Below are 57671 nucleotides of genomic sequence, written 5' to 3' on the forward strand. Positions count from 1 at the left end.
CTCTTATTCAAGTGGGCTTTTATCTGTTTTATCATAGGAAGTACCTCCTTAACTATCAGTTTAGCACATAAAAAAAGAAACCCAAATACAGAATTGTATTTGAATTTCTTAACTTAATGACATTGGGAAAATCCCTAGCCTTTATTTTTTTATAAAGATGAATCTTTCTTTATCAAATTCTACAGCTAACTCATATTTCCCATCTTCATTTTGAATGATGTAGCCCAATAAAACTAAACTATCAACAAAGATATCTCGACGCTTCTGCATGAGCTGGTCTTTTTTGAGAAATTTAAGCAAAAAGGTTGTCATATACTTGAGAGCATACTCAGGGTTGACATCCCCCAAAACAGCATAGAGTTTCTGCTGATCTTCTGTCAGTAGATACTGGTGCTTAACCTTATAAAAGTAATTAGACAAGGTCATTTTTTCCCTAGCAAAATCCGTATACTCTTCTAGGATTGCTGCATTGGTTTGGTTACGTAATTCAGTCTGAAATCTTTTCTCCAGGATTTCTAGATAGATGGGACTATCATCTCTTACAAAGACTTCTTGGTCTAGTTCAAGAGATTTTGTAGATTCTAGAAAGGGAAGACTGAGATAATAGCGTTTGTTTTCTCTCAAAATCAAACCCGCTTTAATATATTCCTCCAAATGCTTATCAACTGGAACCTCTGGAAACTGAGCCTTGATTTCACGGAGGATCACATCATCATGCTGATCAAGATAGTCAACCAAATCTCTAAAGAATGGTTGTCGTGTCAAACGAGATGGATTAAAAATCTGAATCATGAAGATTCCTTTCTTTACAAACTAAAAGTGGTGATGTTGCTAATTGACTAGGGTTAGTGCCAGGCTGATTCAGAGGTACAGGAAGCCCTAGTTCTCTATAATATTCACTCCAGAAATCACTAATTTCCTGTGTATCATTCCCAAATTTCATGGGAATGGTCTCAAAAATAGGAAGTAGTTCAGCAATGAACTGGGAACAGTAATAACCATCTCCATCCGGGTAAAAGGAATCATTGTAGGGTGAACCCAAAAGGCTCTCTGCCTGCTTTTTAACCTCTGGGCAATGAATCTCCGCATAGCGATAAAGGTCATAGACTTTCTCATCTTCAAAGAAATCTTCAGGGGACTGGGCAATGACACCTCCTTCCGTAGTTGCATGATAGACCTGTCCGTCCAAAAAGATGGCCACATGGCTATAGTTACCAGTAGATTCCTGGATGGCCTGCCCCATATCTGAAAGGTCCTTCACAAAAATCAAATCACCAGATTCTAACATGGTCTCCTCCTAGCAAAAAAGGAGTCGAAACTCCTTTTTAATAATGGGCTTTCCCATCTATGATTATGCATTAAAGCTTTCAGTCAATTGTGGTACAACTTGTTTCTTACGTGAAACAGCACCTGGAAGGAAAGCGTGGTTGTTTTCAAGTTTGAAGTTGAAAGCTGCTTCGACCTTGTCCATGTTGGCACCAAGAGCCAAAATTTCTGAGTTTGAGTTGACGATATCTGTAATCATCAAAACGAAGTCAGAGTATCCGTTAGCTGCATTTGCTGCTTGGATAGCTGCTTCAATTTCAGCTTGGCGTTCCAAGACTTCAGCGATATCAACTGTATTGACTTGAGCCACACGAACGTTGTTTCCGTTGAGTTCAAAAGTCTTAGCATCGATGTCGATCAATTCTTCTGCTGATTTACTTGCTAAGTTTGTACCAGCCTTGAGCATTGCAAGACCGTATTCTTCTAAGTTCACACCAGCCAATTCAGCCAATTCAGGCGCAATCACCTTATCAGATGGGTGTGTTGTTGGAGATTTCAAAAGAAGAGTATCTGAAATCAAACCCGAAAGCATCAAACCTGCAATTTCTTTTGGCACAGCTACACCATGTTCTTTGAACATACGGTATACGATAGAAGATGCTGATCCAACTGGCTCCAAGCGCATGTAAAGTGGGCTTGCAGTTTCAAAGTTAGCCACACGGTGGTGATCCACCACACCGTATACTTCTACTTCAGCAATATCTGATACTGATTGTTGGAATTCATTGTGGTCAGTCAAGATAACTTGTTCTGCACCTTCTGCTTTAGCAGATGTGATAACGCGCGGTGCTTCAACACCAAAATAGTTCAATACGAAAGCTGTTTCTTCATTTGGAGTTCCAAGAGCCACCGCTTCTGTATCCAAACCATAAGCTTCTTTTGCAAGATAAGCAAAGGCTACAGATGAACCGATAGCATCTGAATCTGGATTTTGGTGACCAAATACTAGAATCTTAGACATGATAATACCTCGTTTCTTTATTCTCTTTATTGTAGCATTTTTTTCATTTTTTGACAAAAGTAAGAGGAGTCAAAGAACTCCCCTCTACTCTTCAAAATGACCGAGTATATTTTCCTCTTGGTTTTCAGATAAAAATCTTTCCTTTTGCACTCTCTTCTTACGTTTGAGAAGGGCTTCAGCAGACATGGCTTCTTCCCTACTATCGAAACCTTGAACATAGATGAGTTTTACTGGCAACCGAGCTCGTGTGTACTTGGCTCCCTTACCACTATTGTGAACAGTTATTCTTTTTTTGACATCCGTTGTATAACCAGTATAGTAGGAACCATCCCGACACTCAACTACATACATATAAGCTTTATGATCCATAATAGATTTCTTGAATTTCTGGAGTATAGGAACCATCATCATTATGAACAATGAGTGGTGGCAAAACCTTAAAACCACTAGTGGAGCCGTCCTTAATAGCCTCGATCAAAAGCATATTGGCTTCCTTCTCCCGTTTAGGGTAGACAAATTGCAGACGCTTTGGAGCTAAATTGTGTTGTTGAAGCGTTTCTAAAATATCTAACAAACGATCAGGACGGTGAACCATGGCTAGACGCCCGTTAGATTTGAGTATACTTTGGGCACTACGACAAATTTCTTTTAGATTGGTCGTAATTTCATGCCGAGCCAACAAGTAGTGTTCACTCTCGTTCAGATTAGAATTTGGGTCCACCTTAAAATAGGGAGGGTTGCATAAAATCAAATCAACCTTGCTCCCCTGAATATAAGTAGGCATATTCTTCAAATCATCACAAATGACCTGCATCTGTTCTTCTAAGCCATTTAATCGGACTGATCGTTCAGCCATATCTGCCAGGCGTTCCTGGATTTCAACAGACAGAATTTTCGCCTTAGTCCTGCTACTGGCAAAAAGTCCAACAGCTCCATTCCCAGCACAAAAATCCACAATTAACCCATTTTTTGGAAAACGAGGAAAGCGTGACAAAAGTACACTATCCACCGAATAGCTGAAAACCTCTCTATTTTGAATAATCTTGATATCTGTAGAAAAGAGCTGATTGATTCTCTCTCCTGATTTTAATAATTCTTCTACCATACTTCTATTATAACAAACTATATTAACATTTCAAGAGAGAAAAATCAATTAAGACTTTTTCTTATTTAGATTAGAGATAGCTTCCTTGGTCCAGATAGGCATCATGCGAGCCAAAGGAGCAAATCCGTATTTGACACGGTCACTTGAAAAACGTCTCCGTCTCGGTAATTGATGTTTCTCTTCTTCCAAAGTCCGAATAGAAAGACTTGCTTTCCCTGTATACTCGTCCAAATCGACAACCTGGACTTGAACTTCTTCACCGATTTTCAGTACATCATAGATATTCTCAATAAATCCTGTACGAATTTCAGAAATATGAATCAAGCCTGTGATACCAGTCTCTAACTCCACAAAGGCTCCATAAGACTGAATCCCTGTAATTCGCCCTGTTAGCTTATCACCTATTTTCATCCTAGTCCTCGATTTCAATCGTTTCGATAACGACATCTTCAACTGGCTTGTCCATTGCACCTGTTTCTACACCTGCAATTGCATCCAGAACTTCATAAGAAGCTTCATCTGCAAGTTGACCGAATACAGTATGACGACGGTCTAGATGAGGAGTTCCACCTTGTTCTGCATAAATCTCCGCAATTGGTTCTGGCCAACCACCACGAGCAATTTCTTTCTTAGAATATGGCAAGTGTTGATTCTGCACGATAAAGAACTGGCTACCATTTGTATTTGGCCCAGCATTAGCCATAGAAAGGGCTCCACGGACATTGTAAAGTTCTTCTGAAAACTCATCCTCAAAAGATTCTCCATAGATTGATTCGCCACCCATACCAGTTCCAGTTGGATCTCCACCTTGAATCATAAAATCTTTAATAATACGGTGGAAAATTACCCCGTCATAGTAACCGTCTTTAGACAGAGCAATAAAGTTGGCAACTGTTTTTGGTGCATGCTCAGGGAAAAGCTTAATACGCAACTCTCCATGATTTGTCTTAATAGTCGCAATCGGACCTTCTACTGCTTCAATGTCTACTTGTGGAAACTGTAATTCTTTTTCTACCATACCAAATCCTTCTAAGGCATCGAAAATGCCATCTTCTTCTAATGTTTTTGTAATATAATCTGCTTTTTCTTTGATTTCGTCATGAGAAATCCCCATAGCAACACTAATACCTGCATAATCAAAGAGCTCTAAATCGTTAAGACCGTCTCCGAAGACCATGACGTTCTCAGGTTTAAAACCTAAATGTTCTACAACTTTTGCTACACCAGCTGCTTTTGAACCTGAAATTGGTACCACATCTGACGAATGTTCATGCCAGCGTACCATACGCAAAGTCAATGCTAAACTTTCAGGCAAAGTCAGGTCATCTCCCTGATCCTCAAAAGTCCACATCTGATAGATGTCTTCTTTTTCATAAAAATCAGGATCAACATCCAAGTCAGGATAAATTGGATCAATGGCCTCACTAATCAACTCAGTTCTAGTGGAGAGTTTAGCAGTATGACTACCAACTAAACCATATTCAATCCCCACTTCCTTAGTCCAAGCAATATAGCTTTCAACCTTATCTTTAGCGATTTTGTTACTTTCAATCACATTGCCTTTTTTATCCTCAATATAGGCACCATTCAAGGTAACAAAAAAGTCAGGTTTTAGCTCGCGAATCTCTGGCACGACACCGAAAATCCCACGACCAGTTGCAATCCCAGTCAAAATACCTTTTTCACGCAATTGTTTAAAAACAGTTGAAATTGAGGTGGGGATAAAACCAGTCTTTGAGTTTCTCAACGTATCATCAATATCAAAAAAAATAACCTTTATCTTTTTTGCCTTATATCTTAATTTCGCATCCATCACCTTTCCTCCTTCAATTCACTCTTTCCATTATACCATAAAGTAGAGAATTCCCCTATCTTCAAAGAAATTTGCTACCTCTTATTCGAATTCCTTAGACAAGTACAAAACTAAATCATCATTGTTTTGACTAGTAGCGTTCATTTCTAAGGGGTGATTTCTATACCAAACACCCGTCCCATCTGGAATATAGCCTCGTTTGATGTACAATCTCTGGGCGGGTCCATATCCTGAGTGCAAGCCTACGCCTAGACTTACCTTGATTGAAACAAGCTTGACTCGTTTTTCTGCTTCTTCTAGCAGTTGATTCCCAACTCCTTGATTTCGAAAAGGCTCAAACACATTAAAATCTGATAATTCTGGATAGACTTCTGCAAAAGGACCATGTTTAGCAGAGGGCAAAATGGTAATGTAGCCCGCTACAGCACCCTCAACCTCTGCAACTAAGACTTCTCTCTCCCCACTTTCCTGTTCCAGAAAATATCTAGCCAAAATTTCCTCTCTACCAGGCCAACCTTGATTCATAAATCCTCGAGATAGATCTTTTATGTCAGATTTTTGCATTTTTCTAATTGAACATGTCGTCTTCATAAGCTTCTCCTTTATAGCATTCTCCTACCATTATAGCACGATAATAAAGATTAAAAGAAAAAACCTAGTAAGACAAAAGAATCTTACTAAGTCAACAGGGAGTCCTGTAAAAGTCTGATAAAAGACACGCCCGAACATAAAAAAGAGGTCCACTGGACCTCAACTCGCTCTCCCTTTTCCATGCTCGTGAAAAAAAGACCCGTCGGGGTCTTAATTCGCTTTCTTGTTTTCATGCTCATGAAAAAGAGGTCCACCCGGACCCCTTTTTTTAATCTTCGTTTACGAAAGGCATCAAAGCCATTACGCGAGCGCGTTTGATAGCTGTTGTTACTTTACGTTGGTTTTTAGCTGAAGTTCCTGTTACACGACGAGGAAGGATTTTCCCACGTTCTGAAACGAAACGGCTAAGAAGCTCAGTATCTTTGTAATCAACATATTCAATTTTGTTTGCTGCGATGTAGTCAACTTTTTTACGGCGTTTGAATCCGCCACGACGTTGTTGAGCCATGTTTTTTTCTCCTTTATAGTATTAATTGTCCATTAGAATGGTAAATCATCATCTGAAATATCCAAAGGATTCGTTGTTCCGAATGGATTTTCATCACGTGAAAAGTCAGGTACTGATTGAGTAGGTGCTGAATAGTTTGAACTTGGTGCTGAATAAGCTCCACCAGTATGTCCTTCACGCACACTACGGCTTTCCAACATTTGGAAATTCTCAGCCACGACTTCCGTCACGTAGACACGTTGTCCTTGCTGGTTATCGTAACTACGAGTCTGAATACGACCTGTCACCCCGATAAGTGAGCCTTTTTTAGCCCAATTAGCAAGATTCTCAGCCTGTTGGCGCCACATAACGACATTGATAAAATCAGCCTCACGTTCGCCATTTTGACTCTTAAATGTACGGTTTACTGCAAGAGTAAAAGTCGCAACTGCTACATTTGATGGGGTATAACGCAACTCAGCGTCACGAGTCATACGCCCTACAAGTACAACATTGTTAATCATAATCTACCTTCTTACGCGTCAGTTTTGACGATCATGTGACGAAGAATGTCAGCGTTGATTTTTGAAAGACGGTCAAACTCTTTAAGAGCTGCATCATCATTTGCTTCAACGTTAACGATGTGGTAAAGTCCTTCGCGGAAATCTTGGATTTCGTATGCAAGACGACGTTTTTCCCATGTTTTTGATTCAACAACAGTTGCACCGTTGTCAGTCAAGATAGAGTCAAAACGTGCTACCAAAGCGTTTTTCGCTTCTTCTTCAATGTTTGGACGAATGATATAAAGAATTTCGTATTTAGCCATTGATATGTTCCTCCTTTTGGTCTAATGACCCCAAGACATTGCAAGGGGTAAGTGAGGTTTGCTCACAATAAATTATTATACTAGAAAAAAATTTTTTTAGCAAGTAAAAACTGCTTCTATTTTATTTTTTACAGTTTTTTTGCTAAAGTTTGTATAATTTCTTCAACCTGAATATTCTCAGATTCAAATTTCTGTTTAAAGGTAGCTAGATCAACCGTTCCCTCAATTTGAACTTCGATAACAATCTTACCATCTTTACGTGGAATATTAACAGTATGAGAAATATTTAGATTTTCCTCAACGATTAAAGAAACAATCTTACCAAGTACCCCAACTTCATTTTCTGTGATAAAACGAACACGGATTCCCTCTTCGCCATAACCAGAAATTTCAAGAAATGCTCTGAATACATCACGGTCAGTAATGACACCATAGACTTGTCCATTATCAATAACTGGCAAGATTCCAATCTTATTTTTCAGCATAAGGTAGGTTGCATCTTCCAAACTTGCATAACCTGAGACAGTTACAACATCACGAATCATGACGTCCTTTACTTTTGTTTTATTGAGCAAGTAATTCATCTCGAAGATTGAAAGACTCGTTGCTTTTGACGGACTGGCTTCAGCAATTGTTCCTTCTGTTACTAGACCAACTAATTTATCATTTTCAATAACAGGAAGACGATGCAAACCTTGTTCGCGCATCAAGTCTGCTGCATGTGCTACAGTCGTATCTGGGCTAATATATACGACCTTTCGTGTCATAAAATCTTTAACTGCCATAGGAACTCTCCTTTATGTTTATAGCTTTATTATACACTTTTTACGAAAATCAATCAAACGCTTTCATCTCTTTTTCAAGATTCTGAAAACTCTGAAATACTATAAAAGAGCCCTATATTAGGGCCCTCAATCTTATGATTATGTAATTTGTTTGACAATATTTCCCGCAGACTAAGACAATCTTTATCTGCCGACTAAAAAGGTACCCCGGACTAATGTGGATTGCTTGCGCAATCTTTATCTGCCGACTAAAACAATCCACTGGTTCTGATGATTGCCAAGCAATCTCTATCTGCCGACTAAAAAGGTCCCCCGGACCTTTTTAGCCACCTAGATATGCTTTTCTGACTTCATCTGATGCTGCGAGTTCTTTACCTGTTCCTGAAAGAACGATTTTACCTGTTTCAAGAACATAGCCTCGATCTGCGATGGCTAGTGCTTTATTGGCATTTTGCTCGATCAAAAGAACAGTTGTACCTTGTTTTTGAATATCTTGGATGATATCAAAAATTTCTTGGATAAAGATTGGCGCAAGCCCCATTGATGGTTCATCTAAGAGAAGAAGTTTAGGCGTTGACATAAGCGCACGTCCCATAGCAAGCATCTGCTGCTCACCACCAGAAAGGGTAGCTGCATCTTGGTTTTTACGTTCTTCCAGACGAGGGAAACGTGAAAAGACTTTCTTTAAATTTGCTTGATTCTCTTCACGATTTTTCTTAAGAAAGGCTCCCATCTCCAAGTTTTCCAAAACTGTCAAACCAGGGAAGACGTGACGTCCTTCTGGTACTTGAGAAAGTCCTGATGCCACAATTTTTTGTGCAGGCATCTTTTGGATTTCTTGTCCCAAAAATTCAATTTTACCAGAACTTGGACGAACAAGTCCTGACAAGGTACGAAGGATGGTTGTTTTACCAGCCCCGTTGGCACCGATAAGGGAGACAACTTCTCCTTCGTTTACTTCAAAGCTCACATCACGTACAGCTTGAATCATACCGTAGTGTACTGAGAGGTTTTCAACTTTTAACATAGACATTAGGCTTCACCTCCAAGATAAGCTTCGATAACACGTTTATTACTCTTGATTTCATCTGGTGTCCCGTGAGCAATCAAACGACCGTACTCAAGAACATAGATACGCTCAGTAACTTCCATAACCAAGTTCATATCATGTTCAATCAGCATAATAGTAATGTTGAATTCATTCTTGATGCGACGAATCAACTCAGTCAATTCTGCAGTTTCTTGTGGATTCATACCCGCTGCAGGCTCATCCAAGAAAAGGATTTTAGGTTCTGTAGCAAGAGCACGAACAATTTCCAAACGACGTTGTTGACCATAGGCTAAATTTTTAGCGAGAGTTTCAGCATCTCCATCCAAATCAAAGATTTTTAGTAATTCTAAGGCTTTAGCTTTCAATTCTTTTTCATTCTTATAAAAAGCTGGTAAGCGCAAGAAACTCGCAAAAACATGTTGTTTATGATGGTTGCTAAATGCAATCAGAACGTTATCCAAAACTGTCAAGTCCTTAAAAAGGCGGATATTTTGGAAGGTACGCCCTAAACCAAGAGATGCGATTTTATAGGGTTGCTTGCCATTTAACAAGTGACCATCCAAGGTTACTGTCCCTTCGCTTGGTTCATAAACACCTGTCAACAAGTTGAAGAGGGTTGTTTTTCCAGCACCATTCGGTCCAATCAAACCAACAAGTTCACCTTCGTTCAATTCGAGAGTGACGTCCCCAACGGCTGTCAGACCACCAAAATGTTTGGTTAAATTTTTTACTTCAAGTAATGCCATTAGTTTTGTCCCTCCTTCTTACCTTTTTTAAAGAGACGTGATAGGCTCAATTCCCATGTCCCAAGAAGACCACCTGGTCTGAAGATCATAACGAGTACTAAGGCCAAAGCATAGATAATCATACGAACGCTGGCTACGTCTTGAAGGAGCATGTTCAAGATTCCAAGCACGATTGCCGCAACAATTGCCCCTGTAATGGAACCTAAACCACCGAATACAACGATAATCAAAACATTGATAGAGTTGATAAACGTATAATCTTTTGGTACGACTGATCCAATAAATCCTGACTGGAGAGTACCTGCGATACTTGCAGTAACAGCACCAAAAACAAAAGCAATGATTTTAATTTTTGTAGTATTGACCCCTACTGACTCAGCAGCAATCTCATCTTCACGAACTGATAAGGTTAAACGTCCGATAGGACTACGAAGGAAATTAAGAGTGGCAATCGTTGTAATCACAGCAAAGAAATATACCATTTGCCAGGTTGTAAAGTTAGGAATCCCCAAAATACCAGCAGCACCGTTTGTAAGGCTTCCACCATTAATAATGAAGATACGAATAATTTCAGCAACACCAAGTGTCGCAACTGCAAGGTAGTCACCCTTCAAACGTAGGGTTGGAATTCCAACGACCAAGGCAACCAAACCAGCAATGATAGCACCGAGCAACATAGCTCCAAAGAATGCACCATAGGTTGGAGATTTTGATCCGATAATGGCTGCTGCATAAGCACCAATAGCCATAAATCCAGCATGTCCAAGTGAAAACTGACCAGAGAACCCAACGATTAGGTTAAGACCTACTGCTAGAATAATATTGATACCGATTTGTTCAATAATCTGAATATGGAAAAGGTTCAAGACTCCTACTGAAACCAATAGGCTAATTAAACCATATCCAAGCAACAAAAGGAATAACCATAGAATATTAACTTTTAAATTTTCTTTCATTGTTTACACCTTCTCTTTCACATTCTTACCGAGGATACCAGCTGGACGAACAATCAAGATTAAGAGCAAGATTCCATACACGATGGCATCACGGAAATCTGACATTCCGAAGGCGGTAGCAAATGTCTCCAAAAGACCAATAACAAAGCCACCCAGAGCTGCACCAGGGATAATTCCGATGCCACCAAGAACGGCAGCCACAAATGATTTAATACCTGGAGTCATTCCCATCAATGGTTCAAGAGAGTTATAGTAAAGTGCAATCAAGACACCCGCTGCACCAGCTAGAGCTGAACCCAATGCAAAGGTGAAACTGATTGTACGGTTTACGTTAATCCCCATCAGCTGAGCAGCATCACTATCTACAGAAACAGCACGCATGGCTTTCCCCATCTTGGTTTTTTGTACGATGAGTTGTAGAAGAACCATCAAAACAAGTGAAACAGTCAAAATCAACAATTGAATATTTGTTAGACTAATTGGTCCCAAGTCATAACGAACTGTTTGGATTGCTTGAGGGAAGGCACGTGTATTGGCGCCTACCAGATAGACCATCCCATACTCCAGTAAGAAGGAAACCCCGATGGCTGTAATCAATACAGAGATACGAGTTGAATGACGTAATGGACGATAAGCAAGAAACTCAATGATAACACCGAGAATTGCCGTTCCGATCATCGATAAGATCAAGGCTACAAAGAAATTTAATTGCAAGGAATTAATCAAGAAATAACCCATGAAAGCACCCATCATATAAATATCACCGTGGGCAAAGTTAATGAGCTTGATAATTCCATAAACCATAGTATAACCTAGGGCTAGCAGCGCATAGACACTCCCCAAGATTAGACCATTGACAAGTTGTTGAAGCATATGGTTCACTCTTTCTAAGTTTTATTTTTTAGGATTTTTATAAAAAAATAATCCTTTCATAAACACTGAAACAGGGAGTGAGTAAAAGCTCATTCCCCATTTCCTGTATCTATAATTATGGTTTTACGACTTCTGCCGCTTCTACTTTACCATTATTCATGGTCATCATGAAGGCTGTTTTCACAGTGTTGTGATCTGCATCAAAGCTTGTTTGACCTGTAACACCTTCAAAGTTTTGTGTTTTAGCAAGATTGTTCTTGATATCAACTGAAGTTTTTGCACCTTTTGCTGCATTAGCTACAAGGTAAACTGAGTCATAAGCAAGAGCTGCAAATGTTGAAGGATCTTCGTTGTATTTTGCACGGTAAGCTTCAAGGAAGGCTTTTGCTTTATCTGAAACCTCTACAGTAGTTGAGAATCCTGAGATGAAGTAGATATTTGATGCGCGTTCAGCTGTTGCTTGTTGAACAAACTCTGCACCGTTGAATCCATCACCACCAATGATTGGTTTATCAATTCCCATACCACGAGCTTGGTTTACAATCTTACCAGCTTCTGTGTAGTAACCTGGCAATACGATTGCATCAAAGTCTTTATCTTTGATTTTTGTCAAAGCTGCTTGGAAGTCAGTGTCACCTGATACAAACGTTTCATCTGCTACGATTTCGCCTGAGAACGAATCACGGAATGATTTTGCAATTCCTTTAGCGTAGTCGCTTGAGTTATCAGTATACAAGACAACTTTCTTAGCGTTCAACTTGTTTGTAACATAGTTAGAAATGATTTTCCCTTGGAAGCTATCTTGGAATGTTCCGATGAAAAGGAAATCTTGACCTTTTGTCAAACCATCTTGAGTAGCACTTGGAGAAATCAATGGAACCCCAGCTTGTGTAGCATTTGCTACTGCTGCTGCAGTTGCACCTGAAGTTGCAGGTCCTACGATTGCTGCTACTTTAGATTGAGTAACAAGGTTTGTTGAAACTGAAGCAGCTTCAGCAGTTTCAGATTTGTTATCTTTGTCTACTACTTCGATCTGTTTTCCATCGATACCACCTGCTGCGTTGATTTCATCAACTGCAAGTTGAGCACCCTTTTGCTCAGATGTACCGTAAGATGCTACAGCACCAGTTTCTTCAAAGTTGAAACCAATTTTAACGACTTTCTCATCCACTGGGTTACCAGTTGAATTTGAAGCTCCTGACTTCACTTCTCCACAAGCTACTAAAACAGCTACACTTGCAAGAGCTACAAGTGATAAGGCAAATTTTTTCTTCATGTTTATCTCCTTTTAATTTCTTAATTTAAATTACATGTTAAGAATATACCGAATTATCAGAAAATTGTCAACACATTTATCTTAATTTTTACATGATAACGTTTTCGCTATTTCTGTAGAGACTACCAACAAAGGGAGTTTCCAAATCTTGGATATGACATCGTCGCACTTTTTTGATAAATCTCTCTTTTCCTAAACGGCTAACCAGTTCTTCCACTTCTTCTGTTGGGACATACAGTTGCAGATAACGGTGTTTTTTAGAGTGGTAACAAATATCACCATAATTATCGAGTTTTTTTGCATCACGATTATAGTATAGGTAGATAATCAGACCAGACCGATTCTCTTTTTGAAACATATTACAACTTCCTTCTAACAATCTTCTTACTATTATATCAAAAAAAGCAAACTCAGTCGAGTTTGCTTCAAAAGATTAATTCAAAGAATTATTAGCCATGATTTCATCAATGAAACCATATTCAAGTGTTTCTTGAGCGCTCATCCAGTAATCACGTTCAGCATCTGCATGGATTTGCTCAACTGATTTACCAGAATTATCTGCAAGAATTTGCTCCAAAGTCTTACGAGTTTTAAGCAAGTGTTCAGCAGCAATGGCCATATCTGTTTGCTGTGTACCACCACCTGTACCACCCATCGGTTGGTGAATCATGTATTCTGCATTCGGAAGCATGAAACGTTTGCCCTTTGCTCCACTTGAGGCAATAATTGTTCCCATTGAAGCAGCCATCCCCATAACGATGGTTTGGACATCTGCCTTAATAAAGTTCATAGTATCAACGATTGCCAAACCAGCTGATACAGAACCACCAGGAGTATTTACATAAAGGTAAATATCTTTTGTACTATCTTGGGCATCCAAGAAAAGCAATTGGGCGATAACTGAGTTTGCCATATTGTCTTCGACTGGTCCAGTCAACATGATGATACGATCTTTTAGAAGACGTGAGTAAATGTCATATGAACGTTCTCCACGACTTGTTTGTTCAATAACTACAGGAATCATTCAATTCTCCTTCTGATTTCTAAATTTCTTAGTCGATTGACTCAATACAGATCTATTATATCTTTTTGGTCAAAAAAGGTCAAATTTTTGCTCTATTCTAAAGACAGACACAAAAATTCAACCTCCTTTCGAGACTAAAACCAATGAACAGTTTTAGTTTATGCTTAGAATCTTATTTAGTACCGAACAAGCGGTCTCCAGCATCACCAAGACCTGGAACGATATAGCCATGTTCGTTCAAACGTTCATCCAAAGCTGCTGTAAAGATTTCTACATCTGGGTGAGCTTCTTGAAGAGCTTTTACACCTTCTGGAGCGGATACAAGGCAGACAAATTTGATGTTTGATGCTCCACGTTTTTTGAGGGAATCAACAGCCAAGATTGCAGAACCACCTGTTGCAAGCATAGGGTCAACCACAAAAATTTGACGTTGGTCGATATCTTCAGGTAATTTAACCAAGTATTCTACTGGTTGAAGAGTTTCTTCGTCACGGTACATACCGATATGTCCAACTTTGGCTGCTGGAACCAAGCTCAATAGCCCATCGACCATCCCGATACCTGCACGCAAGATTGGAACAATTGCCAATTTTTTACCAGCCAATTGTTTTTGAACTGTTTTTGTGATAGGTGTTTCGATTTCAACGTCTTCAAGCGGAAGATCACGAAGTACTTCATATCCCATCAACATAGCAATTTCATCTACTAACTCACGAAAAGCTTTTGTAGAAGTGTCTGTACGACGCAAGATTGACAATTTGTGTTGAATGAGTGGATGATTAATGACTTCAAGTTTTCCCATTTTCTGAATTCCTTCTTTCAATTTATTCTTCTTATTATATCAAAAAATGGTTTAAAAATCCTTCTAAACCATCTTTTTTTTTTAATTTTTAAATCAAGTTAGCTTCTTGAAGAGCTGCTTGTACTGTCTCAAGTGGTAAATGGGTCAACTCGGTCCCTTTTTCACGATAGAGATACTGGGCGTAGTCGTCCATACGGTACTGGTTAATATAAACGACACGTTCACAACCTACCTGAAGTAATTGCTTGGTACAATTAAGACAAGGAAAATGAGTAACGTAAGCTGTAAATCCTTTTGGAACGCCACGTTCGGCTCCTTGTAAAATAGCATTAACCTCAGCATGAAGAGTGCGGACACAGTGGCCCTCAATCACCAAACAGTCATGGTCAATACAATGCTCCGTTCCTGATACAGAGCCATTATAGCCTGTTGAAATAACCTTATTATCCTTGACTAAAACAGCTCCTACCTTGGCGCGTTTACAGGTTGAACGATTGGCAATCAATAGGGCTTGAGCAGCAAAATACTCATCCCAAGCCAGTCTTTTTTCTGTCATAACTTCTCTCCTCTTAGTCTATTTTTTGAAAAATGGCAAGCGTAAATCTGCAATTTTCTCAGCAGGAACCTTCATTCCATCCTTGATCCATTTTAGCAAAACGGATACGATAGCAGAACTCCAAAAAGAATGCAGATAACTGCTAACACCCTTTGATTTTCCATAATATTTTTCCAAAAATTCCTGCATAGCTTGCACAAAGATTTTTTCCAAGTGATAGTCCAGGGCAAGCTGAATAACCTTGGCTTCTTTTCTGGCTTCACGAAAGAGATGAACCCAAACCAGATAGAGATCTGTTTTGACATCATAATGACTCAGCTGCTCCATGATATTATGGACACTGCGTTTGAAGACGCTTTCTAAAATCTCTTCTTTGGAGTCATAGTTTCGATAAAAGGCTGCACGGGAGACCCCAGCTCTTTTTACCAATTCGGAAATGCTAATCTTTGTCAACTCCTTTTTCTCCAAAAGTTGCAAAAGAGCTGTTTCGATAGCTTCTCTGGTCAGTAAATTGGATTCTTTGTTTGATTTTCTGAGATTTTCAAGTGAATTTTCAGAAATTCTTCGTTCGGCCATAACACTTCCTTTCTACTTGTTACAACAGAGTGACGAGACTTTTGTTTTAAGATTTTTCATGATATAATTGTAAAAAAAGACAGAACCTTTGTCAATGTATAAGTGATAAAGATGGAGAATTTCTATGACTTGGAAGATTGTAGCTGACTCTGGTTGTGATTATCGTCAACTGGCAAATCCAGCAATTGATACTGAATTCATCAGTGTTCCCTTAACCATTCAAGTGGCCGATCAAGTCTTTATTGACGATGCTAGTCTTGATATTGACAAAATGATGGAAACCATGTATGCAACTTCTGAAGCTTCAAAATCAGCTTGTCCTAGCCCTGATGATTACTTGCGAGCATTTGAAGGTGCCAAACATATTTTTGTAGTGACCATTACCGGAACTCTTTCTGGTAGTCAAAACAGCGCTCAATTAGCTAAGAATCTCTATCTCGAAGAACATCCTGATACTCAGATTCATGTCATTGATAGTTTATCTGCTGGTGGGGAAGTTGACCTTATCGTAGAAAAAATCAATGATTTGATTGACCAAGGACTTTCTTTTGAAGAAGTGGTTAAAGCTATTACTGCTTACCAAGAAAAAACTAAGTTACTATTCGTCCTCGCTAAGGTTGATAACCTCGTTAAGAATGGTCGCTTGAGTAAGCTGATCGGTACAGTTGTTGGGCTCCTTAATATTCGTATGGTCGGGGAAGCAAGTGAAACTGGAACCTTGGAACTCCTACAAAAGGCTCGTGGTGCTAAGAAGTCCCTCCAAGCTGCTTATGAAGAGTTAATCAAGGCTGGCTACGCTGGTGGGCGTATCGTCATGGCTCACCGCAGTAATGATAAATTCTGCCAACAACTCTCAGAGCTCTTGCGTGAAAAATTCCCACAAGCTGAAATCAAGATTATCCCAACCTCTGGACTCTGCAGTTTTTATGCAGAAGAAGGTGGACTCCTCATGGGATATGAAATTGACTAATAAATCAAACAGGAGATGACTTATCATCTCTTGTTTTTTTATGGTACAATACTTTTATGAAACATTTTGACACTATTGTAATCGGGGGAGGCCCTGCTGGTATGATGGCTACGATTTCAAGTAGCTTTTATGGGCAGAAAACCCTTCTCATCGAAAAAAATCGAAAACTTGGAAAAAAATTAGCTGGTACTGGTGGTGGTCGCTGCAACGTGACCAACAATGGAACTCTAGATGACCTATTAGCTGGAATCCCTGGAAATGGGCGCTTTCTTTACAGCGTCTTCTCCCAGTTTGATAACCATGATATTATCAACTTTTTTACGGAAAATGGCGTAAAACTCAAGGTTGAGGACCACGGGCGTGTCTTTCCAGCCAGCGACAAATCTCGGACCATTATCGAAGCACTGGAAAAGAAAATCATGGAGCTAGGTGGGCAAGTTGCCACTCAAACAGAGATTGTTTCTGTTAAAAAGATTGACGACCAGTTTGTCCTTAAGTCTACAGATCAAACCTTTACTTGTGATAAACTCATTGTCACAACAGGTGGAAAATCCTATCCTTCTACTGGCTCTACGGGCTTTGGTCATGAAATCGCCCGACATTTCAAACACACTATTACGGAACTCGAACCTGCTGAAAGTCCATTGTTGACAGATTTCCCACACAAGGCTTTGCAGGGAATTTCCCTAGACGATGTAACCCTAAGCTATGGTAAGCACGTCATCACCCATGACCTGCTCTTTACCCACTTTGGTTTGTCAGGTCCTGCTGCACTACGCATGTCTAGCTTTGTCAAGGGTGGGGAAATCCTCTCCCTGGATGTCTTGCCACAACTTTCTGAGAGAGAATTAGTCGACTTTTTAGAAGAGAACCGTGAAAAATCCTTGAAAAATGCCTTAAAAGCCTTGCTCCCTGAACGCTTGGCAGACTTTTTCGTGCAAGGATATCCTGAAAAAGTCAAACAACTAACAGAAAAGGAACGCGACCAACTTGTCCAGTCCATCAAGGCTCTTAAAATCCCTGTAACTGGCAAAATGTCATTAGCTAAATCCTTTGTAACTAAAGGTGGCGTTAGTCTCAAAGAAATCAATCCTAAAACGCTGGAAAGTAAGCTAGTACCTGGACTCCACTTTGCTGGTGAGGTACTAGATATCAATGCCCATACGGGGGGATTTAACATCACTTCTGCCCTCTGCACCGGATGGGTGGCAGGCTCAAACTAGAACTATAAATGATATAGTATCTAAAGATATTGGATAAGAAAGGAGCTATTTTGGAACATATTATTTTACTGAGAGGTGTTACACCGAATGGACAAAATGCTATCCCTAAAATGTCTTATCTGGTAGATATCTTAACAGAGGTTGGTTTTCAACACGTTCGAACTTATATTCAAAGTGGAAATATTATTCTTGAAAGCGACTTAGCCATAGAAGAAATACGAGAACAAGTCCATACTCTAATAAAAGAAAAAATCGGAGCCGACTTGAAAATGGTCATTAAAAATAAGAGTGATTTTAAAAAAATTGTCCAAGAAAATCCGTTTGGAGAACACTATCTTTATGACCGTATACATATAATTCTTTTCCAGAATGCTATCCAAAGTCTACCATTTGAAAAATTGGATAGTGACTATGGTGAAGAAGAAATTTGTATCGGCAACCATTGTCTTTACCTCTATCTCCCTAGAACTGCAAAACGAAAAAAGCTTAATACCAACTATCTCGAAAAGCTGTTCGGCGTTGATCTGACCATGCGAAAGTTAAACGTAGTAGAAAAATTACTAACAAAATAGGAAAAGTAAAATGAATAGAAGAGAATCAGTCGAATTTGTCAACATGTGTATGATTAAAAATGGGGACAAGGTTTTGGTTCAAGATCGAGTTAGTCCTAACTGGCCTGGCATTACTTTTCCTGGTGGCCATGTTGAACGTGGCGAATCCTTTGTCGATGCTGTCATTCGTGAAGTGGAGGAAGAAACTGGTCTGACCATTTCTAAACCTCAACTCTGTGGTATCAAAGATTGGTATGATGATGCAGATTATCGCTATGTTGTCCTCTTTTACAAAACTGAACACTTTACTGGTGAGCTCCAATCTTCAGACGAAGGAAAAGTCTGGTGGGAGGATTTTGAAAATCTATCTCATCTTAAACTAGCTACTGAGGATATGTCTGATATGCTTCGTATTTTTTTGGAAGAAGACCTCAGTGAATTCTTTTACTATAAGGATGGGGAAGACTGGTCTTACCAACTCAAATAACAGTAAATCGGCAGAGGTCACTCCGCCGATTTTGTCTTATCTAATCTTCAAGCTAGGTCTGTGTCCTCCTACTAATACTCAATGAAAATCAAAGAGCAAACTAGAAAGCTAGCAGCAGGCTGCTCAAAGTACAGCTTTGAGGTTGCGGATAAAGCTGACGTGGTTTGAAGAGATTTTCGAAGAGTATAAATTTCTGTTACTAGCTTTGTCAGTTCTAGCTTAGTCTGTAAGTTTTATCGAGTTTGTGTGCTTACATAGTGGGCAATAACATCTGATGTGTACTGAGCTGTCCCTGGGCCAAATTTGTCAATATTTTCCTTAAACTCTGGATTATAGACATAGCCTTTTCCGATATGACCGAAGACTTCCATAGAGCAGTCAAATCCATAGGTACGAATGGCTTGCAAGAGCTTGACTGCTTCCTCTTGGTTTTCAGATGCTGTTATCGGCAGACCAGATTGTAGATTTTGTGCCAAGGCTTGAAAGACTTGATTAAAGGCTGTTGTAGCTTCATCCTCTCGTCCTTTTTGACGCTCGAGAGCCTGGTCCATGACTTCCTGGCCATATTTTTCTACCGCCTCTTGGTGGTATTTTTGATTGTCTTGATAGCTAAATCCAGTGAATTTTTCTTGAATGGTCATTTTTATTTCTCCTTTTTGTTCTTGAATGGTTTTTTGTAAGGTTGAAATTAAGGTATCCAGATGTTGTCTTTCTCGAGTCAGGTAATCCAACTGTCTAGTTAAATGTGACAATATATCTGTCGTATCTTCCTTCAATAGCTCTGCTATTTTTTCTAAAGAAAAGCCTAGATACTTGTAATAAAGGATAACCTGAAGTCGTTCTAAATCCTCTTGGCTGTAGATTCGATAGCCATTTTCTGACTTTAATGGGACCAAAAGTCCTATCTTATCATAATGGTAAAGTGTTTTGATAGAAACGCCTGAAAGCTGCGCAGCTTCTTTGATATGGTACATGATTTCCTCCTCACATAATTAGTATATACCCTCCCCTTTGGGGAGAGTCAAGTATTTTATTAAGATTTATGAAAACGTAAAATTGATTTTCTTGACAGACTTCAAAAATCATGATAGGATAATCAAGTCTATCAATCAAATAAAAAGCTCATAAAGAGCCATTGAGAGAAGGCTATTTGACAACTCAAGTAGCCTTTTCTTATTTTAAAAAATAGATCGGAGTTTTACTATGTCTGAAAAATCGCAATGGGGCTCGAAACTGGGCTTCATCCTTGCGTCTGCTGGTTCTGCTATTGGTCTTGGAGCTGTTTGGAAGTTTCCATACATGACTGCAGCCAATGGTGGAGGAGGATTTTTACTGGTCTTTCTCATCTCAACGATTTTAATTGGTTTCCCGCTTTTGCTGGCGGAGTTTGCCCTTGGTCGGAGCGCTGGCGTGTCAGCAATCAAAACATTTGGAAAATTGTGCGATAACAAGAACTACAATTTTATTGGTTGGATCGGTGCCTTTGCTCTTTTCATCCTCCTATCTTTTTATAGTGTTATTGGTGGATGGGTTTTAGTTTATCTAGGTATCGCTATTGCTAAAGCCTTCCAAGTTGGGATTAGCAGTGATTATGCCCAGCTCTTCACAGACATTATTTCAAATCCATGGATTGCCCTTGGTTCCCAAGCCCTCTTTATCTTCCTCAACATCTTTATCGTATCTAAAGGAGTTCAAAAAGGAATTGAAAGAGCATCGAAAGTTATGATGCCCCTGCTCTTTATCATCTTTGTCATTATCATTGGACGCTCTCTCAGCTTGCCTAATGCCATGGAAGGTGTGGTTTACTTCCTCAAACCTGACTTTTCAAAACTGACAAGCGCCGGACTCCTCTATGCTCTAGGGCAATCTTTCTTTGCACTATCGCTCGGTGTTACTGCTATGTTGACCTATGCTTCTTACTTGGATAAGAAAACCAATCTGGTCCAATCAGGTATGTCCATAGTTGCCATGAACATCTCTGTATCCATCATGGCAGGATTAGCCATTTTCCCAGCTATGTCAGCCTTCAATATTCAGTCTGAAGGTGGTCCTAGTCTCCTCTTTATCGTTCTACCCCAACTCTTTGACAAGATGCCTTTTGGAAGTATTTTCTATATTCTCTTTCTCTTGCTCTTCCTCTTTGCGACGGTCACTTCTTCTGTCGTGATGCTGGAAATCAATGTAGGCAACATCACCAACCAAGACAATCGTAAACGTGCTAAGTGGAGTATGATTTTAGGGGTTTTGACTTTTGTATTTGGTATCCCTTCAGCCCTATCCTATGGTGTCATGGCGGATGTTCAAATCTTTGGGAAGACCTTCTTTGATGCCATGGACTTCTTGGTTTCTAATCTCCTCATGCCTTTTGGAGCCCTCTGCTTGTCTCTCTTTACAGGCTATATCTTCAAAAAAGCATTGGCTATGGAGGAACTCCATCTTGATGAAACACCGTGGAAACAAGGACTTTTCCAAGTCTGGCTCTTCCTTCTTCGTTTTATCATCCCAATCATCATCATCGTGGTCTTTATCGCCCAGTTTATGTAACTATAAAAATGGACTTGAGTTTTTTCCTCAAGTCCTTTCTTTTTATGGATGACTAACAATCAATTCCAAATCTTGCCCTTCTAAAGTCCAAGCTTCAACATCACTTGGTAAGATAAAGTGGCTACCTTTTTGAATTGGATAATCTTTACTGTCCACAGTTAGTTTCCCTTGACCAGCTAAGACACTCAACAAGCTATAGTCAGCTGTCTTTTCGAAGTCAACTTTTCCAGTGATTTCCCACTTGTAGACTGCGAAGAATTCATTGGATACAAGAAGAGTTGAACGCAAATCATCTGCTTTGACTGTTACAGGACGGCTGTTAGCAGGCTCTCCAATGTTCAAAACATCAATAGATTTTTCAAGGTGAAGCTCGCGCAAGTTACCATTATCATCCTTGCGGTCAAAGTCATAGACACGGTAGGTTGTATCACTAGACTGTTGCGTTTCAAGGATTAAGATACCTGCTCCAATAGCATGCATGGTTCCACTTGGAACATAGAAGAAATCTCCAGCTTTTACAGGAACTTTTGTTAACAAGGCATCCCAGTTTTTATCTTCGATTTGCTGGCGGAGTTCTTCTTTTGACTTAGCGTTATGGCCGTAAATAATTTCTGAACCCTCATCTGCAGCAATAATATACCAGCACTCTGTCTTACCAAGCTCACCTTCATGCTCTAGTCCATAAGCATCATCTGGGTGGACTTGAACACTGAGCCAGTCATTGGCATCAAGGATTTTTGTTAAAAGCGGAAATACTGGCTCTGGACGGTTGCCAAATAACTCACGGTGTTCCGCATACAAAGTAGCTAGGTCGATTCCCTCAAAGCGACCATTGGCTACCTTGGAAACACCATTTGGGTGAGCTGAGATTGCCCAATATTCACCAATCTTTTCGCTCGGGATGTCATAGCCAAACTCATCACGAAGTTTAGTACCTCCCCAGATTTTTTCTTGCATAACGGAATTTAAAAATAATGGTTCTGACATGTTTCATCTCCTGTCTGATTTTTCACCCTCATTATAGCAAAAAAAGAGTCCTAATTGAACTCTTTTTTCTATTTTATAAAGAAGGGAGAAGATTTTGTAAAAATAGTGAACAAATGTGCTCTACTCAATACTTGCACCATTGCTAGCAATGACATCCTTGTACCAGTAGAAGGATTTCTTCTTACTCCGTTTTAGGCTTCCATGACCATCATTATCACGATCCACATAGATAAAACCATAGCGCTTGTTCATTTCGCCTGTTCCAGCTGAAACCAGATCGATACAACCCCAAGTCGTATAACCAAGCAAGTCTACTCCATCTTGGTAAATGGCATCTCGCATAGCCTTGATGTGGGCCTCTAGATAAGCAATCCTATAGTCATCTGCTACATAGCCATTTTCATCCGGTGTATCAATAGCGCCAAGCCCATTTTCTACGATGAACATTGGTTTTTGGTAACGATCCCAGATAGCATTGAGGGTAATACGAAGTCCCAATGGATCAATTTGCCAACCCCATTCTGAGGATTCAAGATAAGGATTCTTGATAGATGTAAAGACATTCCCAGCTGTCAGATCCGTCACTTCTGGATCCCCTGAGGCTACTCGACTCGCATAGTAAGAAAATGAAACAAAGTCAACAGTGTGATTCTTCAACAAGACCAAATCCTCTGCTGTCATTTCAATCTCAATTCCTTCACGCTCCCACTGCTTCTTGGCGTAATTCGGGTATTCCCCACGCGCTTGGACATCAATGAAGAAGTAACTCTTACGGTCTTCCTCCATGGCTGCCCAGTAGTCTCTCGGATGAGCTGTATTGGGATAGTATTGCCCCGCCGCCAACATGCATCCCACCTTGTTTTCTGGATCAATTTCGTGGGCAATTTTAGTCGCAAGAGCTGAGGCTACCAACTCATGGTGAGCCGCTTGGTATTTGATTTGTTCTTGATTTTCTCCTTCTTCAAAACAAATCCCAGCTCCTAAAAAGGGGGCATGCAAAATCATATTGATTTCGTTGAAGGTTAGCCAGTACTTAACCAAGCCCTTGTAACGGGTAAAAAGGGTGCGACAGAGATTTGCGTAAAAGTTCAACATACGACGGTTGCGCCAACTACCATACTCCGTAATTAAGTGCATGGGACAATCAAAATGCGTGATGGTTACCAGAGGTTGGATTCCATACTTATGGCATTCCTTAAACAAATCCTCATAAAAAGCTAGACCAGCTTCATTTGGCACGCTTTCGTCGCCCTTAGGAAAAATCCGAGTCCAAGCAATGGAAAGTCGATAGGTCTTAAAGCCCATTTCCGCAAAAAGGGCAATATCTTCCTTGTAATGATGGTACATATCAATAGCTTGCTTGGCTGGATAAAAATAGCCCTCCTCAAAAGAAAACATCTTTTTCTGACCTGTGATAATGGCTTCGCGGTCCTTACCGATTGGAACAACATCAACATTGGCCAACCCACGACCGTCTAAATTATAGGCACCCTCACATTGATTAGCTGCCGTAGCACCACCCCAGAGGAAACCCTCTGGAAATTGTAGTATTTCTGTCATCACTTTACCTCACATGATTTAGTACTACTATTATACTATCAAACATTTAAAAAAGCTGAAATAGCCCCAAAAAATGTTTTAAGAAAAGCATTTTCTTTACAAAAAAGCTTCTACGATGTACATAGAAGCCAAATAGGGTAGTTGAAGTTTGTATATAAAACTGCTTTATTTCATAAGATTTGGAAGAATGAACATGATAAAGAAAGCTAGAGCAACCATAATAAAAACATTGAGATAGATAAAACATTTTGCCAACCATGCATATCGCCCAGGTCTTAGTGGTCTTTCTACATAGGGATGTTTTGGTTTTTTAGGATCATAATAAACAGCAACTTTTCCACCAATTGGAAAGCGTTCCTTAAGAGGAGATTTTGTAAAAGACAAAAAACTATTCCCCTTAACTTTGTATCTTAAAACTTGTGGAATTTCACCATTTTCAAAATTATCCGTTTTTACATCAGATACGATTGAACCTAAGGGAGTACTGATTGTATTTGAAATAGCAGATAGAAATTTAGGCCCTACGACCTTGTATAGGTTCCCGTCAACAGTGTATTCAACAACCGGGAGACTAATCCCATTATAAAGAGCATAGGAATATCGGATAATAACTCCTTCCGTTCTTTCGGTACATCTCTTGGCATTACTATAATTACTAAATATAAAATAGGAAAACATAAAATAGGTGAAGGCAGCAAAGCCTAACATCATTAAGCCAATTAATAGAAAGAAAGTTGTTGGCATATTTTTCTCCTTAGAACATTGTTATGAAGCTATTTTAACAAATTTAACAGAAAAGACAAGAAAAAGACCGGATTAATCCGATCTTTCAATAGTTCATAGCGCACATTCTTTTTTAAGAATCATTATGGTTAACTTCAAATGACTAAGCGTCCTATTTCATACGATAAAAATCAATCACTAGACCTGCAGGGCCACTTACTAGCAGGGATTCGGTTCCCCAATCAGTTACAACTGGCCCATGTAAAATCTCAATCCCTAATTCTTTCAAACGCTTTTGATTCTGTTCCAAATCTTCAACTTCAATGTGTAGAATGATTCCTGACTGAAAATTTTCCAAAGGTATCAAATGATTTTGTGATAACATGAGGCAGTGACTGCCAATCGTGAACTGAGCAAAACCATCATCAACATAGTCTGCCTTCTTATCCAAGATACGCTCCAAGTCAGAACAGATCTGGGGAACATTTGAAACGATAATATCTAATTGATTTAAATTCATTTACTATCCTCCATAAAAAGACCGGATTTCTCCGATCTTTTAAGTTTCTCTCTAAGAAAATCAAAGCATAAAATTTACAATGTTTACTTTTGATTTTCCACAAGAGAAATTATTTGATTGCGCGTGATTGCAACCCTTCTTCTTCCAAGAAGAGACGGAATGGTACGAGTTCTTCTGCTTCGTATTTTTCCTTGAAGGCTTTGATTGCTTCTTCTGAGTGAAGTTTTGGATCCAATTCAAGTACTTCTACTGGAAGTGGACGATGTGGAGTGATGTGAGCATCGATAACAACAGTTTTACCTTCTTTGTTCAATTTAACAGCTTCAGCAACGACTGCGTCGATGTCTTCGATACGGTCAACTGTAAATCCAATAGCTCCTTGAGCTTCAGCGATTTTCGCATAGTCAGCATTAGGGAAGTCACAACCAAACAAGTGTTTGTTTGTGTCTTCGTATTTGTCCTTGATGAAGGCATATTTACCATTTGAGAAGACAACGTTGATAACTGGAAGGTCGTATTGAACGTTTGTGATCACGTCTGGGTAGCACATGTTGAATGCACCGTCACCCATGATGTTCCATACTTGGCGATCTGGATTGTCTTTCTTAGCAGCGATACCACCAGGAAGGGCAATACCCATTGTCGCGAAGAGTGGAGATGTACGCCACATGTTCTTAGGTGTCATGTGAAGGTGACGAGTAGATGTTTGAGTAGTGTCACCTACGTCGATTGAATAGATAGCGTCTTGATCAGCATGTTTGTTGATTGCATTGTAAACTTGATACAATTGCAATTCACCTTCAGTTTTACCTTCGAGTTTGTTCATGTAATCACGCCAGTTTTGGTTATTCTTAACGTTTGCACGCCACCATGGAGTAGATTCAACTGGATTCACTTTGTCAAGGATTGCTTTCGCTGCTTGACCTGCATCACCAAGGATGGAAGCGTCTAGGGCATGACGTTTACCAAGTTTGTAAGGGTCGATATCGACTTGGATGAATTTTTCAGTATTCTTGAAGGCTTCGTAAACTTCAGCAAATGGGAAGTTTGAACCAAGGAAAAGAACTGTGTCTGCTTCAAAGACCACTTCGTTAGCTGGTTTCCAACCAACACGGTAAGCAGAACCTGTCAAACCTTCATAGTTCCATTCGAAAGCTTCAAAGTTTTTACCAGTTGTGATGATTGGTGCTTTAATTTTACGTGACAATTCAGTGATCACTTCACCAGATTTAACACCACCGTAACCAGCATAGATAACTGGACGTTCAGCATTGTTCAAGATTTCAACAGCTTTGTCGATTTCAACTTCGTTCAAAGCAGGAGCGATGAATGAACGTTCGTATGAACCTGAACCGTAGTATGAGTTTTCGTCGATTTCTTGGAAACCAAAGTTTACTGGAATTTCAACAACGGCTGGACCTTTTTTAGAAACGGCAGCACGGCAAGCTTCGTCGATTACTTTTGGTAATTGCTCTGCGTAAGCTACACGTTTGTTGTAAACAGCGATACCGTTGTACATTGGGTTTTGGTTTAATTCTTGGAAGGCATCCATGTTTAATTCGTTAACTGGACGTGATCCAAGGATAGCAAGGAATGGAGTGTTATCCATAGCTGCATCGTAAACACCGTTGATCAAGTGAGTCGCACCTGGACCACCTGAACCAACTGCAACACCAATAGATCCGCCAAATTTAGCCTGCATAACCGCTGCAAGAGCACCTGTTTCTTCGTGGCGAACTTGCAAGAAACGGATATCTTTGTCTTCAGCCAAAGCGTCCATAAGTGAGCTAAGTGTTCCTGATGGGATACCGTAGATAGTGTCTACGCCCCATGTTTTCAATACGTTAAGCATTGCTGCAGATGCAGTAATTTTCCCTTGAGTCATAATGATAACTCTCCTTAAAAGTTAATTTGATGAATAATAAAAGCGCTTTTATATGTTTTTTGAAAACGATTCAGTAAATTTACACTCCTAATTTATCACATTTACTTATAGTTTCATAAGAATGTGCTCAGAAAACTTCATTCTCTATTACAGTACAGATTGAAAACGTTTTGAAAATCTGTTTTAGAATAGCAAAAAAGCGGTTAAGACCGCCTTTTTATACTCAATGAAAATCAAAGAGCAAACTAGGAAGCTAGCCGCAGGCTGTACTTGAGTACGGCAAGGTAAAGCTGACGTGGTTTGAATTTGATTTTCGAAGAGTATTAATCGACTTTAGTAAAATTAAGCATAAGAGAACTGATTAAAACTGAGACTGAACTAAAGGCCATGGCTAATCCTGCAAGTTCTGGATTGAGCACCAAACCAAACCCTGAAAAGACTCCTGCTGCAACTGGAATACCGATGAGGTTATAGATAGAAGCCCAGAAAAGATTGAGTAGAATACGATTAAAGGTCTTCTTACTCATATCAAAAGCACGCGCCAATCCTAGTAAATTGTTGGTTGTAAGGACAAGGTCTGCTGATTCGATAGCAATATCTGTTCCAGACCCCATAGCAATTCCGACATCTGCTACACTGAGGGCCGGCGCATCATTGATGCCGTCTCCAACAAAGGCAAGTTTACCATTCTTTTGAAGCTTGTGAATCTCATGCGCCTTTTCCTCTGGCAATACATTTGCGATCACTTCTTCGATTCCAATTTGCTCTGCAATCGCATGGGCTACTCCAGCATTATCTCCAGTAAGCATGACCGTTCTAAGGCCACGTTTTTTCAATTTGGCAATAGCTTCTTTGGCATTTTCCTTAGGGACATCCTGCAAGGCAATTAAGCCTTTTAACTCACCATCCACGGATAGGAAGACAACTGTTTTTGCTTCTTTTTCAAGTAAATCAAATCGTTCTTGATAATCATGTGGAATAGCAAGATCATCTAAGAGTTTGGCATTCCCAAGCAAGACTTGTTTACTATTAATAATCCCAGTCACACCTTTTCCATGCAAGGCTTGGAAGTTTTCCACTGGGTAAAGGCTAATTCCTAGTTCAGATGCACGATTAACAATAGCTTGAGCTAGCGGGTGTTGAGATACATCTTCCAGTGAAGCAGCCAAACTTAGCACTTCTCTTTCATCTCCGATAACATCTGTCACTACTGGCTTCCCTTCGGTCAAGGTTCCTGTCTTGTCAAAAACAACCGTTTGGACTTTTTGGATTTCCTGTAAAACTGTACCATTTTTGAGAAGAATCCCCATCTTGGCACTTCGTCCTGTTCCAACCATGAGTGCTGTCGGTGTCGCGAGTCCTAGTGCACAAGGACAGGCAATTATCAAAACAGCAACTCCGTAGAGAAGTGAAGTCACAAAACTTTCACCTAGGAAAACAAACCAGATCCAAAAAGTAAGAAGGCCTAAAATGACAACTGCTGGTACAAAAATCCCAGAAATCTTGTCTGTCAAATCTTGAATAGGAGCACGACTCGTTTGCGCTTTTTTCACAAAGTCCACAATCTGAGCCAACATAGTCTCAGAGCCCACTTTTTCGGCTCTAAAAATGATCGTACCACTATTATTGATGGTTGAACCAATGACAGCATCTCCAACTGATTTATCGACTGGAATACTTTCCCCAGTCACCATTGATTCATCAATACTCGTTTCACCTTCTAAGACAATACCATCAACGGCAATTTTTTCACCTGGTCGAACGCGAATGAGATCCCCAACTTTGACTTGTTCTAGAGGTATTTGAACATAAACATCATCACGCAAAACCTCTGCTGTTTTTGCTTGTAGGTCTAATAATTTTTCGACTGCCTGCGAAGTATTTTTTCGCATTTTTTCCTCAAAAACTGCTCCCAAAAGAATGAAGAAGAGGATAAATGCAGCACTTTCAAAGTAAACGGGCAGACCAGTGAAGAGGGCAACTAAGCTATAGAAATAGGCCACTATGGTTCCCAGAGCAACCAGGGTATCCATGTTGGAATTGTGCTTTTTAAAACTAGCCCAGGCGCTTCTGATATATGGAACTCCAGCTACCAGCATAATGGGTGTTGTGGCTAAAAAGGTGCCCCAACGCATGACTTGGTGACTAATTCCTCCTGTAGACATCCCAATCATGAGAATCACAAGAGGCACAGTAAAAATACTAGTAATCCAAAAACGCTGTAAAAGACTGAGAGACTTTTTAGTTTTTTCAACAACGGTGTAGGTCCCCTTTTGCATCTTCATGCCGCATGAAAATTCATGCTCACCCAGATCTTGAGGAGTAAAACGAATGACTTTTTCCTCATCTTGAGCGATTGGTTCTAGGATCCCTTCTTCTTCGAAGAGAATCTCTTTATAACAGTTTGAAGGTGTCACACGATGAAAGGTAATCTCAGCAGGAATCCCTTTTTGCAGTTGAATGTGGGCTGGATGGTAGCCTTTGTCTGCCGTGATACGGATTTTTTGAACGCCATTTTCAAGGCTTGCTTTTACAATTTCAGTCATATCATTCTCCTATTCTACAATCATCTTACCGTGCATCATATTCATGCCACAAGAGAAACCATACTCACCTGCTTCTTCAGGAGTGATTTCAACCACATATTGGTCTCCCATAGGCAGATTTGCATGCACTCCAAAGTCTGGAAAAACGATTTGGTCCAAGCAAGGTGAAGGATCTTTTCGATCAAAAATAATACGAGCTGGTTGCGATTTTTTGAGGATAATAGTTCCTGGAGTGTATCCCCCCATGACTTCCACTCGAATTTCTTGATAGCCATTTTTTTGCTGGGCTCTCTTAGCATCTTCTTGCGGTTTTTTGAAAAACCAAAAGATGATAAAAGCAATCATTCCTAAAACAACAATAGATACAAATAGATTTAACATAGCGTCTCCTTTACATACAATTACATCTTACTTCTGTTACAGCACTCGCTTTTTTCTTAGAAATGACTTCTTCCAAACCTTCTAAGTCGGCTAGGGTAAAGTCACATTCTTCAATCAAATCAGCAAGTAACTGCTTCATCCTGCGGGAACAAAGCTTGTCTTTGATATCCTGGACAAGTAACTTCTTGCTATCTTCCTGTGTCAACAGAGCTGAATAGATAAAGAACTTGCCCTGTTTTTCCCGAGTCAAACATTCTTTCTCCACCAAACGAGCCAAGAGTGTCTGGATCGTGGATTTGGACCAACTGAACCTTTTCTCTAATACTTTTATGAGATCAGTACTAGTCTGTTCTCCCTGCATCCAGATAATCTTCATGACCTGCCATTCTGCATCCGAAATCTGCATGGTTATCTCCTCCTAAATCTACATTTGTCGATTACAGTTATTAGTATACTTCAAAAATCTACATTTGTCAACTAAAAATCACATTTTTAAAATTTATCGCCGTTATAAATATTTTTTATCACCACAATAAAAAATACATATTATCCAAAGCTTTCTTTTAATGCTACAATAACTGTATCATTTTCCTAGATGGGAGGTTCTACTTTTGGATTGGTCCATTGTTGAACAATATCTACCACTCTATCAAAAGGCATTCTTTCTGACCTTGCATATTGCAGTTTGGGGAATTCTAGGTTCTTTTTTGCTGGGGCTCATCGTCAGCGTCATCCGGCATCACCGCCTTCCTGTTTTCTCCCAGTTGGCAACAGCCTATATCGAACTTTCACGAAATACACCCCTTTTGATACAACTTTTCTTTCTCTACTTCGGTCTACCTCGAATAGGGATTGTTCTTTCTTCAGAAGTCTGTGCAACAGTCGGGCTCATCTTTTTAGGTGGTTCCTACATGGCAGAATCCTTCCGAAGCGGGCTTGAAGCAGTCAGTCAAACCCAGCATGAAATTGGTTTAGCCATTGGGCTTACTCCATTTCAGGTTTTTCGCTACGTGGTTCTGCCACAAGCGACAGCGGTTGCTCTACCATCCTTTAGTGCCAATGTTATTTTCCTCATCAAGGAAACTTCTGTCTTCTCAGCAGTTGCCCTTGCTGACCTTATGTACGTTGCTAAGGATTTGATTGGACTCTATTATGAGACAGATATTGCGCTGGCTATGTTGGTGGTTGCTTACCTCATCATGCTTCTACCAATTTCACTAGTCTTTAGCTGGATAGAAAGGAGACTCCGTCATGCAGGATTCGGGAATGCAAGTACTCTTTCAGGGAAATAATCTCCTGAGAATTTTACAGGGATTGGGAGTCACAATTGGGATTTCTATCCTGTCTGTCCTCTTATCCATGATTTTCGGAACGGTGATGGGAATTATCATGACTTCTCATTCTAGAGTGATTCGTTTCTTGACTCGTTTTTATCTAGAATTTATCCGGATCATGCCCCAGCTGGTGCTCCTTTTCATCGTTTACTTTGGTTTAGCTCGAAACTTTAATATCAATATTTCTGGTGAGACTTCTGCTATTATCGTTTTCACCCTCTGGGGAACAGCTGAGATGGGTGACTTAGTTCGTGGAGCTATCACTTCCCTGCCTAAACATCAATTTGAGAGTGGACAAGCACTTGGCTTAACTAAATTTCAACTCTACTACTACATCATCATCCCTCAGGTCTTAAGAAGATTGCTCCCACAAGCCATCAACCTTGTCACTCGGATGATTAAAACGACTTCCTTGGTTGTTTTGATTGGGGTTGTTGAAGTTACCAAAGTTGGACAACAAATTATAGATAGCAATCGTTTGACTATCCCAACCGCTTCCTTTTGGATTTATGGAACCATCCTAGTCTTGTATTTCGCGGTTTGCTTCCCTATTTCCAAACTATCTACTCACTTAGAAAAACATTGGAGGAACTAAATGTCTGAAACTATTTTAGAAATCAAGGAACTAAAAAAATCCTTCGGAGACAATCCTATCCTCCAAGGACTTTCCCTAGATGTTAAAAAGGGGGAAGTGGTCGTCATCCTAGGGCCGTCTGGTTGTGGGAAAAGTACCCTACTTCGTTGCCTCAATGGTTTAGAAAGTATTCAAGGAGGAGATATCCTGCTGGATGGCCAGTCCATCGTTGAAAATAAAAAAGATTTTCACTTGGTTCGCCAAAAAATCGGCATGGTCTTTCAAAGTTATGAACTCTTTCCTCACTTGGATGTCCTTCAAAACCTTATCCTAGGTCCTATCAAGGCTCAAGGGAGAGACAAAAAAGAAGTTACCGAAGAAGCTCTGCAACTACTAGAACGTGTCGGACTTCTAGATAAACAACATAGCTTTGCTCGCCAATTATCTGGTGGACAAAAGCAACGGGTTGCTATCGTTCGTGCCCTTCTCATGCATCCAGAAATCATTCTTTTTGACGAGGTAACGGCTTCACTGGATCCAGAAATGGTACGTGAGGTTTTGGAACTGATCAATGACTTGGCACAGGAAGGGCGTACCATGATTCTGGTAACCCATGAAATGCAGTTTGCCAAAGCCATTGCGGACCGTATCATCTTCCTTGACCAAGGTAAGATTGCTGAAGAAGGAACTGCTCAAGAATTCTTCACAAATCCACAAACAAAACGAGCACAAGAATTTTTAAACGTCTTTGACTTTAGCCAGTTTGGCTCATATCTATAATCAATAAAGGAGATTATTATGAAACTACTTAAACCAATTCTAACTGTTTTTGCTCTAGCATTTGCGCTTATCTTTGTCACAGCTTGTAGTTCAGGCGGAAGCTCTGATGCTTCATCTACAAAGGCAACTGCCAAAGCTCGCACCATTGATGAAATTAAGAAAAGTGGCGAACTTCGAATCGCGGTATTCGGAGATAAAAAACCGTTTGGTTATGTTGACAACGATGGTTCTTACCAAGGTTACGATATCGAACTTGGTAACCAATTAGCACAAGACCTTGGTGTCAAACCGAAATATGTATCAGTGGATGCAGCTAACCGTGCTGAATACTTGATTTCAAACAAGGTTGATATCACACTTGCCAACTTCACAGTTACTGACGAACGTAAAAAACAAGTTGACTTTGCCCTTCCTTACATGAAAGTTTCTCTCGGTGTTGTGTCACCAAAAGATAAAGTTATCAAAGACGTTAAAGAACTTGAAGGCAAAACCTTAATCGTTACAAAAGGAACGACTGCTGAAACTTACTTTGAGAAAAATCACCCAGAAGTAAAACTTCAAAAATACGATCAATATAGCGATGCCTACCAAGCCCTTCTTGACGGACGTGGAGATGCCTTCTCTACTGACAATACTGAAGTTCTAGCTTGGGCGCTTGAAAATAAAGGATATGAGGTAGGAATTTCTTCTCTAGGTGATCCAGATACTATTGCACCAGCAGTTCAAAAAGGTAACCAAGAACTACTTGACTACATCAACCAAGAAATCGAAAAATTAGGTAAAGAAAACTTCTTCCACAAAGCTTATGAAAAAACACTTCACCCAACTTACGGTGACGCTGCTAAAGCAGATGACCTTGTTTTTGAAGGTGGAAAAGTGGACTAATACTTTCCGAGAATAAAAAGAAATCAGGTAATTAATGTAATATACTCCCCTTATAGTGGACAGTGAAAAAACATAAATTCACTAGAAACTATAGGGGAGTTTTCATATGTCAAAATGAAGTCCGAAATCAGTCGATTACAGTACACATCACGAAAATAACGGAAAATCACTACTCAATCTGTTATTTGTTCATTGCCCTCTTACCAGAGAGCAGTTCATTTTTGTTAAATACTTTTTATTGCAGTAGATTTTATTCAAACTCTGCTTGTCCTACAATCTTTTTATCATCAAAATGCAAAAACACCTCGTACAATCTATACGAGATGTTTTCATTCTTCCCCTACTCCCTAAATCTCATTCAATTTTTCGAGATAGGCGGTTAATTCTGCTTGGGCTTCTGGTGTTGTGCCTACTAGTTGGCTGCGCATTTGTGCGAGTCTGGCTTCTACTTGTCCAATCTCTTTATCAATCTCTGCGAGCTGGTCGGCGAGGTCAGCGAGGGGAACAACTGGTTCTTCCTCAAAGGTATCGACATAGCGTGGAATGTTGAGATTGTAGTCATTTTCTACAATCTCTTCAAAGCTGGCTAAATGGGCAAACTTCTCGACATTCTCGCGTTTTTGATAGGTCTCCAAAATCTTGGCAATATGGTCTTCGGTCATATTGTTTTGATTTTTCCCTTTTTCAAACTCTTTTGAGGCATCGATAAAGAAGACGTCCTTATTGGTGCGATTCTTTTTAAGGATAATAATGGTTGTCGGAATAGAGGTGTTGTAGAAGATATTTGCTGGCAAGCCAATAACTGTATCAATAGCGCCTTCTTCTAGCAGATGCTGACGAATCTTTTGCTCGGCTGCTCCTCGGAAAAGAACTCCGTGAGGAAGGACGATGGCCATGACACCATTATGCTTGAGGTGGTAAAAACCGTGAAGGAGGAAGGCAAAATCTGCTTTGGACTTAGGTGCCAGAACTCCATAACTTGAAAAGCGAGGATCTTGCAAGAATCCACTATCTGCTGACCACTTCAATGAATAGGGTGGGTTCATCAAAACCCCATCAAAGTCTGTCGGCTCCGTAGTCGGCCAATCTTCGTCTAGGGTATCGTGATTGCTGAGGTGATAGTTCTCAATCGCAACCCCATGAAGCATCATATTCATACGAGCAAGGTTAAAGGTCGAAGTAATCAATTCTTGACCGTAGTAAGAAATTGTCGAAGCTTGCTTACTGTAGCGCTTGGCATTGAGCAAGAGAGAACCAGAACCCATGGTCGGGTCGTAAACCGACATCCCCTTTTGATGCTCGCGCCCTGCAAAGACAATCTGAGTCATGAGGTGAGAGACTGCTTGAGGTGTATAAAACTCCCCAGCCTTTTTCCCAGAATCACTGGCAAACTGGCCAATCAAGTACTCATAAGCATCACCCAAGATATCACCAGCATGACCAGACACATTGAGGTCGTTGAGTTGCTTCATAACCTCAGAGATGGTCTTGTTTTGCTTTTGTGGGGTGTTGCCTAGCTTTTTAGCATAGAGGTCGATATCTTCGAAAAGATTTTCAAATTTTTCATTGGCCTGCTCGATATCACGGAAACTTTGGGCTAGGGATTCTAGCTGGAAGGTTCCTTCATGGATAGACTGAACCAGCTTGGTAAAGGTTAGAGAAGGCTCAATCACATAGCCCAGCTCGTCATTTAAGACCTCAATGAGGTCTTCACGGACATCTGCATCCGCAAAGTTTTCCTCATAGAGAAGCTGCGCTTGCTGTAAGGACTCAAAAGTCTCGTCCAAGTTATCACAGACGGCTTGGAGGATGTTGTCGGATAGGTACTTGTAGAAAATCAAGCCCAAGAGGTAGGACTTGTATTCATTGGCTTCCATCTGGCCACGCAGGATATCTGCCGCATTCCAGAGGGATTGGTAGAGTTCTCTTGATAAATCTGTTTGTGACATAGGGTCTCCTATCAATTTCAACTTTCATTCGTTTAGTGTAGCTTTTTATGGTCTTGGTATCTTATGAATTGAACACGACCTAAAAGCTGGGTAAAAAAGATAAACTGTCTGGTCTTCATCGAAGACTGTGCCAGTTTCCTATTTTTACTGGGCTTTTTGCGGTCTTTGTATCTTAGATAAACATTTTTCTGAGTAGGGTTTGTTTGCTTTCTTTGAGCTGGTTGACTTTTTCCTCTTGCTTGGCAATAGCCTTGTCTAGGTCTTGGAAGAAAGAGCCGATGGCTTCTTGTTCAGGGAGAGAAGGTACCATAGTCTTAATATTTGAAAAGTCACTTTTATTAATAATTTGCATTGTTCCTGCACCTGCTACACTGAGCATGTATCTTGACCAAATTTCAGACTGTGTTAATAAAAAATACGATGAATATTTTTCACTAGGCGTCAATGAATTAATTTGTTGATTAAAAGCCGAATCAGTTCTAACTAATGTATTTTTCCCAATACTCGCAATACATGTTACCAATATTGAACCAGACTTAGCAATTCTAGCTTTGGATTTACCTACTTCTGATAATTGTTTTGAGGTCGTATGAAGCACCAATGAATTAATATCAGTAGGTGTGACCCATGGAAATCCATTCTTTTCGTAATTATCTTCTTCATTAGTAGGCGGAGTATTACCCGTTTGAATTTCACCAATTTCCCCCAACTTCACTTCTTTCCACTCATCTTCAAATCCTGCAAAGCGAAGGGCTGGCTTCTTTTGTCCTTTGGCTGGGAAGAGGAGTTTGAGGTAGGTTTTCTTCTGCTCTTTGAGCACCTCTAACTTACGCTGTTGAAGGCTAATGAGCTGGTCAATATCTTGGAAGAAAGAACCGATGGTGGTTTGTTCGGGGAGGGAGGGGAGGGAAATCTCAAAGCTAGATAATGCTTCTTTTGTGATGGTTTTTATAGTTCCACCCGGAGCTTTTTTTCTTTCAATCTCAAATTTATTTTGAATGGTATATGCCCAAAAACCTACATGCGTAGGAAAATTATAACTCTCAAAAATTAATAAAGTACGGTCTACATAAGTATCATAATGTGTAATTGCAACTCGTCCTATACTCCCCTGTAATGTTACAATCACAGTTCCTTTTGGGGCTAAAACACTCTTTGGTTGAGCTTGCTTACTAATTTTTTGCTTTGTATCATTAACCAAAGTAAGATTATCCGTAACATCAATAACTTGTACAAATGGCATAGAATCTTCTCCTCCATACCATTCTTTTTTCCCGTAAGGTTGCGGAAAAGAACCCCTTCTATATTTTGCATACTCACCCAACTTCTTCTCTTCCCAAGGTTCAGTATAACCCGCAAAGCGATAACTTGGTTTCTTTGTCATATATCTCCTCCAACTATTTCATCTTTATTTGTATCTATAAATTGCAATTGATAAGCTTTATGAGCACCCCATGCCTTAAGTATTTTCTTAATAGTATATTCATTCTCCTTATCAAACTGGTCTATATAAATACTCACATCCGGTGCTTGTTTAAAGATTTCTTTAAAGTACGGAGCATCCACTCCATTCTCATCCCGAATACCAAAACCAATGAAGTAGATTTCTTTAATAGAACTTAAACTTTTGAAAAAGTATTCATGTTTTCTAAGTTGCTGATGGACAGGCTTTCTAGTCAAATCAACTAAATTATAAAGAAAGTCACGTACCGCAGTTGGATCATTTTGTATAGATTCATCATAAGAATCGATTTCACGATTATGTCCAAATATTAGCTTATTTTCAAAAATGCTTCCATGTATATGACATATTTGTTCAGAATTTATACCGTAGAAATCCTCTAACAACATACTATAATTAAAAGTTAAAAAGTAGGCATTTTTATTGTGTTCAACAGATTTCTTTCGTTTTAGTTTTTTTAGATTAGAAGGCATATTATTCCATTCAAGAATAAAACATTGAACCCATTCCCGAAATAAGTTTTCAATGTCTTCTATTAGAAATTTTTCAAGAATCATTGCCAGCTCCTCAGCATCTGTTTCTAAATCTTCTAGGCCACAAGATGACAGTATAATTTTCACCTCATTTATCCAACCTAAATCATGCTCAAACTGAGACCAAAAATTCTCTAATCCCATTAATTGCATCATGTGTCGATAAATAAATTGATACCGTTCATGTTTATCTAACTGACCATTTCTAATTTTGGATAGAGAATATCCATATATGTCTCTCAACCCATCTTCCTTAGCATATCGATGTTGTTCTTGAATTTCAATATCCTTTTCCCTAAAAAAGTCGCAAATTCCCTTTGATGTTTGCAACGACTCTAACAAATCATCTTTCCCATAAGCCTGCTGATAAACGAACTTCTTGAAATATAGATAATTCGTCTTTAAATCATGTGCTATATCAAAACCATTTCCAATAATAAATAATTTTTCCACTATATCCCCCCTTTCTATTACTCAACTTTCGTATTTCTACACTTTAGATTTTATTTTTTTGATTTCTATTCTTCAATTTTACCTATTTTTGCACTTTAGGACGTCCACCTTTCATTCCTATTGTTCAATTTTGGCCATTTTTACACTTTAGATAGACAGATATACCATTCTATTATTCAATTTTGCCTATTTTGAAACAATAGAAGGTCTGATTTGACAAGATAAAGTTAAACATCTAGCAAATCAGAACATCAAATAAACCTATCTCCCCCTTAGCGGTAAGATATCCTCTGAAATCATGCGCATATAGGCCTCTTTGAGGGCTTTTTTGTATTTGAGTTTTGGTAGTGCCTCGTCTCCATGGGCTTCCTTATAGGCGAGGTAGTCCTGAGATTCTGTGATGGCTTTTTCACCATTTTGCTTATCTCGTCCGATGCGGTAGTTGTCCACTACGAACTGGAGTTCATCCTCTCCTATCTGCCAATAATCTGCCGTTTCACGAATCTTTTGCTGGGTAGTTAGCTCAATCATCTCATCCAACTTATGGGTTACAGACTGTCCCTGATAACTCTTGGCATCAGCTTGGACATTCTGCCAGAGTTTGGAGATGAGGCTGGATAACTTGGGATTGGATTTGTTCAAATCTTCAATATAGTTATCTACTAGGCTCTTTTCCTTTTTACCGATGAGGTTTTCCCGATTTTCGACTAGGGCTTGGATAAGAGAGAGGATATAGTGATAGTTTATCTCGTCGGTGCGGATGGATTCGAGTTCATACTCTATATCTACGAGAACGCCTTCATCTCCTTGGTCTTCTGGTCTACGTCTGCGGAGTTCTTCGATGACATTGTGATATTGGCCGGCAAAGTTCTCGATGTCTTCTAGGCTGAGTCCAATTTCTCTGAGAATGACTTTCTCATCATAGTCCGAATAGACTTGTATAGAAGATAGGAGCTTGTCAAATTCTTGGAAGGCCTTGGCAAAGCGTTTTAATTCTGCATCTGTCGCTGTATCCAAATCAGGCACCTGCTCTGGACTTGGAGCGATAGCCAGTAGTTGATGAACCTTCTCCATAAACTTGGCCTTCTCCTCCTGCCATTCTGGGGCTAAGACACTGGTTTCGCCACCATTTGAGTAGAGGCTCAGAGCTTCATCCACTTTTTCTTTAAAGCGGTCAGGCGTTTGGAAGGTAACGATTTGGCCGAATTTCTTGCCTTCATCAAAGAGGCGATTGGTTCGTGAAAAGGCCTGAATGATATGCTGGGGTTTCATGGGCTGGCGATCCATGAACAGGGTCGATAGACAAGGGGCATCAAAGCCTGTCAACAAGCGGTCCACCACGATAACCAGGTCCAACTGTTCCTCACGGAAGGCAAAGCGTTCTTTCTTACGGGCCAGACGGTCGTTAAGGTCGCTATTGTAGGAAGCAATAGTTGCTAGGCCAAAGTGGGTGCCAAACATGGCATTGTAGTCTTCTAAGCTCTCCTCCATATAGGCTTGGTTGACATAGGAGTCTGCTTCATTCTCTGTCACAGAGTAGGTAATGGCAACCTTAGGAAAGTCTGGCAAGATCTTTTTAACATTTTCCGAAATGCTTAAAGACTTTTCTCCATTTTTGACTTGCTTAATCAGATTATAATAGGCCTGCGCACGGGCAATGCTTTTGACGGTCAAAATGGCTTCATAAGTTTTTCCTACTCCATTTTGGAAACCGAGTTTGCGTCTTGAGCGATTGAGAATAGCATCTAAAACTGCAAGCATGTGGCCTTCGTCATCATAACGCTCCTCGTCAATCTCATCTTCTGCCCAACCAGGCATGGTTGTCTGATACTCCACATTAAAGCCAAGAACCGCCTTGTCATGGATGGCTTCTTTGACGGTATATTGGTGGAGACAGTCACCGTACTGCTCTTCGGTCGTCTGAGCAAGGTCTCCTTTTTGTTCACGTTTATTTTCTGTAAAGATAGGCGTTCCTGTAAACCCATACCAGAGAGAATTGGTAAAGAAGTGCTCTAGGTGGCGCTGGCGTTCAGGAGTCACTGCGCGATGGCATTCATCGACGACAAAGGCTAGTTTGAGTTGCTTGATACGATTGTAAACCTTTTGGTGACGGCCTTCATCAAACTGACGAATCATAGCATTGATTTTCTGGATGGTCGTCACAACGACACGGCGGTCATCAGAAGCTAGATTTTTAACCAATTCCTGTGTATCATCGGTCTCGTCGATATCAATCATATCGTTCTCTGCGTAAGACTGAAAAGAACTGGTCGTCTGCTGGTCGAGGTCTGTCCTATCAATCACAAAGATTGTCTTCTCAATGGATGGTATCTGAAGCAGATTGCGCGAAACCTTATAGGATGTCAAGGTCTTTCCTGAACCAGTCGTATGCCAAATATAGCCTGATTGGCGCTTGCGACTAGCTTCACGGATAGCTTCAATAGCATGTACCTGATAGGGACGCAATAAAATCAAGGCCTTCTTGTCATCATCGATGACAGAATACTGCATGACCATCTCGTGGGCTCTAGGTATCGACAAGACAGACTCTGCAAAGTCAAATAGTTGAGGTTGAGGTCTATTTTCACTATCGACCCACTTGGTCAAGAAGCGCTCATTTAGCTTGTTGGCTTTGGCAGCTGCGATGTAGCGAGTGTCTGTGACATTAGAGACGACAAACATCTGAAGACTTGAAAAAATGCCTCTGAACTGTCCTTCTTGGTCGTATTTTTTAATCTGACGGAAGGCATCCATGTAAGGATGAGAACGGCTTTTTAGTTCGATCTGAATCATTGGCAGACCATTGATTAACAAAGTCACATCCCCACGACGCTGGCGAATCCCTTCTCCGCCTGTGATGACTTGGTTGACAACCTCATAGCTGGATTTGCCACCTGCGACATTGTTTCTCCACAAAACTTCCAAGCGAATGGTGCCTAGACTGGCATCTTCACGTTGAACCTGCACCTTGGCAATGCCATTTTCCCCTGCTATCCACTTGGCTGCTTCATAGAAGTTGACAAAATTGAGCTGGTTTTTGATTTGATTTTTCTCTGAATTTGTAAGGGGATGGTCTTGCAAAATGCGGACATTATTGGCTTCCAGCTTGGCAAAAAAGTTTCCCCATAGGAGGTCTTCTGTATTTAACTCAGGTCGATACACCCACTGACTTTCTCCCTTTGTCAGCTGATTAATCAAATCCCGCTCGATAGCCAATTCCTGTTTGGTTTTGGGTTTACCTGCTACAGGGATAGCAGTCTCGTCTTTAGGAGAGAGTCTCTGGCTGATATGGAAATCCTGCAAGGCTACTTGGTTGAGATGTTGCAATTTTTCCAGAAGGGCTTGCTCCGTACCTTTTATGGCTTGATAGGCTGCTGTCAGGTCTTTATCTGCATCTAGGTAGTGATGGGGATTCTTCTTTATTTGGATATAGCCCTGCACCAAATCTTCTAAACGTCTCAGCTGAATAGCAAGCTGGTTCTGGAGTTCCTGAGAATTGCTTCCAGATGCTTCTTTCTGGTTGATAGCTTCTAGGTATTCTACGATGGCAGCATAACTAGGCCGTAACTCAGGCGCTGAAACGATGAGTTCTTGTTCTAATTCTTTTGATAAAGTGTAAGCCATTTTCACACCCCATTTCTACAACGCAAAAAGCCTACCAAAAACATTGGTAGGTTTTGAAAATGGGTATGAAAACGTGAGTTTATTTATATATATATATATATGCAAGCTAGTTATTTGCTTAAATCTGAAAACCATAGGGACTCTTCCTTTTCATTCATCCAAGGTGTTGATAAGATTGAAAAACAACACCTTTACTTCCTTCTATTGTAGCATAAAAGCCTTGTTGGGAAAAGGCTTACCATGGTTTTATCTCTATTTTAGAGTAAACTTGCTTGCTGGTAACTGTCGAGGAAGGGCAAGGTACTCCTAGACAAAGAAAAATCCCTTGCAAGCTAGGCTTACAGGGGATTTGTGTGTTATTCCTGTACTTCTTTCTGAGCAGCCTTTCCTTGGTCTAAAAGGGCTTGGACGATTTTCTCATCGCGTAGTTTGACAGAATCATTGATCATTTCTGCGGACTTGACGATGCTTGTTTCTAGTTGGGCACGTTTCTGGCGGCCCAATTCAATAGCAGCGACGATACCTTGGTTTTGAGCGACCAGACTTTCAGCCAATTTGGTAACCGATTCGACAGCTACTGTCGGGCTTTGGGCAATTCGTTCCATCTGCGGAATCACTTCCTTACTGGTTTCAGCTAGCATCTGAAGGGCTGAGTTGTTAGCATTGACAATGGCATCTGCCACGACACCTGATTTCATTGATTGTTGCAAAATACCAAGTTGGGCAATCGAAAGTTTCATTGTCGGGATGGTATTGCGACGAAGCATACCCAATTTTTGGCGCATATCAGATGACACCTTCACAAGATTACGCATCTGAGGTGTTGTTGCCCAGGCTACATAAAGACGGCTGACATACTCTGTGTGTTGTTGTTCGAGGGTATTGACCACTTCAGCCATGCGGGCCAATTCTTGAGACTTGGTTTGGTATTCTACCGTACTTGTATCGAGTTGATCAGCTTGAGCTTTCAGTTCTGCAGCGCGATTGCCAGCTTCTGTCTGGCTGGCTTCGATAAAGGAGATCACTCCCACTAGATTTTCAATGGATTTGGTATTGTCTTCAATCAACATCTCAGCAGAGACGATATTTCGAGCTAAGACATCTTCTTGCTTAACCACTGCGGCAGCCATGCCATCGAGTTTTTGCTCCACCGTTTTTGAGTCAAAGTAAAATTCTTGTAGCGTGTTCTTGCTCTTGTTAAACAATCGTTGCAAAAAGTTTGGCTTTTCTTCTAACTCAGCTATTTCAGCGTTCTTGTATTTGACGACAAAGCCTTGCAACTCACGGTTGGTATTCTTAAGTAGATCATCCACTTGGGGAATCTGCAGTTTCTTTTGTTCTGACAAGATACGATTGACCGTATTATTCACACCTTCTACAGCAGATTGTCCAAAATCCAAAAGGGCATTTTGATTGGTGACAAACTGATCTACTAACTGGGGCACGCGCGCCTTGATTCCTTCTTGCTGTTCAAGGCTCAACTTCTCAAGGAAGGTCAAGGTCTTGTCTGAGCCAGTATTGGTCTCGATGATTTGAGTTGTCTTGTCCACCTTAGCTACCGCATTATTGGCAATCTGGTCAATATCAAAATTAAATTCTGTCATGGTTACTCCTTTATTTCTAACCTATTCTCTACGATCTTTTTCTAGGATACGCAGACTGATATCGAAATCACGCATATCTGTTTCATTAAGCTCTCTTAACACTTGGTCCAGCTCGAGGTCAAATTGTTCGATAGCTGCTTTAGCTTGTTGCAAACGTTCTTCTGCTCGATTATAGTTTTTAGGATTGGCCTTAATCTTTAAATAGCCTTCTAAAATCGTTTGGAATTTCTCCATCTTCAAACTATGAATGGCAGTCAACTCTTCCTTATCCCCCTCAGCAGAAGTAGCAATCTTGTCTAAAATGGCCTGATGGTCAATAGCAATATTGGCCAAGGTCTGGGATAATTCAGGGGCTAATTCCTCTGGCTCTGCTTTTTCAAGATCCACTTGACTTTCTCTTTCCAAATGTTCTAACTGAATATTGATGTTTGCTCGAACTGTACGAACCTTTTTATCAATGCGGTTATACACATCATCACCGATATAGAACTTGAGACGATCTGCTTCCTGATGAATTTCTCGCAATTCAATTAATACTTGATTAGCCATATTTTTATAAGATTCTGAACCCTTTTCAGCCAAGGCTCCCTCTAGTTGCTGAATATTTTTATCAGCCTGACGAATCCGAGCTTTTAAAAGTTCAATCTGATCATCGAGAGTACGATCCTTCAAAAGAGGATAGCGCCAACGTCTGTAAAACAGGTAACCACCATAACCCAGCAGAACACAAATCGCTAGAGGTAGCGCATACTGAATCAGAAGACCCAGCAAAAACAAAACTCCCCAAAAATAGAGGCATCCTTTCCAAAAACCATTACCCGATTTCATAAACATTCCTTATTTTAAATTTATAAGTCTATTTTAGCACAAAAGCCCAAAATGCGGGTGGAAATTCCTTAGGAAAGAGTTGATTTCTTTATTGTATAATGGAACTCAGTAGCTCATGTTTTATTTAAGTTGTATAGACTTAAACTACAAGTGTTAGTAATCCAGGCTTACCTAGTGAGTTCTACAAAAAAGTGAAATAAAGGCTTGAAATATCAGGGGTTATGTGTTAAAATTAATCTACAATGTGAGTAAGGTTACAGCATATGTAACTAAAAAAGCCCCACCGTGCCATCGATGGGGTTTTTTGCTACCCTCTAAAAGGGTTAACCATTACTTCTTACGTTTCTTAATCCATAACTTGAAAAGCTCAGATAAGACGTTAATCAGTAACGGAGCTAGAAACACTGTGAGTAAAGTTTCTAACATATGTAACACCTCCCTTCCTTAAATTGAGGGGGCGAAAACATTATATCATACCAGACTCATATCATCAACATCACTAAATTCAATGAAGGAGCTGCAAATGATAATCCCTTAGTTATGGAAAATCTATAAAGCCTAATGTAAGCGCAACCTCGCTGATTCATAGGGATTGTGAATCATAGTATACACCACGAAAATACTGGATGATCACCACTGCTCGATATCTAGAACTGATATATGTATTGATAATTCTGCAATTAAACGCTTCTTGGAATACTTTAAAACAAAGAGTGACAAGTTGAAGAAGTATAAGACTTTTGAGGAACTTGTCGCCGATATCTACTTTTCGTTTTCAAGGGCGCAACACGGGCCTTTCCCCTCTTGAAATGAGGAACAAGGCCCGTGCTTAATCTTTTATTATTCATTGTCAACTTGACAGGGAGCAGTTCATTTGGACTACCTGATTTTCTATGTCTTAAGCATTTTGCCAATTTTCTTGGTCTTCTTTAAAGCGTTTTAGGAGGTCGAGTCCTTCTGGTGTGATGTAGCCTTCTTCTTGTGCTAGGTGGATGAGCTCGCTGTAGTTTGAAAGGGTTACTAGTTTGACACCAGCATCGGCAAAGTTCTTATCTGCTTTTGGTAATTGATAGCTGAAAATAGCCACAACTCCAAGAACATCAGCTCCTTCACGTTTAGCAGCTGCTACGGCTTCAAGAACTGAACCGCCAGTTGAAATCAAATCTTCGACAACGACCATCTTTTGTCCTTGGGCTACACGGCCTTCGATTTGATTTCCAGCACCATGGTCTTTTGGTTTGCTACGGATATAGGCAAATGGCAAGTTCATCTTATCAGCGATGATGGCACCATGAGGAATACCTGCAGTCGCTGTTCCTGCAATCACTTCTACTTCTGGGAATTCTGCCTTAATAGCTTCCACAAAACCATTTTCAATCAAGCTACGAGTATCTGGATAAGCAAGCGTCACACGATTGTCCGTATAAATCGGTGACTTGATACCTGATGCCCAAGTAAAAGGTTCTTCTGGTTTGAGGTAAACGGCTTGAATTTTCAATAGATGGCTAGCAATATCTTTAGCAAGTGTCATGGTCTACTCCTTTTGTTTTTATAATCTATTTCTTTAATTTCAGTCTTGGTTCCACTCATCCTTGATAGCATGATAAGCTGCGACTGGATCAGTTGCTTGCGTAATCGGACGGCCAACTACGATGTAGTCACTGCCAATCTGGTAAGCTTCTCCTGGGGTTACTACCCGTTTCTGATCCCCTGCTTCTGTCCCTCTTGGGCGAATCCCTGGTGTCAGACAGATAAAGTCTTCATGAGTTGCTTGTTTGATAAGCTTGGCTTCTTGGGCCGAGCAAACGACTCCATCTAGACCAGCTTCAGCTGTTTTCTGGGCATAGTGGATAACCGACTCTTGGAGGCTGGTTTGGATATTTTGACATTCTTGCATTTGTTCCTCCGAGGTTGAGGTTAATTGGGTAACAGCTATGAGAATCCCCTTGTCTCCCAATCCTTCACGCGCTGCTTGCATCATCTCAACCCCACCTGCTGCCTGCACATTGGTCATATCAACTCCAAGGTTCGATAAAATTTTCATGGTTGATTTGACTGTATTGGGAATATCATGCAGTTTGAGATCCAAAAAGACACTATGTCCTAATGACTTCAAATAACGGACAACTTCAGGTCCTACAGCATAGTAGATTTCCATTCCTACTTTGACATAGAGCTTTTCCTCTGCTGGAAATAGGGCTAAGAACTCCTTGGCTTCTTCAAAACTTGGAAAATCCAGAGCTATGACTGGGCGACTTTCACGCATGCGTTTCTCCTCTTATCTTTCTTATCAGCCCAGCTTCCGTCAAAAAGACTACAAAAAAGGAACCTGCCAACAGCAAGGTTCCACGAAAAATGGGTAGAATCCACCCTTTCACCGTCTAACCTTAGCTGCCTCTCTGGACTGCTTTAAAGGTTTTTTACTATTCTATTATTTAAAGCGGGACTTGTCAAGTAAAAACTGGTATACGAAGAACTTTAAAGCCAAGACTCACAATCAAGCAGATAGAATGTTCTCAAGTTTATCGACTCTGTGATTGTTGGGTTGTTTGATTTTGAGTTTGTGTTTGATTTTGAGTTTGTGTTTGATTCTGAGTTTGATTCCCTTGCTCTTCTTGTTTTTTCTTTTCTTCTTCCTTCTTCTTCTTTTCCTCTTCTTTAGCTTTGATTCTCGCTTCTTCTAAAGCCTTATCCGTCAAGCTATAACTATAGATCCCAACTTCCATATCAATACCGCTTGGCACTGTTAATTGAGGTTTAATCTTGCTATAGTAAGGCAATTTTTTACCTAGTTCTGATAAAGGAACCAAAACCTCATCCGTATCATACATGGTAATTTTGAGCAGATCACTGGTTACACTGCTTGGATCCAATTCAATCGTTTTGATAGCTTGCTTAATCTCTGGGCTGACTTCAGCCAGTTGTTCAATCAAGGTTTTGACTTGCTGCTCATCGTTAAAGAGTACGGACATATAGGTTTCAGGAAGACTGACTAGACTAACTGGACTGGTTTCCACCGTCCCACTAGAAAGAATCGGATAATGATCCTCTCCAGAAACATAATAGGCTACAATCCCGTATTCCTTGACCTGGATGGTGAAATTGGTCGGGAATTGATAGTGAATGCTAGCAGATTCAATCCAGTGATTGGACTTAATCATCTCAGCATGTTTGTCTTTATTGAGAAGTAGACTAAAGGTATAGTCACTATCACGAATCCCTGAAGCATCTTTGATTTGGTCTGCATTGGTCTCTACAGTCCCAGTGACTTCTATGTTTTTCAGAGTTGAAAAGGGGGTCAAGAGATAGATGGAAAAGAACAAGACAAGCAAACTCGGGATTAGAATCGTAACAGCACGCCAGATATGAACTCTAGGAATAGAAGGCTTGGTAGGCTTTTTCTTAGGCTTAAGCTTCTTTTCTTCTACCTTTTCTACTTTTGATGCTTCTGATTCTTCGGCCTGGTCTTCCACTTGTTCTGCTTCAGCTGCTTCCTCTTCAAGTTCAGGCGAGGACTCATCTTCTTTAAGATCCTTCTGCTCTTCGCTATTAGGATCTACTTCAGTTGCTTCCTCTGTATTTTCGGATAGTTCTGACTCTTGCTCTTCTTTGGTTTCTTCAGCCTTTTTGCGCAGATACTCTCGGTTTTTCTTCTGCCACTCTGATAAAGTGTTTTCTTCTTCCGGAGCTTTTGCCACTTCTTTTTTATTGGTATCTGCTTGGACCTTTTCTTTGGCTAGTTGGGCCTCTTCTTCAGCTTTTTTTTGAAGATATTCTTGATTTCGTTTTTGCCACTCTGACAATTCCTTGCCTTGAGTTGGCTCTTGTTTCTTATCCTTTGACATCGATTTTCCTTATGATAGATCTTTTTTTAGTAGCGCATAAAAATCCGCCACAGATTTTAATTCATGAGAATTCTTCATCGTGTTCTTGTAGTCTTCTTTGTGGGTCAAAAGCTTGCTTACCTTTTCTTCTAAAGTAGACAAGGTCAAATCGCTCTCTTGCAACTCCTCTGCATAGCCTTTTTTCACAAAGTAAGCTGCATTTTCAATCTGGTCTCCACGGCTAGCTTCACGCCCCAGTGGCACAATGACATGCAATTTAGCCATAGCAAGGAGCTCAAAAATGGTATTGGCACCACCACGAGTAATGACCACATCAGCCATATTCATGATCGGTTGATAGAGGTCAGTCACATAGTCAACACGATAGAGGTTTGAACTTAGTTCATTTAAACTAGCATCACCTGTCAGGTTGATGATATTGTAGCGACTAGTCAGCTCTTCCTTGTGGTCTGTAACTAATTGATTAAAGACACGCGCCCCAGCAGAACCTCCAACAAAGAGAAGAGTTGGTAGTTTGCTATCAAAGTAAGTTCGGATATCCACCATTTCTTCAGGTTCTTCCATAATTGAACCAGAAACCTTAGTAACAGCTCCAACGTGCTCTACCTTAGTGAGACTAGACGCTTGTTCAAAAGTAGAGTACATCTTAGTCGCAAACTTATAAGCGATTTTATTGGCCAAGCCCATAGAGAGGTCAGACTCGTGGATAAAGACTGGTACTCTGCATACTCGCGCTGCGATAACAGGAGGAACAGATACAAATCCACCCTTAGAAAAGAGGGCTTGTGGACGAAGGCGGAGCATGATAAAGAGCGATTGAAGGATTCCAAAAGCAACCTTAAAGACATCAACCATATTTTGCCATGAGAAATATCGGCGCAATTTCCCAGTTGCAATAGAATGGAAGGTGACATCTAAACCTGACTTGAGAATTTCATGATGCTCAATTCCGTTCTTATCACCAATATAGTGGACTTCCCAGCCATCTTCGATGAACTTAGGCATTAACAAAAGGTTGAGGGTAACATGTCCAACCGTTCCCCCACCTGTAAATACTATTTTTTTCATATTATCCCTTTAACTCCGCTACAGTGTCGATAAAAAGATCTCCACGTACTTCAAAGTTAGCATACATATCCCAGCTAGCATTAGCAGGACTGAGGAGAACCACATCTCCTTCTTCCGCAAGTTCATAAGCCTTGCGAGTTGCATCCGCAATATCTGTCGCATCCACATAAGCCACACCTGCCTTATCGGCTGCACGTTTGACACGTTCTGCAGACTGACCGAGAATGACCATGTTCTTAAGTCCAGTAATATCTGGTACCAATTCGTCAAACTCATTACCACGGTCCAAACCACCAGCTATCAAGATAACCTTGCTATTGTCAAATCCTGACAAGGCTTTTTGAGTTGCCAAGATATTGGTTGACTTACTATCGTTGTAGAATTTAACCCCATTGATTTGATCTACGAATTGGAGACGGTGTTTAACGCCACCAAAGGCTGAAAGAGTCTCCTTGATGGTTTGGTTGTCTACACCACGAAGTTTAGCTACAGCAATGGTTGCAAGAGCATTTTCCACATTGTGGCTACCAGGAACACCGATTTCATCAGCTGCCATGACTTTTTCACCACGGAAGTAAAGAAGACCATCTTCAAGATAAGCTCCATCAACCTTTTCAAGTGTTGAGAATGGTACTACAGTCGCGTTTGTTTTTTTCGCAAGTTTTTTAGACAATTCCTGGTTGAAATTCAATACTAGGTAATCAGCAGCTGTCATATTGCTTTGAATATTCCACTTGGCTGCCACATAGTCTTCAAAAGAACCGTGATAGTCAATATGGGTTGGCATCAGGTTAGTGATAACAGCAATTTCAGGATGGAATTCCTGGATTCCCATTAGTTGGAAAGAGGAAAGTTCCATGACAAGCGTGTCCTTATCTGTCGCAGTTTGAGCCACTTGACTAGCAGGATAACCGATGTTCCCTGATAAAAGTCCATTTTGCCCCGCAGCAGTCAGAACTTCTCCAATCATAGTGGTGGTCGTTGTCTTACCATTTGAACCTGTAATACCTACGATTGGTGCTTCTGAGATCAAGTAGGCCAACTCAACCTCAGTCAAGACTGGAATGCCTTTTTCTAGAGCTTTTTCAATCATCGGATTGCTATAAGGAATTCCTGGATTCTTTACCATAAGAGCAAAATCTTCATCCAATAATTCCAAAGGATGTCCACCAGTGACAACCTTGATGCCCTCTTCCAAGAGACTTTGCGCAGCTGGATTTTCCTCAAAAGGCTTGCCATCATTCACTGTCACAATGGCACCTAGCTTGTCCAAAAGACGAGCTGCAGATTCACCAGATTTTGCCAAACCTAGGACTAATACTTTCTTATTTTCAAATTGATCAATTCGTTTCATATCTAGAACTCCATTTCTACTCTTACTATTTTACCATTTTTATGAAAATAAAAAAGCCACAAAGGGCTTTCTTATTTGTTTTTGTCCTCGATCAACTATTCTACAGACTTGAGGGCTTCAAGCATATCTACCTTTCGGAGATAATGATTGACAAAAACTCCTAGGATGGTCAAAATGACACTGACAGCTAGAACTGGAATGAGATAAACTTCCCAGCCGACCTTTGGTTGAAAACGGAAGGTACCAGGTGCAATCATCTGAATGAGAAATTGATGGAGATAAAAACCTGAGACTAGACCTACAATCATTCCAATTAGTGACAATATGATGGTCTCCCGATAGATATAAAGGGTCACTTCTTTGTTATGAAAACCAAGAACCTTGATGGTTGAGAGTTCTCGAATCCGTTCAGCAACATTGATATTGGTCAAATTATAGAGAATCACAATAGCCAGTAGCACCGATACCAGCACCAAAATCGCCATGGTATGATTCAGAGAATTGGCAAAACTTTCAAAGAGCTGAATGGTGGAGGCATTTTGAACGAGGCCACTGACAGCCGCCTGGTCCATAAATTCTCCTGCGACTCTTTCAGTATTCCCTTCACTTTTATCCTTAAGTTGGACCAGATAGGTGTTCATCTTGGGTGCTTGACCGTATATCTCCTCATAGGTTGCCTGATTCATATAGACAAAATGGCCCACATAGTGCTCGGTAATAGCACCTACTTTAAAGGTTTTCCCATCGATTATAAAGTTGTCACCAACAGAAACTCCAGCCAACTGGGCTAATTTTTCTGTCAAAATGACTCCGTTTGATAAGTTCAGTTTTTCCCCATTTTTTTCTAAATGGACAAAGGGTTCTAGGTCATCTTGATCCGTTACCATCATGGTCACGGTTTGAACACCTGCCTTGCCAGCATACTTTTCCTCAATCTGTTTGGAAAAAATCAAACGATAGTTTTCAACTTCATCACTCTGCAATTTTTCTTCTAGCTTTGCCTTATCAGAATCAGAAACTCGAGAATTGACAGAGAGAATCATCTGGTATTGTTGCAGGTCCTTAAACTGTCTGTCGGCCACTCCTACAACAGAGGATTGAATCCCAAGCCCTGCAAATAGGAGGGCTACTGAACCAGCAACTCCAAAAATGGTCATCAGCATGCGTTGTTTGTAACGGAAAATGTTGCGGGCTGTTACCTTCTGAGTAAAACTCAAACGTGACCAGATAAATGTTATGCGCTCCAAGAGAATTTTAGAACCCTTGACTGGTGGCTTAGGTAGTAATAATTGCGCTGCTTCTTCATGCAGTTCTCTGCGAGATACAAGGTAGGCAGGTAAAACGCTAGCTATTAAGCTTAGTCCCAGAGCCAAACAACTATAGGTCCAATAGAAATTCTGCTGACTCTCTCCAACAATCATTCGCTCAGTAATGATATGCGAAATAGTAGGTGCCAAAACGTAATGTCCAAGTAAGATTCCTAGTAGGGTTCCAAGAGTGCCAGCAACCAGACCATAAATCACAAACTTAGCGATGATGTCCTTGCTATGGTAGCCTAGAGCTTTGAAAATCCCTGCATTGGTCCTTTCCTCGTCTACAAATCGTGTCATAGTGGTAAAGGTAACCATGGCTGAAACGGCATAGAGAACGACTGGAAAGATATTTCCTACGGCACGAATACTCATAGCCGAGTTACTATACATGAGATAACCTTGGCCAGTAGGAGAACTCTTTCGATTGTAGACATGATAGGTTGGCTCTGTCAGAGTATTGACCTCATCCTGGCTAGCCTGCCATTTATCCTTTTCGCTCGCCAGATTCGTTTCAGCTTGGCTTAGCTTTTCCTTTTCTTGCTTTAGTTGTTCTTTTGCTTCTTCTAACTGACTAGATGCTTGACTTTTTTGTGGTTCTGGTAGTTGGCTTAACTGAACCTCTTGACCCTGAAGCTGACTCTCGATATCCTGTAGGCGTTTCTTGCCAGCTGTCAAGTTGGTCTCTGCCTCGTCTAATTGTTTCTTGCCCTCATCAAGGGACTCTTGAGCCTCCTTTTTCATTTTTTCTAGCCGCGTTTGACCATTATCAGCAACTAAGTTCTTTAGAGTTGCCTCTTCTTCCTCTAGCTTCTTTTCGTAATCACTAGAGAAAGGATTGACATCTGTTAGGCTAGCAAAACGCAGGCGGGCAATCGTGTAAACAGAGCTCTTGAAATTTGCTTCAGTTACGACACCATAGGCTGCTAAGTTCCCATTACCACTGGCTGAACTCCCCATATCCGTTTTTGAGAAAATATCTGGAGAGTGGACGAAGCCTGTAATGGTATAACTATCCCGCTTCAACTGAGAATTGCTGCCCTTCTTTTGGCTCAACTGAATGACTTGACCAATCTGATAACGATCTTTCCAAAAATCAGCTAGAGCCAATTCATCTTCTTTTTCAGGCAAACGCCCTTCCGTTACTTGAAATTTTGAAATCTTTTCAGTATTTGAAAAGATCCGTATGGCATCTTCACTGTTTGCCAGAGTCAAATCTGTCATATAACCAAATTCAACATCTGCTCCTGATAGAGTTTGCAATTCTTCCTGGTCTGCCTGATCTAGACCATAATCTGCTATGACGGTCATATCTGCCACATTAGTATCTTTCAGATAAGCCCAAGCTGTTCGCTCCATATTGGGACTGGCTACTTTGAGACCAACCACGGCTAAAGAACCTAACATCATCAGAGTTAGGATGGATAAAAACCGTCCCTTTGAACCTGTGAAAGACTGGAGCAGGTCTTTCCAATATGTCTTTCTTTTCATCTTAGTACTCCAAATCATCAATATCCTGTGGTTGAGGATTGAGGACAACACTCTTGACACTGGCATCATGCATCTGAATCACCCGATCAGCTATTGGAGCTAGGGAAGCATTATGGGTCACGATGATAACAGTAGCCCCCTTCTTACGTGACATATCTTGAAGAATCTTTAGAACCTGCTTACCAGTCTGGTAGTCCAAAGCTCCCGTTGGTTCATCACAAAGGAGAATTTTGGGATTTTTAGCCACGGCTCGAGCAATGGATACCCGTTGTTGCTCACCGCCTGACAGCTGAGCTGGAAAGTTATTTAGACGGTGCCCTAAGCCTACATCCTTGAGAACCTGCTCAGGATCCAAGGCATCGGCAACAATTTCTGAAGCTAGCTCAACATTTTCCTTAGCAGTCAAGTTAGAAACCAAATTGTAAAACTGAAAGACAAAGCCAACGTCATCTCTACGATAGTTAGTTCTCTGATGAGAAGTGAAATTCGAGATATTGGTCCCATCAATCCAGACTTGCCCTTCATCGTTTGTATCCATACCACCAAGAATATTTAAAACTGTTGACTTCCCTGCACCAGATGACCCAAGGATAATGACTAGTTCTCCCTTTTCAATCTCGAAGTTGACATCCCGATTGGCTACAATTTCTGTATCACCAGTATGATACCTCTTATAGCTGTTTTTCATTTCAATATAAGCCATCCTATCTCCTCCTCTTCTCCTATTTTCATCTTTATTATAACTCTTTTGAGGAGAGAAAGAAAGCTTATCCCTGTAGACTTTAGAGAGATTTTCAAAGTCCTCAGATGCGCTGAATTCAAGTCAGTATAGCCATGCCTTACTCACCATGTTTCTGATGCAATTCCTCTAGTTTGTTATTTTAGTTTTTTGTCAAATATCATCTTTGGTCTTCTTTTGCAATTAACTTTTTAGATAAAAAAGCGAACAAGACCAGATTCTGTTTATCAGAAAACTAGTTTTGTCCGCTTTTTATTGTCGAGATTAGTCTCTTGGTCCAATCTCTATGACTTAGATGCTTTTACATCATCTTATTCGTCTTCTTTTTTCTTTCCCATTGCAAAGAGACCAAGTAGTGCTCCTACAACACCTGCTGTTGCAAGGGTTGCATTTTCCTTAGTACCTGTTTCAGGGAGGATATTTTGATGACTTGCAGGCGCTTGGTAGGTCTTGTCTTGTGACATAGCAAGAGCTACTTGTGACTGCTCATCTCTGTATGCTGGAGTTTCAACTGTAGTTGGGGCTGAACTATTCACACGTCCAGTAAATTCTGGAACTTGGTGGGTAGTTCCTTCTGAATCATTTACATGACCAGCAAACTCAGGGACTTCATGAACAGCACCTTCTGTGCCATTGACACCACCTGTAAATTCTGGTACTTCTACTACTGGTGCTGGAATCTTGTCTGCTTCTACCGTAGCTTCAGTATACTCTGGTATTTCATGAATAGCTGCTTCTGCCCCATTGACACCGCCTGTGAATTCTGGAACTTCAAGAACTGTTGCCTCTTCTCCATTCACACCACCTGTGAACTCTGGAACTTCGTGTACAGCTGGTTCTGCTCCATTGACACCGCCTGTAAATTCTGGAACTTCATGGATAGCTGGATCTGTTTTACCAGATACTTCTTTCTTAGTTCCGACTAAGACAATCTCATCTTGCGGTGCTTCAATAGTTTCGCGAAGTTTTTCAGTACGGCTTCCATCTAGTGCTACTTCAGTCAGGATACGTTCTTTACCTTCACGACCTGCTTGAGTTACACGAGTTTCACCTTCTGCTAGAGTTGGATCTTCTTTCTTCACTGTCTTGAAGCTGAGAGCTTCTTCTACCACTTCTAGGCTAGGAAGCTCTTCCTGAACAGCTGGGGCAACTTTTCCAGTTTCAACCTTTTCTTTGGTCAATTGGATACGGTATTCCTTGATGTGTTTACCACTTTCTGAAACGAGACGTATCAAGACTGGAAGTTTATCGTCCCCACTATCGACAACTGTTGCCGCTACGTTTTCACCAGCTTCAACGGTCACTTTAGGACGGTTTCCACTATAGGTTACTTGGTAATCCACACGAGCTTCAGAGAAGTCAGCAAGCTCTTTACCATCTACTAGAAGTTTAGAAGCTGTATTGTCTTTAGGAGCTTCACTTGGTGCGATAAAGGCCATTTCAGTGATCGCCACACCCTTCTTGTCTGCTTTTCTGTCCATACGCCATCTCATAGCTTTAGCTTTGACTGGTGCAAAAGTTACATGGATGTCAGTTCCTGCTTGAACTTCTTGATCCGCACGGTATTCAACTTTCTCCCAGTTAGAAGGAGTGTTGAATGGATGTTCTGGATCGTATGGTTGGTAGTTAGAGTAATATTCTGGTGAATCAAATTCTGGTCCCACATAGCGTTCTAGAACAAGTTTAGAAGGTGCATCTGTTCCACCATCTGCAAAGAAGCGAATGCTTCCTTCAGCTACTGTACGTTCAACAATCTTACCATTTTCTCTGAAGATAACCCCTACTGAGACTTCTGGATTATCAGATGGAGTTGGAGACCAGTTGGTCCAACGACGGGTTTCATCATCTGAACCATCGTTAACATAATCTACACGGTCATGAGAGTTTGGATCAATATCGTTAGTTGCTGAGGCAAATGAACGGTTGCTATCGTCATCGAAGTCTGGGTTGTCTGAAAGATTTTCTCCGAGTTTGTCTGTTACACGAACAGCTACTTCAGCAGTTAAATCAGTACCCAAAACGCGACCATGAACTGTAAATTCACCTGCTTTTGTTAGATTCTCTGCCGGGATTGCTTCCCAGTCAACAGCCAAGTCTTTCACTTCATAGTCAGATTTTCCTGTGAAGTAAACAGGAACTTTTGCTGGTAATTCAAGGGTTTGTCCTTTAGCAACCAAGCGAGATGATTTGGCAACAGCAACAGGTTTACTTGCGAGCAAATCTTTATCATTTGTGAAGTGTAGGCGGTATTCACCTAGAATATCTCCGTTTTCAGCCTTGACAACAACACGAACTGGATCTCCTTCACCTACGCTTGGTACAACTGTTGCAATACCATTTTCAGTGACACTTGCTGTAACAGCTGGTGCTTTTCCTTGGCTTGCTTCTAGATAGTAGTCAGTCAAGCCTGGGTTAAAGTTTGGCAAATCTTTTCCATCTACTTGGATTTTTGCTTGAGCATTCTTAGCTGCAGCTACTTGTTTAGAGAAGATTTGCATTTCTGTAATAGAAGTACCCCATTTACCATCTGGTCTAACCATGCGGATACGAACTGCGTAAGTGTTGACTTTATCAAAGCTAAAGTGGGTCATTTCTCCAGCTCTGACTTTATCTGGAGCCTTGAGATTTGTTACTTCTTTCCAGTTTTTATCGTCATTAAAGACATGGTCTTCGCGTGCTACGAAGCTTGGATTCTTAGGAACTGTTGGAGTTTCTGAACCGACATAGTATTCGATGACATAGGATTTAGGTGCACCAACACCGTGGTCTTCGTGGAAGGCTACATTGAGGTTATCAACTGATCGTTTAGACATGATACCAGAGTCACCAAAGAGAATTCCCACTGATGCTTCACTTGTACGTTTCCAGTTTGTCCAGCGGTTTGCTGGTTGATCATTAAATGAGATTAGTTTGTCATTGACATTGGCTACTGAATCACTTGGGTTTGAGTCTGATGCAAAGGCAAGTGGCAATTCGGAACCAGTCCACTGGTCAGAAATATTAGCACCCGTTTCTGTCTGAGCAGATACACGAACATGAAGTTTAGTTGGTAGTTGAGTACCTTCGACATGTCCTGTCACAGTAAACTTGCCTTCTTGTGCGTATTGGCTTGGTTCAATTGCGTCCCAAGTTACTTTAGCTGAAGAGACTTGGCCATTTGAGTGGTAAGTACGAACGCTCTCTGGTAGTTGAGGAGCTTCTGCAACTGGAGTAGTTACGCTCACTTCTTCGACAGCAATGATACCTTCGACAGATACCTTAGCATGAGCTTCTTTCTCGATTCCTTCAACTTTACCTAGAACATCAAAGCTATGGTATTTAGCAAGGTCTTCCTTAGCAACTGCTTGCCAAGTCACCTTGTGAACCTTCGGAAATCCTTTGTCATACTCTACAGTTACAGTAGCAGGTAGACTTGGTTCTTGGTTCAAACCTGTCACGACACTGACTGGACGGATGGCTTGGACAACTTTGCTTTCAGTATTTGCTTGAATGTTCAAGTCAATCTGACCTTCTGCTCCTTCAAATTGAGCTTTCAGAGTTACTTGACCAGGTTTGTGCAATTCAAGCATACCTTTACGAACGGCTACATCTCCTTCACCTGTAGTTGAGAAGGTAACCTTATCAGCTTTCAAGACTGCTTGTGTACCGTCTTGATAGTGAGCCAAGACCTTGATACCGACAGTTTGGTCTTCTTTCAAAGTAGCTGC

54 protein-coding genes and 1 pseudogene (1 of these 55 running past the window's edge) are annotated in these 57671 nt (G+C 40.5%); 10 read left to right on the forward strand and 45 right to left on the reverse strand.

Translation table 11 applies throughout. The features are described 5' to 3' along the window. Positions 1-141: 141 nt before the first annotated feature. The 22 genes from PCY08_RS03040 to PCY08_RS03145 all read right to left on the reverse strand — a co-directional run bounded on the left by PCY08_RS03040 (position 142) and on the right by PCY08_RS03145 (position 15754). Positions 142-792 carry a DUF1803 domain-containing protein gene (locus PCY08_RS03040; protein WP_301559388.1) on the reverse strand — a complete coding sequence of 217 codons (651 nt, stop codon included), beginning with the start codon at positions 790-792 and terminating at the stop codon, positions 142-144. Continuing rightward, on the reverse strand, positions 776-1288 hold the full coding sequence (locus PCY08_RS03045) for a YiiX/YebB-like N1pC/P60 family cysteine hydrolase (RefSeq protein ID WP_301559389.1): 513 nt from the start codon (positions 1286-1288) through the stop codon (positions 776-778). The genes PCY08_RS03040 and PCY08_RS03045 overlap by 17 nt, the downstream gene beginning before the upstream one ends. A gap of 63 nt (positions 1289-1351) precedes the next feature. Further along, positions 1352-2287: a manganese-dependent inorganic pyrophosphatase gene (locus tag PCY08_RS03050; RefSeq protein ID WP_009731484.1), complete on the reverse strand. Its 936-nt coding sequence runs from the start codon at positions 2285-2287 to the stop codon at positions 1352-1354. An 84-nt stretch (positions 2288-2371) separates the two neighbouring features. Next, the gene (locus PCY08_RS03055; RefSeq protein WP_301559390.1) at positions 2372-2656 is read right to left on the reverse strand and encodes a GIY-YIG nuclease family protein; all 285 of its coding nucleotides are present in this window, start codon (positions 2654-2656) and stop codon (positions 2372-2374) included. After that, positions 2646-3392, reverse strand: a complete 747-nt coding sequence (locus PCY08_RS03060; protein ID WP_301559391.1) for a tRNA1(Val) (adenine(37)-N6)-methyltransferase — start codon at positions 3390-3392, stop codon at positions 2646-2648. The genes PCY08_RS03055 and PCY08_RS03060 overlap by 11 nt, the downstream gene beginning before the upstream one ends. A gap of 48 nt (positions 3393-3440) precedes the next feature. After that, positions 3441-3803, reverse strand: coding sequence for a S1 RNA-binding domain-containing protein (locus tag PCY08_RS03065; RefSeq protein ID WP_000689622.1), 363 nt, complete (start codon positions 3801-3803; stop codon positions 3441-3443). Between the two features lies 1 nt (position 3804). Continuing rightward, positions 3805-5205 (reverse strand): bifunctional Cof-type HAD-IIB family hydrolase/peptidylprolyl isomerase, encoded by a 1401-nt coding sequence (locus tag PCY08_RS03070; protein WP_301559392.1) that lies wholly within the window; start codon positions 5203-5205, stop codon positions 3805-3807. 81 nt (positions 5206-5286) lie between these two features. After that, positions 5287-5796 carry a GNAT family N-acetyltransferase gene (locus tag PCY08_RS03075; protein ID WP_301559393.1) on the reverse strand — a complete coding sequence of 170 codons (510 nt, stop codon included), beginning with the start codon at positions 5794-5796 and terminating at the stop codon, positions 5287-5289. A gap of 268 nt (positions 5797-6064) precedes the next feature. Next, positions 6065-6304: a 30S ribosomal protein S18 gene (gene rpsR, locus PCY08_RS03080; protein ID WP_000068664.1), complete on the reverse strand. Its 240-nt coding sequence runs from the start codon at positions 6302-6304 to the stop codon at positions 6065-6067. A 32-nt stretch (positions 6305-6336) separates the two neighbouring features. Beyond that, positions 6337-6807: a single-stranded DNA-binding protein SsbA gene (gene ssbA, locus PCY08_RS03085; RefSeq protein ID WP_000609604.1), complete on the reverse strand. Its 471-nt coding sequence runs from the start codon at positions 6805-6807 to the stop codon at positions 6337-6339. Between the two features lie 11 nt (positions 6808-6818). After that, complete coding sequence (gene rpsF / locus PCY08_RS03090; RefSeq protein ID WP_001151786.1) at positions 6819-7109, reverse strand: 30S ribosomal protein S6; 291 nt, start codon at positions 7107-7109, stop codon at positions 6819-6821. 128 nt (positions 7110-7237) lie between these two features. Continuing rightward, the gene (locus PCY08_RS03095; protein WP_301559394.1) at positions 7238-7894 is read right to left on the reverse strand and encodes a CBS domain-containing protein; all 657 of its coding nucleotides are present in this window, start codon (positions 7892-7894) and stop codon (positions 7238-7240) included. A gap of 322 nt (positions 7895-8216) precedes the next feature. After that, positions 8217-8927 carry an ABC transporter ATP-binding protein gene (locus tag PCY08_RS03100; RefSeq protein WP_000062222.1) on the reverse strand — a complete coding sequence of 237 codons (711 nt, stop codon included), beginning with the start codon at positions 8925-8927 and terminating at the stop codon, positions 8217-8219. Beyond that, positions 8927-9691 (reverse strand): ABC transporter ATP-binding protein, encoded by a 765-nt coding sequence (locus PCY08_RS03105; RefSeq protein WP_301559395.1) that lies wholly within the window; start codon positions 9689-9691, stop codon positions 8927-8929. Before PCY08_RS03105 ends, PCY08_RS03100 begins: the two co-directional genes overlap by 1 nt. Further along, positions 9691-10647 carry a branched-chain amino acid ABC transporter permease gene (locus PCY08_RS03110; RefSeq protein ID WP_000662278.1) on the reverse strand — a complete coding sequence of 319 codons (957 nt, stop codon included), beginning with the start codon at positions 10645-10647 and terminating at the stop codon, positions 9691-9693. Before PCY08_RS03110 ends, PCY08_RS03105 begins: the two co-directional genes overlap by 1 nt. A 3-nt stretch (positions 10648-10650) precedes the next feature. Then, positions 10651-11520: a branched-chain amino acid ABC transporter permease gene (locus tag PCY08_RS03115; protein ID WP_000941435.1), complete on the reverse strand. Its 870-nt coding sequence runs from the start codon at positions 11518-11520 to the stop codon at positions 10651-10653. Positions 11521-11635: 115 nt separating this feature from the next. Then, on the reverse strand, positions 11636-12796 hold the full coding sequence (locus PCY08_RS03120; protein ID WP_301559396.1) for an ABC transporter substrate-binding protein: 1161 nt from the start codon (positions 12794-12796) through the stop codon (positions 11636-11638). An 88-nt stretch (positions 12797-12884) separates the two neighbouring features. Beyond that, complete coding sequence (locus PCY08_RS03125; protein ID WP_301559397.1) at positions 12885-13154, reverse strand: YlbG family protein; 270 nt, start codon at positions 13152-13154, stop codon at positions 12885-12887. Positions 13155-13229: 75 nt separating this feature from the next. Further along, positions 13230-13820, reverse strand: a complete 591-nt coding sequence (gene clpP / locus PCY08_RS03130) for an ATP-dependent Clp protease proteolytic subunit ClpP (protein ID WP_000613459.1) — start codon at positions 13818-13820, stop codon at positions 13230-13232. Between the two features lie 172 nt (positions 13821-13992). After that, on the reverse strand, positions 13993-14622 hold the full coding sequence (gene upp / locus PCY08_RS03135; protein WP_000517029.1) for a uracil phosphoribosyltransferase: 630 nt from the start codon (positions 14620-14622) through the stop codon (positions 13993-13995). A gap of 88 nt (positions 14623-14710) precedes the next feature. After that, a complete protein-coding gene (locus PCY08_RS03140; RefSeq protein ID WP_000136981.1) occupies positions 14711-15178 on the reverse strand; it encodes a deaminase in 468 nt (155 codons plus the stop codon). Between the two features lie 18 nt (positions 15179-15196). After that, positions 15197-15754, reverse strand: a complete 558-nt coding sequence (locus PCY08_RS03145; protein WP_000840874.1) for a TetR/AcrR family transcriptional regulator — start codon at positions 15752-15754, stop codon at positions 15197-15199. Positions 15755-15878: 124 nt separating this feature from the next. Between PCY08_RS03145 and PCY08_RS03150 the strand changes: the two genes are divergently transcribed. Genes PCY08_RS03150 through PCY08_RS03165 form a run of 4 tightly spaced genes read left to right on the forward strand, consistent with a single transcriptional unit; the run spans position 15879 to position 18985 of the window. Then, the gene (locus PCY08_RS03150; RefSeq protein ID WP_301559398.1) at positions 15879-16724 is read left to right on the forward strand and encodes a DegV family protein; all 846 of its coding nucleotides are present in this window, start codon (positions 15879-15881) and stop codon (positions 16722-16724) included. 56 nt (positions 16725-16780) lie between these two features. Next, positions 16781-17947, forward strand: a complete 1167-nt coding sequence (locus tag PCY08_RS03155; RefSeq protein ID WP_301559399.1) for an NAD(P)/FAD-dependent oxidoreductase — start codon at positions 16781-16783, stop codon at positions 17945-17947. Positions 17948-17997: 50 nt separating this feature from the next. Next, positions 17998-18519, forward strand: a complete 522-nt coding sequence (locus tag PCY08_RS03160; protein ID WP_301559400.1) for a DUF1697 domain-containing protein — start codon at positions 17998-18000, stop codon at positions 18517-18519. Between the two features lie 10 nt (positions 18520-18529). Continuing rightward, positions 18530-18985: an 8-oxo-dGTP diphosphatase gene (locus PCY08_RS03165; RefSeq protein ID WP_049528524.1), complete on the forward strand. Its 456-nt coding sequence runs from the start codon at positions 18530-18532 to the stop codon at positions 18983-18985. 233 nt (positions 18986-19218) lie between these two features. Here the strand turns inward: PCY08_RS03165 and PCY08_RS03170 are convergent, their stop codons facing one another. Then, positions 19219-19959 carry a MerR family transcriptional regulator gene (locus tag PCY08_RS03170; protein ID WP_301559401.1) on the reverse strand — a complete coding sequence of 247 codons (741 nt, stop codon included), beginning with the start codon at positions 19957-19959 and terminating at the stop codon, positions 19219-19221. Positions 19960-20188: 229 nt separating this feature from the next. Between PCY08_RS03170 and PCY08_RS03175 the strand changes: the two genes are divergently transcribed. Further along, positions 20189-21529: a sodium-dependent transporter gene (locus PCY08_RS03175; protein WP_301559402.1), complete on the forward strand. Its 1341-nt coding sequence runs from the start codon at positions 20189-20191 to the stop codon at positions 21527-21529. A gap of 42 nt (positions 21530-21571) precedes the next feature. Here the strand turns inward: PCY08_RS03175 and manA are convergent, their stop codons facing one another. The 8 genes from manA to PCY08_RS03215 all read right to left on the reverse strand — a co-directional run bounded on the left by manA (position 21572) and on the right by PCY08_RS03215 (position 30537). After that, positions 21572-22516 carry a mannose-6-phosphate isomerase, class I gene (gene manA, locus PCY08_RS03180; RefSeq protein WP_301559403.1) on the reverse strand — a complete coding sequence of 315 codons (945 nt, stop codon included), beginning with the start codon at positions 22514-22516 and terminating at the stop codon, positions 21572-21574. A 120-nt stretch (positions 22517-22636) separates the two neighbouring features. Continuing rightward, entirely contained in the window at positions 22637-24076 is a 1440-nt protein-coding gene (locus tag PCY08_RS03185; protein WP_301559404.1) for a 6-phospho-beta-glucosidase, read from the reverse strand. 165 nt (positions 24077-24241) lie between these two features. Beyond that, a complete protein-coding gene (locus tag PCY08_RS03190; RefSeq protein WP_301559405.1) occupies positions 24242-24820 on the reverse strand; it encodes a DUF3592 domain-containing protein in 579 nt (192 codons plus the stop codon). Positions 24821-24971: 151 nt separating this feature from the next. Further along, positions 24972-25319, reverse strand: a complete 348-nt coding sequence (locus PCY08_RS03195) for a VOC family protein (protein ID WP_045763233.1) — start codon at positions 25317-25319, stop codon at positions 24972-24974. A gap of 109 nt (positions 25320-25428) precedes the next feature. Continuing rightward, entirely contained in the window at positions 25429-27204 is a 1776-nt protein-coding gene (gene spxB, locus PCY08_RS03200; protein ID WP_045763232.1) for a pyruvate oxidase, read from the reverse strand. A 323-nt stretch (positions 27205-27527) separates the two neighbouring features. After that, positions 27528-29750, reverse strand: a complete 2223-nt coding sequence (locus tag PCY08_RS03205) for a heavy metal translocating P-type ATPase (RefSeq protein ID WP_301559406.1) — start codon at positions 29748-29750, stop codon at positions 27528-27530. Positions 29751-29759: 9 nt separating this feature from the next. Further along, on the reverse strand, positions 29760-30131 hold the full coding sequence (locus PCY08_RS03210; RefSeq protein ID WP_000933319.1) for a cupredoxin domain-containing protein: 372 nt from the start codon (positions 30129-30131) through the stop codon (positions 29760-29762). Between the two features lie 10 nt (positions 30132-30141). Beyond that, the gene (locus PCY08_RS03215) at positions 30142-30537 is read right to left on the reverse strand and encodes a CopY/TcrY family copper transport repressor (RefSeq protein WP_301559407.1); all 396 of its coding nucleotides are present in this window, start codon (positions 30535-30537) and stop codon (positions 30142-30144) included. 205 nt (positions 30538-30742) lie between these two features. Here PCY08_RS03215 and PCY08_RS03220 point away from each other — a divergent pair, with 205 nt between their 5' ends. From PCY08_RS03220 to PCY08_RS03235, 4 genes are read left to right on the forward strand one after another with little or no spacing between them, the layout of a single operon-like run. Beyond that, on the forward strand, positions 30743-31423 hold the full coding sequence (locus tag PCY08_RS03220; protein WP_301559408.1) for an amino acid ABC transporter permease: 681 nt from the start codon (positions 30743-30745) through the stop codon (positions 31421-31423). Beyond that, the gene (locus PCY08_RS03225; RefSeq protein WP_045763229.1) at positions 31383-32060 is read left to right on the forward strand and encodes an amino acid ABC transporter permease; all 678 of its coding nucleotides are present in this window, start codon (positions 31383-31385) and stop codon (positions 32058-32060) included. Before PCY08_RS03220 ends, PCY08_RS03225 begins: the two co-directional genes overlap by 41 nt. Beyond that, a complete protein-coding gene (locus PCY08_RS03230) occupies positions 32061-32819 on the forward strand; it encodes an amino acid ABC transporter ATP-binding protein (RefSeq protein ID WP_045763228.1) in 759 nt (252 codons plus the stop codon). Positions 32820-32837: 18 nt separating this feature from the next. Beyond that, positions 32838-33704, forward strand: a complete 867-nt coding sequence (locus PCY08_RS03235; RefSeq protein WP_045763227.1) for a cysteine ABC transporter substrate-binding protein — start codon at positions 32838-32840, stop codon at positions 33702-33704. Between the two features lie 347 nt (positions 33705-34051). Here the strand turns inward: PCY08_RS03235 and PCY08_RS03240 are convergent, their stop codons facing one another. The 6 genes from PCY08_RS03240 to PCY08_RS03265 form a co-directional block, all read right to left on the reverse strand. Then, a complete protein-coding gene (locus PCY08_RS03240) occupies positions 34052-35653 on the reverse strand; it encodes a type I restriction-modification system subunit M (RefSeq protein WP_045763226.1) in 1602 nt (533 codons plus the stop codon). Positions 35654-35825: 172 nt separating this feature from the next. Continuing rightward, positions 35826-37037, reverse strand: a complete 1212-nt coding sequence (locus PCY08_RS03245) for a restriction endonuclease subunit S (protein ID WP_075230467.1) — start codon at positions 37035-37037, stop codon at positions 35826-35828. Next, the gene (locus PCY08_RS03250; protein ID WP_045763225.1) at positions 37034-38101 is read right to left on the reverse strand and encodes an AbiH family protein; all 1068 of its coding nucleotides are present in this window, start codon (positions 38099-38101) and stop codon (positions 37034-37036) included. The genes PCY08_RS03245 and PCY08_RS03250 overlap by 4 nt, the downstream gene beginning before the upstream one ends. Before the next feature lie 261 nt (positions 38102-38362). Then, entirely contained in the window at positions 38363-41725 is a 3363-nt protein-coding gene (locus tag PCY08_RS03255) for a type I restriction endonuclease subunit R (protein ID WP_301559409.1), read from the reverse strand. A 356-nt stretch (positions 41726-42081) separates the two neighbouring features. Further along, positions 42082-43329, reverse strand: coding sequence for a toxic anion resistance protein (locus PCY08_RS03260; protein WP_045763224.1), 1248 nt, complete (start codon positions 43327-43329; stop codon positions 42082-42084). Between the two features lie 21 nt (positions 43330-43350). After that, positions 43351-44157: a membrane protein gene (locus PCY08_RS03265; protein WP_045763223.1), complete on the reverse strand. Its 807-nt coding sequence runs from the start codon at positions 44155-44157 to the stop codon at positions 43351-43353. Between the two features lie 522 nt (positions 44158-44679). Here PCY08_RS03265 and PCY08_RS03270 point away from each other — a divergent pair. Beyond that, positions 44680-44990 (forward strand): annotated as a pseudogene (locus PCY08_RS03270) (IS3 family transposase); the annotation flags it as partial. Positions 44991-45055: 65 nt separating this feature from the next. On the opposite strand, the gene pyrE reads toward PCY08_RS03270, so the two are convergent. The 8 genes from pyrE to bgaA form a co-directional block, all read right to left on the reverse strand. Then, positions 45056-45688 carry an orotate phosphoribosyltransferase gene (gene pyrE, locus PCY08_RS03275; protein WP_045763222.1) on the reverse strand — a complete coding sequence of 211 codons (633 nt, stop codon included), beginning with the start codon at positions 45686-45688 and terminating at the stop codon, positions 45056-45058. A gap of 39 nt (positions 45689-45727) precedes the next feature. Then, positions 45728-46423: an orotidine-5'-phosphate decarboxylase gene (gene pyrF, locus PCY08_RS03280; RefSeq protein WP_045763221.1), complete on the reverse strand. Its 696-nt coding sequence runs from the start codon at positions 46421-46423 to the stop codon at positions 45728-45730. A 256-nt stretch (positions 46424-46679) separates the two neighbouring features. Further along, the gene (locus PCY08_RS03285) at positions 46680-48002 is read right to left on the reverse strand and encodes an FtsQ-type POTRA domain-containing protein (RefSeq protein WP_301559410.1); all 1323 of its coding nucleotides are present in this window, start codon (positions 48000-48002) and stop codon (positions 46680-46682) included. 9 nt (positions 48003-48011) lie between these two features. Beyond that, the gene (locus PCY08_RS03290; RefSeq protein WP_301559411.1) at positions 48012-49070 is read right to left on the reverse strand and encodes a UDP-N-acetylglucosamine--N-acetylmuramyl-(pentapeptide) pyrophosphoryl-undecaprenol N-acetylglucosamine transferase; all 1059 of its coding nucleotides are present in this window, start codon (positions 49068-49070) and stop codon (positions 48012-48014) included. A gap of 1 nt (position 49071) precedes the next feature. After that, a complete protein-coding gene (murD, locus tag PCY08_RS03295; RefSeq protein WP_301559412.1) occupies positions 49072-50424 on the reverse strand; it encodes a UDP-N-acetylmuramoyl-L-alanine--D-glutamate ligase in 1353 nt (450 codons plus the stop codon). Between the two features lie 95 nt (positions 50425-50519). After that, a complete protein-coding gene (locus PCY08_RS03300; RefSeq protein WP_301559413.1) occupies positions 50520-53225 on the reverse strand; it encodes an FtsX-like permease family protein in 2706 nt (901 codons plus the stop codon). 1 nt (position 53226) lies between these two features. Beyond that, positions 53227-53928 carry an ABC transporter ATP-binding protein gene (locus PCY08_RS03305; RefSeq protein ID WP_000323392.1) on the reverse strand — a complete coding sequence of 234 codons (702 nt, stop codon included), beginning with the start codon at positions 53926-53928 and terminating at the stop codon, positions 53227-53229. 347 nt (positions 53929-54275) lie between these two features. Continuing rightward, positions 54276-57671 carry the 3' portion of an LPXTG-anchored adhesin/beta-galactosidase BgaA gene (bgaA, locus tag PCY08_RS03310; protein WP_301559414.1) on the reverse strand. Its footprint extends 3669 nt past the window's final position, so only the last 3396 of its 7065 coding nucleotides appear in the window; its start codon lies off the right edge, out of view; it ends in the stop codon at positions 54276-54278.

The organism is Streptococcus sp. SO4, from assembly GCF_030440055.1.
Classification (GTDB): Bacteria; Bacillota; Bacilli; order Lactobacillales; family Streptococcaceae; genus Streptococcus; species Streptococcus nidrosiense.

Excerpts from the sequence above, each read along its gene's own strand:
- PCY08_RS03040 (WP_301559388.1), bottom strand. The coding sequence starts at position 792 with ATGATTCAGATTTTTAATCCATCTCGTTTGACACGACAACCATTCTTT.
- PCY08_RS03045 (WP_301559389.1), bottom strand. The coding sequence starts at position 1,288 with ATGTTAGAATCTGGTGATTTGATTTTTGTGAAGGACCTTTCAGATATG.
- PCY08_RS03050 (WP_009731484.1), bottom strand. The coding sequence starts at position 2,287 with ATGTCTAAGATTCTAGTATTTGGTCACCAAAATCCAGATTCAGATGCT.
- PCY08_RS03055 (WP_301559390.1), bottom strand. The coding sequence starts at position 2,656 with ATGGATCATAAAGCTTATATGTATGTAGTTGAGTGTCGGGATGGTTCC.
- PCY08_RS03060 (WP_301559391.1), bottom strand. The coding sequence starts at position 3,392 with ATGGTAGAAGAATTATTAAAATCAGGAGAGAGAATCAATCAGCTCTTT.
- PCY08_RS03065 (WP_000689622.1), bottom strand. The coding sequence starts at position 3,803 with ATGAAAATAGGTGATAAGCTAACAGGGCGAATTACAGGGATTCAGTCT.
- PCY08_RS03070 (WP_301559392.1), bottom strand. The coding sequence starts at position 5,205 with ATGGATGCGAAATTAAGATATAAGGCAAAAAAGATAAAGGTTATTTTT.
- PCY08_RS03075 (WP_301559393.1), bottom strand. The coding sequence starts at position 5,796 with ATGAAGACGACATGTTCAATTAGAAAAATGCAAAAATCTGACATAAAA.
- rpsR (WP_000068664.1), bottom strand. The coding sequence starts at position 6,304 with ATGGCTCAACAACGTCGTGGCGGATTCAAACGCCGTAAAAAAGTTGAC.
- ssbA (WP_000609604.1), bottom strand. The coding sequence starts at position 6,807 with ATGATTAACAATGTTGTACTTGTAGGGCGTATGACTCGTGACGCTGAG.
- rpsF (WP_001151786.1), bottom strand. The coding sequence starts at position 7,109 with ATGGCTAAATACGAAATTCTTTATATCATTCGTCCAAACATTGAAGAA.
- PCY08_RS03095 (WP_301559394.1), bottom strand. The coding sequence starts at position 7,894 with ATGGCAGTTAAAGATTTTATGACACGAAAGGTCGTATATATTAGCCCA.
- PCY08_RS03100 (WP_000062222.1), bottom strand. The coding sequence starts at position 8,927 with ATGTCTATGTTAAAAGTTGAAAACCTCTCAGTACACTACGGTATGATT.
- PCY08_RS03105 (WP_301559395.1), bottom strand. The coding sequence starts at position 9,691 with ATGGCATTACTTGAAGTAAAAAATTTAACCAAACATTTTGGTGGTCTG.
- PCY08_RS03110 (WP_000662278.1), bottom strand. The coding sequence starts at position 10,647 with ATGAAAGAAAATTTAAAAGTTAATATTCTATGGTTATTCCTTTTGTTG.
- PCY08_RS03115 (WP_000941435.1), bottom strand. The coding sequence starts at position 11,520 with ATGCTTCAACAACTTGTCAATGGTCTAATCTTGGGGAGTGTCTATGCG.
- PCY08_RS03120 (WP_301559396.1), bottom strand. The coding sequence starts at position 12,796 with ATGAAGAAAAAATTTGCCTTATCACTTGTAGCTCTTGCAAGTGTAGCT.
- PCY08_RS03125 (WP_301559397.1), bottom strand. The coding sequence starts at position 13,154 with ATGTTTCAAAAAGAGAATCGGTCTGGTCTGATTATCTACCTATACTAT.
- clpP (WP_000613459.1), bottom strand. The coding sequence starts at position 13,820 with ATGATTCCTGTAGTTATTGAACAAACAAGTCGTGGAGAACGTTCATAT.
- upp (WP_000517029.1), bottom strand. The coding sequence starts at position 14,622 with ATGGGAAAACTTGAAGTCATTAATCATCCACTCATTCAACACAAATTG.
- PCY08_RS03140 (WP_000136981.1), bottom strand. The coding sequence starts at position 15,178 with ATGACAGAAAAAAGACTGGCTTGGGATGAGTATTTTGCTGCTCAAGCC.
- PCY08_RS03145 (WP_000840874.1), bottom strand. The coding sequence starts at position 15,754 with ATGGCCGAACGAAGAATTTCTGAAAATTCACTTGAAAATCTCAGAAAA.
- PCY08_RS03150 (WP_301559398.1), top strand. The coding sequence starts at position 15,879 with ATGACTTGGAAGATTGTAGCTGACTCTGGTTGTGATTATCGTCAACTG.
- PCY08_RS03155 (WP_301559399.1), top strand. The coding sequence starts at position 16,781 with ATGAAACATTTTGACACTATTGTAATCGGGGGAGGCCCTGCTGGTATG.
- PCY08_RS03165 (WP_049528524.1), top strand. The coding sequence starts at position 18,530 with ATGAATAGAAGAGAATCAGTCGAATTTGTCAACATGTGTATGATTAAA.
- PCY08_RS03170 (WP_301559401.1), bottom strand. The coding sequence starts at position 19,959 with ATGTACCATATCAAAGAAGCTGCGCAGCTTTCAGGCGTTTCTATCAAA.
- PCY08_RS03175 (WP_301559402.1), top strand. The coding sequence starts at position 20,189 with ATGTCTGAAAAATCGCAATGGGGCTCGAAACTGGGCTTCATCCTTGCG.
- manA (WP_301559403.1), bottom strand. The coding sequence starts at position 22,516 with ATGTCAGAACCATTATTTTTAAATTCCGTTATGCAAGAAAAAATCTGG.
- PCY08_RS03185 (WP_301559404.1), bottom strand. The coding sequence starts at position 24,076 with ATGACAGAAATACTACAATTTCCAGAGGGTTTCCTCTGGGGTGGTGCT.
- PCY08_RS03190 (WP_301559405.1), bottom strand. The coding sequence starts at position 24,820 with ATGCCAACAACTTTCTTTCTATTAATTGGCTTAATGATGTTAGGCTTT.
- PCY08_RS03195 (WP_045763233.1), bottom strand. The coding sequence starts at position 25,319 with ATGAATTTAAATCAATTAGATATTATCGTTTCAAATGTTCCCCAGATC.
- spxB (WP_045763232.1), bottom strand. The coding sequence starts at position 27,204 with ATGACTCAAGGGAAAATTACTGCATCTGCAGCAATGCTTAACGTATTG.
- PCY08_RS03205 (WP_301559406.1), bottom strand. The coding sequence starts at position 29,750 with ATGACTGAAATTGTAAAAGCAAGCCTTGAAAATGGCGTTCAAAAAATC.
- PCY08_RS03210 (WP_000933319.1), bottom strand. The coding sequence starts at position 30,131 with ATGTTAAATCTATTTGTATCTATTGTTGTTTTAGGAATGATTGCTTTT.
- PCY08_RS03215 (WP_301559407.1), bottom strand. The coding sequence starts at position 30,537 with ATGCAGATTTCGGATGCAGAATGGCAGGTCATGAAGATTATCTGGATG.
- PCY08_RS03225 (WP_045763229.1), top strand. The coding sequence starts at position 31,383 with ATGCAGGATTCGGGAATGCAAGTACTCTTTCAGGGAAATAATCTCCTG.
- PCY08_RS03230 (WP_045763228.1), top strand. The coding sequence starts at position 32,061 with ATGTCTGAAACTATTTTAGAAATCAAGGAACTAAAAAAATCCTTCGGA.
- PCY08_RS03235 (WP_045763227.1), top strand. The coding sequence starts at position 32,838 with ATGAAACTACTTAAACCAATTCTAACTGTTTTTGCTCTAGCATTTGCG.
- PCY08_RS03240 (WP_045763226.1), bottom strand. The coding sequence starts at position 35,653 with ATGTCACAAACAGATTTATCAAGAGAACTCTACCAATCCCTCTGGAAT.
- PCY08_RS03245 (WP_075230467.1), bottom strand. The coding sequence starts at position 37,037 with ATGACAAAGAAACCAAGTTATCGCTTTGCGGGTTATACTGAACCTTGG.
- PCY08_RS03255 (WP_301559409.1), bottom strand. The coding sequence starts at position 41,725 with ATGGCTTACACTTTATCAAAAGAATTAGAACAAGAACTCATCGTTTCA.
- PCY08_RS03260 (WP_045763224.1), bottom strand. The coding sequence starts at position 43,329 with ATGACAGAATTTAATTTTGATATTGACCAGATTGCCAATAATGCGGTA.
- PCY08_RS03265 (WP_045763223.1), bottom strand. The coding sequence starts at position 44,157 with ATGAAATCGGGTAATGGTTTTTGGAAAGGATGCCTCTATTTTTGGGGA.
- pyrE (WP_045763222.1), bottom strand. The coding sequence starts at position 45,688 with ATGACACTTGCTAAAGATATTGCTAGCCATCTATTGAAAATTCAAGCC.
- pyrF (WP_045763221.1), bottom strand. The coding sequence starts at position 46,423 with ATGCGTGAAAGTCGCCCAGTCATAGCTCTGGATTTTCCAAGTTTTGAA.
- PCY08_RS03285 (WP_301559410.1), bottom strand. The coding sequence starts at position 48,002 with ATGTCAAAGGATAAGAAACAAGAGCCAACTCAAGGCAAGGAATTGTCA.
- PCY08_RS03290 (WP_301559411.1), bottom strand. The coding sequence starts at position 49,070 with ATGAAAAAAATAGTATTTACAGGTGGGGGAACGGTTGGACATGTTACC.
- murD (WP_301559412.1), bottom strand. The coding sequence starts at position 50,424 with ATGAAACGAATTGATCAATTTGAAAATAAGAAAGTATTAGTCCTAGGT.
- PCY08_RS03300 (WP_301559413.1), bottom strand. The coding sequence starts at position 53,225 with ATGAAAAGAAAGACATATTGGAAAGACCTGCTCCAGTCTTTCACAGGT.
- PCY08_RS03305 (WP_000323392.1), bottom strand. The coding sequence starts at position 53,928 with ATGGCTTATATTGAAATGAAAAACAGCTATAAGAGGTATCATACTGGT.